The sequence below is a fragment of the Rickettsia gravesii BWI-1 genome (assembly GCF_000485845.1).
GTDB classification, from domain to species: Bacteria; Pseudomonadota; Alphaproteobacteria; order Rickettsiales; family Rickettsiaceae; genus Rickettsia; species Rickettsia rickettsii.
The window spans coordinates 1-57,671 of sequence record NZ_AWXL01000022.1 but is presented as its reverse complement, the minus strand read 5'-3'; the positions used below and the strand labels follow the sequence as shown (position 1 = coordinate 57,671).

The window sequence follows — 57,671 nt, the reverse complement described above, 5'->3', positions numbered from 1 at the left end:
CGTGAAGCTGCCTACCTGAATTATCAACTTTAAATCTTTTACATAATGCATCAAGATTATATTTTGAGCCTGGAAACATGCTTCTAGCCATTACTAAAGTATCAATAGTATTTGCTAGTTCCAAGAGTTTAATTTCGGTTCTTTTTAATAATGATAATTCGTGATTTAGAAATTTAATATCAAAAGGAGCATTATGAATAATCAGTTTGCTATCTGAAATAAACTCTAAAAAATCATCGGCTATTGTATGAAATAGAGGCTTGTCTTTTAAAAATTCGCCGGATATGCCATGAATTCTATAAGCCTCAAACGGCATATCTCGCTCAGGATTAATATAAAAATGAAAATTCCTGCCTGTTAATACCTTATTTACCATCTCAATAGCACCGATCTCAACGATTCGATGACCTTGTCGTGGGTCAAGTCCCGTAGTTTCGGTATCTAAAATTATTTCTCTTAAACTCGACATTCCAAATCCTTTATTAGCTTCGCTATTTGTTTTTCCAAGTTTAACATATCAACGCCGCTATTTATAGCAAAATCTGCTTTTGCTATTTTGCTCTCTTGTGGTAGTTGAATTTCTTTGATTTTATTATAAATTTCTATATCAAACGAAGATCTCATTATTGCTCTTTGCATTCTTATTTCTTCAGAGCAGTATATTGTTACGACAAAATCAAAATATTTATCAAATTTAGCTTCATAAAGCAGCGGTATTTCGGCAAAGCCAAATTTGGAATTAGCATTTTCTTTTTTAAATAAAATGAGTTTATCTATTAGTAAGGGGTAAATAAAATTTTGTAGTTTTTCTCTAGCTAGGTCGTTATTGTAAATTAAATTACTGATTTTTCCAATATTGAAAGACTCAAGTTCAGGTAGTAATTTTAAAATCTGAGTTTGCAAAACTACATCTTGATATAATTCTTTTATGCATCTGTCGGCACAAAAAGTTTTATATCCTTTTTCTGCTAAATAATCCAACATAAAAGTTTTGCCCGATGCATAGCTACCGGTAATACCTATTGCTAACATTTTGTCATAAAAATTTTATGTTCATTAGCGAGTTTTATAGTTAATTCTTCTTCGACTATAATTACGTTATTTTTTTGAATCGCTACCCCTTTGTAATTATATTTAGCAAGATTCTTTATAGTATTAGGACCGATCGTCGGCATATCTAGTCTATTATCTTGACCTAATTTCGCTATTTTTACTAATACTCCTCCATGAGGATTTTTACGTAAATCTGTACATCTCGTTATTAAATTATCCGTTCCTTCGGCAGCCTCTATACCAAGTATGTAGCCACTTTCAACTATAACCGATTGTGCGATGTCGAATGCACTTAGATGATTCAATAATTTTATTCCAAGCTCAATATCATTTTTATCTGAACTTATAGGGTTAGTATCGGTTATAATATTGGAGTTACCTTGTTGATTTTTATATATTTCATTACTTGAAATTACCTTGAAACCGTAACTTTCAAAAAAATCCGCTACTGTTTTTAGCAAACTATTATCTCCTCGAATTTTTTGCCCAACTATTTTGAAAAGCAATAAACTGCCTATTTTATCTACGGCTAAATTTTTAAAATTCGGTCTATTAACTCCACCAATAAAAATAATATTTTTTACCTCGTGCTCCTTAAAATATTTTATAGCTTCCCCGACCATACCGATTTTTAAAATCTTATATTCAAAATCTTTAATTTGATCTATATCAGCTTCGTCTTTAATTGCCGCTATATAGCAATTACCGCCTTGCCTTGTATAATTACCTGCTATTAAGTAAGGTAATGAACCTCTGCCGGCGATAATTCCAAGATTTGGTAGCATAATTAAGTTTTTAATTTAGAATTCTAAACATTTATTATAAGTCCATTTTTAATATAAATCTAGAATTCTTATTTGACCTTTACATTTTAATCAAATTAAGGCATAATATTTGGTGCTAATATAGCTATAGTAATAAACGTAATTTAGAATAGAGGTTGCGGACTCGGGGGCAGTACCCGACGCCTCCACCAAAACTTTCTAAATAACTTGCTCCTAAAGGTAATTTGTACGTCGATCTGGTACTCGAGTCCTCACGTTACTTGCGTGTACGCTGCGGTTCTGCGTTCCGTGTCGCCTTCAAATTTCTCTTTATTAGCTACGTCATTTAGAAAAGTTTAAATATGTAATAACTCTTAAAGAGTAGACAATACGAAGTTCATTGAGTATTTTTGGGGGGCGAAATAGGATCGACGTGCCTAATAAAAAGATTGCTTTTACTCGGGATGATTCCGCCGATGGCTTTTGCCATATGGGTCAAAACAAAGAAACGCAAACGATAATAATCGTTCTGTAGGTCGTTTAGCTTTAGCAGCTTAACCCTACGCGGCTGGAGGGTGTGCCGGGCAACAGAAAAACCCTCACTTATACTTGTTTAATTTGAAAAATTGGCATTGCCTAAAAACGGTTAATCTTGTCATTGCGAGTGAACGTAGAGAATGTGGCAATCTCATAAAGTAGGACTCCTGAGATTGTTTCGTCAAAACTTATAGTTTTTCCTCGCAATGACGTAAACTGTTCAAATTAAACTTCGTCGACCTATTTTTATTTATTTTTCTCGTATGAATATTGAATATAAAAAATTTGTGCATGAATATATGCTAGAATTTGTGAAAAAAATTCTAACAAAAATGCAGCATGAAAATTTATATTGGGATCAGTTAATATACATATCGTACAGAACCGATAACCCTGCGGTAATTTTACCTTCAAAAGTTAAACAGGCATATCCGAAACAGATAACAATAGTACTGCAATATCAGTTTGAAAATTTAATAGTAAATGATACGGGCTTTTCTTTAACGGTAAGTTTTGACGGTGTTAAAGAAATAATTTACGTACCTTTTGATGCACTTATTAGCTTTGTTGATTCCAATAATAATTACAGTTTCACTTTTAATCAGTCGTTAAATATACACGAAAATCCTCAACATGAAGAGGAAATAAGTAATAATAAAAGTTATCAGAATTCATCATCTTCAAGTCCAAATGTTATAATGTTAGATAAGTTTCGTAATTCTTCTAAACCTAGTTAATGCATATTATGGATTCAAAAGTAGTGATATATACTGATGGTGCATGTGCGGGTAATCCAGGTCCTGGAGGGTGGGGAGCTTTGCTTCAATTTAATGATACTAGCAAAGAAGTATTTGGGTATGAGTTAGATACGACTAATAATCGTATGGAAATTACGGCGGCACTTGAAGCCTTGAGGATTTTAAAAAAATCTTGTAATATTGAGATTTATACCGATAGCAAATACTTGCAACAAGGAATTACCGTTTGGATTCATAATTGGATAAAAAATAATTGGTGTAAAAGTAACAATGAACCCGTTAAAAATGCCGATTTATGGCAAAAATTATACGCAGAATTGAGTAAACATACTATTATTTGGAAATGGGTAAAAGGTCATGCAAATAATAGCGGTAATATTGCTGCCGATAAACTTGCAGTGCAAGGAAGAGAAACTGCTATAGAAATTTTAAAATGTCGTGGATAGATAAGTTTTTTATTACTTTTTTTCACAAAAAAGTAGGAGAAGATGAGTTTTTGAATCAATATTATGAAAGCCGTAATATTGATTATTTAGGACGTCCAAGGAGGTTTGTTATTTATAAAAATGTAAATGAACCTACAAAAATTCCGCCAAGTTGGCATGCTTGGTTACATCATTTAGTAAATGAGATACCAAAAAATATTCAGCTTTTTCCATGGCAAAAGAATAATAAAATAGTTAAAAAGCTGCCTAAAACATCAAATCTTAAATATAATAGATGGCAACCGTAATTAATTAATAAAATATAAAAAACAATGCAACAGAACATTATTGAAACAATTATAGGCTTTGTAGTGTTAATTATTGCTTTGCTATTTTTGATTTTTGCCTGCAAAACAGGTAGTTCTATAACTAGCTCAAAAGGCTATCAGGTAACTGCTCATTTCCAAAGTGCAGAAGGGATAGCAGTCGGAAGCGACGTAATGATTGCAGGTATAAAAATCGGTAGTGTAAAGAAAATTACTTTAGATCCAAATAGCTTTTATGCAAGTGTATATCTAAATATTAATGATGATGTTAAAATACCTAAAGATTCTAAAGCCCAAGTAGTCACCAGCGGGTTACTTGGAGGTAAATATATTTCAATTGTACCAGGTAATGACGATGAAAATTTAGCGGCTAATGAAGAGATAAAATATACTCAATCAGCAATTAATATTGAATCATTAATTAATAAAATTGTTTCTTCATTCGGTAGTAAGTAGAAGTAATACGAAATAAAAAATCGTTAAATTTAGCCGAATCTAGTTTAGGTGCGGTTTTTTTATTGTTTAAGATCAAAAAGTAGAGAGTTAGTAGAGAGCATCAGTACGTCGTTTACTGACTTAGCCTCAACTAAGACCTTAATAAGATATTTACCTACGATAATTCGCTATGTTCCAAGTACCGTACTGACATTTTTAGTATGTACTTATATTAAAAGAAAATTCTTAAAAAATGTTACATATCCACTTTTAGGTAAGTAGTTATTTAAAAATATAGTTTCAATATTAAGCTCTTGATGTCGAATTTTGTAAGATTCGCTTATACGACTTCGTTAAGCTCACTCTTAAATTTGTTATTTGAGTGTCTGATTTTGTTTTTGGGAAATCTACATTATCTTAGCCAAGTGTATGAAAGTGTTTAAGTTTTCTTCGTCGTCTTTGGTCATTATATATAAGTCACTTTGACATATATAAGCATTTGATGTGTTTTGTCCGATATTTTATTTTTCTCTAAAAACGCATATAATTTATGAGTATTGTTATGTTCATCTTGTATACTCAACACTTTATTTACTGCAACTGATTTATCGGATTTTGATATAAAATCATCAATAAAATAGTCTAAAGAATCTCTAAATAATTCGCTTAATTGTTTATCATTTTCAAGTTCTTCATATGATAACGATCTTGCGGTTTTCAACTTAAAATATGATTTAATCATTTCAAGAGCAGAATATCTATCGCGGTTATTATTAAGAATTTTATATAACATTTTTTTATCAAAATATGCAGGTATTATTTTTTAAATTCTTATTAATAATTTGCTGTTTGTAATAAGATAATTGACGCATAAACACGATAACAGTAGCTGTAAGGCCTGCAACTAAGATAGAGTATAAATTTAGTGATTGAAAAAGCATATTTTGAATATATTTAATTATAACTACCAATGATAGTATAGTATTTTTGCTTTTCAATCTAAAAATGAACCATTACTGTATATTACTTATTTTTTTCTTTCAATTAGTTTATTTATCACATATCTATCATGCTAATAAAATAAAGTAAATTTAAAGTACTAATTATTAATTTGTTTCTTGCTTTTAACGTTACTATTTGCTGGGGAATACAGTTAAATTTATATAATTACAACTATAAAAAACATCACAATATATTATAGCTTTTTTCTATCAATTCACGAAATATATCAAGTTGTACTTCCTTTTCTTATTTATCGTGTAAAGCGAAACCTCCTATTGACTTTTATATAAAACAGTATAAATTTCTTTACAATTTAATTTTTTGTAAAGAGTTTATACTAGGCTCTGAAAAAGAACAGAGAAGTTTAACAAGCGACCAAAAAGAAGCCACGGGAATTTTATCTACAGCTACTTTTCTTGAGTATTTTGATTTAATGTTGTACGTCCCATTTAGCAGTATTGTTAAATGAATTGTTCTTTCCTAAATATGATTCGAGTGCAGCTTCTCTTCTCTCTGCCTTTACCTTTTGCTCTACCTTTATATTTAGACCACTAGGAGCATATGTTTTTGGTCAAATAGGTAGATAAATTAGGGCGAAAATCTACTGTTATTATGATAACTACCTTAATGGCTTTATCCTGTATAATTATGGCAAATGCTTCTACTTATGAACAAATAGGTTATTTTGCTGCTGTATTAATCACAATTTGCCGTGCAATTCAAGGTATGGCTTCTGTAGGTGAAATAGTGGTAGCAGAACTTTATTTAACTGAAATTACAAAACCACCTATACAATATCCCGTAGTTTCTTTTATCGCCGTAGCATCAGTAATTGGGACAACTGCAGCTTTAGCTATAGTATCTTGAGTTACTACTCAAGGATTTAATTGGCGTCTTGCCGTTTGGATAGGTGCAATTATTGCAGTTGTGAGAGACTACGCTAGAGCTCATCTTAGAGAAACGCCTAATTTTGTAGATGCAAGTGCTAAACTTTTACGAAAATATGAAAAAGCAAATATCGACAAAAAAGAATTAAAAAACGATGAGATTTTTAACCAAAAACCTAATAAGAAGACAACTATATATTTTTTCATAATGAGTTGTGCTTGGCCCATATGTTTCTACTATACTTATATTACTTGTGGTGAAGTTTTAAAGAATGCATTTGGATATAGTGCAGCTCAGGTTATTCATCATAATTTTATTATTTCAATGTTCCACCTAGCTAGTATGTCTTTAATATGTTTTCTAAGTTATAAAATATATACTTTAAAAATTCTTAGAGTAAAATTAGCTTTACTCTTTATATTTATTCTATTTGCACCATACCTTTTAAAAAGTACAACTACACCTTTCCAGCTTCTTTTAATTCAAATAGGTTTGATAATATGTTCATTTGATACTGTTCCTGCTGTTTCAATCTTTTTTTAGGTATTTCCCGGTTTTTAAACGCTTTACAGTAGTATGATATATGCTGTTTCTAGAGCCTTAATGTATATAATCACTTCGTTTGGAATTATATATTTAACAAAATATTTGGGTCAATATGGTTTGTTTGTTGTGATGGTTCCATTACTTATAATTTATATGTTTGTTCTAAATCATTTTCAAAAGTTGGAAAAAGAAGCAGGTTATTCATAGTGAATAATGATATTTGTTTTTGTTGAGAAAATTTATCTTTGTATAAAAACCTATAGCAAATTTCATTAAACTTTTCTTCAATTTCATAACACTCTAAATGTATAGCAACAACTAGAAACTTCTTAAATGTTTCCACAATTATCTGCTTCGCTTTTTCAGGTGATTTAGCTGCTAATGTTTGTACATTATGAATACGATCAAATAATTTTATAAGTGCGGTATCATATCTTTTTTGCTTAATTAATAGGTTTAAGCTTTCCTCGACACTGATTTTTTCGTGCGGTTTAATACTAGTTAAACCTTCTACATATTTTGCTATTTCTTTACCAAAAATTTCGATAATCATCTTTTCAGTAAGTTCTGTATCCTCAATAGTATAGTGAAGTAGAGCAGCATTTATCATATTAGAAGTAAAAAGCTTAGGCGCTTCGTCTGCTACAAGCTCTGCAAGCATAATCGCTACTTCGATCGGGTGCGAATAATACGGATCGCCTGACTGACGCATTTGTGAACCATGATATTTACGAGCGTAGTAGATACCTTTTTTAACTTCCTCTATATCAACAGGATTTTTTACTTTAGTGTTTAAATATTCGAGTTTATCAAGTAGCTTTTTAGCGTAAACACAAATTTCAAACTTTTCTTTCCAAGAGCTTATATCTTCCATAAAAGTTATGTTATTTATATTAATAATAGTTGATTACAATTAAAGCAAAAGTTAAAAAATTATAATAACAAATAATTTTTTAACTTTAAATATATTAATAGTTTTTGGTTACATTGTATTTAAACCATTTCATTTTGTGTTATTATTTATTTTTGCTTCTTGTTCTTGCTGTAATTTATACTCTGCTGCTTTTTCTTCTATTAGTAACTTAAGCTCTTTCCTTGCATTTTGAGCTTTTAAACGCTTTTCCTCCTCTTCATCTATTATTCACTCAGAGGTTAAAGTTTCTTCTTCTTTATTTTTCATATTTTAACTCTTATAAATTAGATTATATTATGAATAACAGAGTTTAATTATCATTTAAGAGAAGTAATCTATAGAAGTAATTAAAATAAGTCAATGACTATAATTATTTAGAGTTGAAAAGATTATCATTACGCGGGAATGACATCAAAGTGTTAAGCTCCAATACAAAGCAATTCTTTTTAGGCAATGCCGTCAAGACCAGAATGTTCTCAATTGACTTTTGGTAAGATGTCTATATATGATGCAATCCTTAGTACTTATGGTTGAGGATGACGATAGACATGTCCAGAGCTTAAGGGTTACTTTGCGCTTAAAATCTATTGTGAACTGTTATTGCGGTTTTTCTAACTCCCTAACCACCATAAAATATGGCATTGCTTAGAAACGATTGATCTAAAGTTTCTTTGTTATTCCCGCGAAAGCGGGAATGACATCGGAAGGCTAAATTACAGCATAAAACAACTGCTTCTAGGTGATACCTGCTTTTAATCTTAATTTTTATATTCCAGGATAAACTATAGTATGCTAAGATATTGCTTTTAAAAATAAGTGATTATCAGTGTCAAAATTTTCTTTTAATATTCATCATCAGCATAAAAAAGCTAGAAGCGGTATTATCGTAACCGCACACGGTGAGATGCGTACTCCCGCTTTTATGCCGGTTGGAACTAGAGGAACGGTTAAGGCAATGCTACCTGAATCGGTAGCAAAAACGGGGGCGGATATATTGCTCGGCAATACTTACCACTTAATGCTTCAGCCGACTGCCGAACGTATAGTACGGCTTGGTGGCTTACATAAATTCATGAATTGGGATAAGCCGATATTAACCGATTCTGGTGGTTTTCAGGTAATGTCGCTATCGAAGTTACGCAAGATAACCGAAGAGGGAGTAAGTTTCAGCTCTCATATTAACGGCGATAAATATATGTTAACTCCTGAGCGTTCTACCGAAATACAATATCTGTTCGGTAGCACAATCACTATGGCTTTTGATGAATGTACGCCTTACCCTGTAACCTTTGAAGAAGCTAAAACTTCTATGCAGTTTACGACTAGATGGGCGAATAGATCACGTAATGCTTTTGTTAAGCGGGAAGGCTATGCACAATTCGGTATTATTCAAGGTAGCGTTTACGAAGAATTACGTGAGCAATCGGCTAAGGATCTAGTAGAACTTGATTTCGAGGGTTATGCTATAGGTGGACTTGCAGTAGGTGAGGGGCAGGAGCTTATGTTTAAAGTACTTGATTATGCTCCTGATTTTCTGCCGCAAAATAAGCCGCGTTATTTAATGGGAGTCGGTAAGCCTGCTGATATTATAGGTGCGGTTAGCAGGGGTATAGATATGTTTGACTGCGTAATCCCAACACGCTCAGGTCGCAACGGTCAGGCTTTTACGAAATACGGTACGGTAAATATCCGCAATAGCAAATATGCCGATGATAACAAGCCGCTAGAACATGATTGCCTATGTCCTGCTTGTAGAAACTATAGTAAAGCTTATCTACATCATTTAGTTAGAATCGGTGAAATACTTGGCTCTATGCTAATGACATGGCATAATTTAACATATTTCCAAAATCTTATGAGCCGTATTAGAGCATATATTAAACTAGGTAAAGATTTTGATTTTGATTCTTAAAGTGACTAGTTGTAAAATATGCCTTATTACATGTAAACGTACTTAAGTAGGTTATGTTATAAAAAAAGTTTGTGCAGATCACACTTCAGTGATTGTAACTAGACAAAAACAAAAACCGGTGGTTATTATGTCGCTTGAAGATCATAATGCTATGGAGGAAACTATACTTGTTAAAAAGTCCTAAAAATGCTGAAAGACTAAAACGAGCAATTAGCGATTTTGAAGAAAATAAAAATTTTAGGATTGGGATTTGATTGTAAATTAAAATAAAAGTATGAACTACTAATGCAAAATATTGATTTAATATCTGAAGAGGAAGCACAAAAATTACTAGAAGAACTCGCTGATAAAATAGCAGCGTATAACCATGCTTATTATATAGAAGATAATCCTTTAGTTTCTGATAGTGAGTATGATCAGCTATTTAATACCAATCTCAAGTTAGAACAAAAATTTCCTCATTTAATTTTAGAAAATAGTCCTAGCAAAAAAGTAGGGGCTAAAATAGCAAATAAATTTGCTAAAGTTACTCATCAAGTGCCTATGCTATCTCTCAGTAATGCTTTTGATGAGCAAGATGTGAGAGATTTTATAGACCGTATAAAAAATTTCTTACGCCTTAATGAGTTTGCTCCTATCTTTTGTGAACCTAAAATAGACGGTTTGTCTTTTTCTGCTGTTTATAAAAACGGGGTGCTTACAACGGGAGCTACAAGAGGTGACGGATATGTCGGTGAAGATATAACAGCAAATATTAAAACAATCAAAAATTTTCCTCATAAAATAGATAATGTTCCGGAGTTTTTAGAAGTACGAGGGGAAATTTATATTGAAAAACAAGATTTTTTAAATCTAAATAAAGAACAAGAAGAGCAGGGCAAGGATCAATTTGCCAATCCTCGTAATGCTGCTGCCGGATCACTTCGTCAGCTTGATGCTTCTATTACGGCTAAAAGACCGCTCAAATATTTTGTATATTCAGGAGGGGTAACTGAACAGAATCTCGCTTCTTCACAAGATCAATTACTTACAAAATTAAAAGAATGCGGCTTTAACATTAATGAAATATCTAAACTTGTGAGTTCTGAGGAAGAAATTTTCGCCTTTTACGAATATCTCAAAACAAATAGAGAAAATTTACCTTATGAAATTGATGGAGTAGTATATAAGCTAAATGATTTTGCACTGCAAAATAGAATGGGCTTTATTGCACGAAGTCCACGCTTTGCTACCGCTCATAAATTTCCTGCAATAATAGGACAAACAAAGTTACTTTCTATTACTGTACAGGTTGGTAGAACTGGTACGTTAACGCCGGTAGCCGAACTTGAACCCATCGAAATAGGCGGGGTAACTGTTAGCAGAGCAACATTACATAATTTTCAAGAAATTGCACGAAAAGATGTGCGGATTAAGGATTATGTATTCCTGCAACGTGCTGGTGACGTTATTCCTAAAATCATGGGAGTTGATTTTGATAAACGTCCTAATGATACAGCAATGTTTGATACTCCTTTATTTTGTATATCATGCAATTCTAAGTTGCATTATATGCCTGAAGATATTATTATACGCTGTGATAATGGCCTTAACTGCCCTGCTCAGAATTATGAGCGTATCCGTCATTTTGTATCGAAAAATGCTATGGATATTGAGGGGCTTGGGCGTAAGCAAGTTGAGTTTTTAATAGATAAGGGATTGATTAGTAATCCTTTAGATATTTTCTTTTTAAAAGAAAAAAATGACTCTAGCTTAGCAAAACTTGAAAATATGGATGGATGGGGTAAAAAATCAGTAGAAAATCTTTTTAAAAATATAGAAAAATCAAAAAACGTTAGTTTGCCAAGATTTATATATGCATTAGGCATAAGGCATATCGGTGAACAAAATGCTAAATTACTTGCTAGAGAATTTGGCAGCTATAATAATTTTATAGCTCAAATGGAATTGCTTAGAACAAATGAGCCTGATATTTATCAAAAACTAAACAATTTAGAAGGAATCGGTGATAAGATTTTAGTAGATATTATTGATTTTTTTGATGTTAAAGAAAATATTGAGCTTATCAAAAAACTTGGTGAAATATTAAATATTGAAGATTATAAAGAGACTAGAGAACAGAGTAGTTTAACGGACAAGATAGTCGTATTTACCGGTAGTTTACCGACGATATCTAGAGCGGAAGCTAAAGCAACGGCTGAGAAGCTTGGGGCTAAAGTTGCAGTTGGTGTATCATCGAACACGGATTTAGTTGTAGCCGGCGTTGATGCAGGCAGTAAACTTAAAAAAGCTAAAGAGCTTAATATTAAAATTATTGATGAAGAAGAATGGCTTACGCTTATAAAAAATGTTTAAAGCAAGGCATTGCTAACTAAATGATAGTAAATAAAAAACTCGATGTCATTCCCGCTTTCGCGGAAATGACATCGGAAAGCTAACTACACTATAAAACAACTTTTTCTAGGCAATGCTAAACTTTTTGACAAAGATAGAACAGTTATTACAAAACATATTAATAAAATTCTAAAAGAAAACTAGACAATATAGTATGTGCAAATTTTGCACATACTACCGCTGATGGTAAAACATACCAAGTAGAATACTATAATTTAGATATGATAATATCAGTAGGATATAGGGTAAATTCTAAGATAGGGATCGCTTTCAGAAAATGGGCTACTAACTTACTTAAAGAATATCTAATTAAAGGCTATAGTGTTAATCTACACTGCTTTTACGAAAGATTGCACAGTAAATTATACTATGATATAATATATAATTACTGCAGCAGAAGCAACAGAATTCTTAAAAAAGAAATATGGTTTATAAAGTATATGCTCTATGTCATTCCCGCTTTCGCGGGAATGACATAGAGCCATGCGCACGAGTTGGTCATAGAAGTGAAATTTATGATTAATTTAAAATGAACTATCGTCATATTTATCATGCAGGCAATTTTGCCGATATAGTCAAACATTTAGTCCTAATTAGTATTTTAGAACAGCTCAAGAAAAAAGAAAAACCTTTTGCGGTTTTAGATGCTTTTGCTGGGCTAGGTCTTTACGATTTAAACTCGGAGGCGGCTTCTAAAACTCTAGAAAGCGATACGGGAATTAATAAATTACTGCAAGCTACCGATCCTATTCCTCAGCTCTTACAAACTTTTTTAAATATAATAAATATAGCAGGCAAAAGTCACTACCCAGGTTCACCTTTTATAATTAAACAATTATTAAGACCAAATGATCGCTTAACTGCCTGCGAACTTCATCCAAGCGATTATTTAAGTTTAAAAAAATTATTACCAAATGATACGCATAATATAGATGCTTATAATGCTATCAAAGCTTTGCTACCATTTAAAGAGAATAGAGGATTAATTTTTCTTGATCCGCCTTTTGAAGTAAAAAATGAGTTTCAAAAATTACTTGAAGCACTTAAAAAAAATTAAGCTACGAGTTCTTAATAATACTGTCTTCATTTGGTATCCTATAAAAGATTTATCTTTAGTCCGTGATTTTTACCACAATTACAAAAATATCGGATTTAAAGAAACTATGATTATTGAATATGAGCTTTTAAATAGTGATAAAAATATGGTAAAGTGTGGGTTAATGTTAATTAACCCTCCAAATATTAGAGGAGAATTAGAGAGATTAACAGAATATTTAAGTGGCACTCTTAATTTGAAATTTACATACATTTATCTTTAATGTCCTTTAAAAAATATATCTTTTTACTGTTTATAGTTTTTATTGTTCAAGGTTGTAGCAGTATTAAAGAATCTAGTGATACTACGTTACTTTCTACTACTTCATCTCAATTAAAGCAAAAATATAAAATCAGCCATGCGGATTTAGTAGTACAGTATGATTTAACAAACAAAAATAGCAAATGTATATATGCAAAAAACTTAGGTCTAATAATTAATAACCCTAAACAAAATAAGATTTTTTTACACAAATTCCATAATAAAAACCCGGCAGAATTTAATAAAGCAGCCGAAATAAAAATAGCTGATATAAAGGCAGTTGTAACAAAACTAAATTCAAAATATAAGTTTCTCTCTAAACCGGAAGCTAGCTATTTTGCAAAAAAACAAACTCATAGGAATAATATCTCGGAATTAACCAAGCTTGATAAAATAATTAGTACAATACCGCTTATGATGCCGGAATATGAGCCGAAAATTACTAGCCATTACGGAACTAGGACAAGTCCTCATAAAAAGAAAAGAAAAAAGAAATGTTTCCATAGCGGTATTGATTTACAAGCTAAAAAAGCAGCACCGATATATGCAGCAGCAAGCGGAATTGTTATAAAAGCCGCTAGAGCACCTAATTACGGGAATTTTGTTGAGATTAAACATGGACACAAATTTGTTACGAAATATGCTCATTTAAAAGAAATGTCAGTCAAGGAAGGAAATAAAATTAAGCGTGGTCAATTTATCGGTATACAAGGAAGCACTGGTAATGCAACGGGTGAACATTTGCATTTTGAAATTCTGTTAGATAATAAAGCAATCAATCCGTTTGACTTTATTTTTAACTACTGTAAATGTTAAACTATGATCAAATTTTTATATCCTGAATTTTGGCAGAAGCGAAATATTATAGCTTATTTGTTTTTGCCTATAAGCTTGATATATCAATTTTTAGGCTATTTACGAGCTAGTTTAGCACGTCCTATTATGTTGCCTGCTAAAGTTATTTGTGTTGGTAATTGTAGCGTAGGAGGTACGGGTAAGACGCAGATAGTAATGTATCTAGCCAAATTACTAAAAGCTAGAAATGTAAGTTTTGTAATAGTAACTAAGGCTTATGGTAGTAACCTTAAAAGTGCAACTACCATACATCAAGGACATACAGCATTAGAGGCAGGAGATGAGGGGGTAATACTTGCAAAGTACGGAGCAGTTATTGCTGCTAAAAATATTAAAGAGATTGTGCCGTTAATTAACGAACTTAAACCTGATATAATAATAGTTGATGATTTCCTACAAAATCCTTATTTTCATAAAGACTTTACTATAGTCTCAGTAGATAGCCAAAGGCTTTTCGGCAACGGTTTTCTAATTCCTGCCGGTCCTTTAAGACAATATCCAAATAAAGCCCTTGATGCAGCTGATTTAATTTTTTTAGTCAGTAGTCACCAAGATAAAATACCGAATATTTTAACTCCTTATGTCAATAAGTTAATAAATGCTCAAATAGTTCCTTCAAATAATATAGATAAAACTAAAAATTATTTTGCTTTTAGCGGTATCGGTAATCCTGAGCGTTTCTTTGCGACTTTAAAAAATTACGGATTAAATATAACCGGTTACAAAATTTTTCCTGATCATTATAATTATTTACAAGCAGATTTAGAAAATTTATATTCATTAGCTAAAGAGCATAATGCTACCTTAGTTACTACAAGAAAAGATCATGTTAAGTTTAATGATTTAAATAATAATATTGTCTGTCTAGATGTAGAATTATCTATAAATAATCCTGATTTATTAAATGAAAAAATTTTTAAAAAAGCTCAGATATTTAATTGAGTATTTTATCGTTGTTATATTCCTGAAAGTAATAGGAATATTCGGTGTAGATAAAGCGGCGGATATTTGTAGTTTTATAGCAAGAAAAGTCGGTATATTATGTGCTGTTAATAAAATTGCTAGACGAAATATTAAAGTAGTATTCGGCGATATGTGTGATGTTGAAAAAATCATAGATCAAACTTGGGATAATTTCGGTAGGTTTATCGGTGAATTTACATATGTTGGCAAGATGGATGAAGCCGAGTTAGAGCGTAGAATCGAAATAATCGGCATAGCAAATATTAAAAAACTTGAAGGACAACCTTTTTTATTATTTAGCGGTCACTTTGCCAATTGGGATATTAGTCTTAGGATTCTTCATAAATTTTATCCGAAAGTTGCCGTAATTTATCGTAAAGCAAATAACCCGTATGTTAACAAGTTGGTTAATGAAAGTCGTGCCGGTGATAAATTAAAACTTATACCGAAAGGTCCTGAAGGTAGCAGAGCTTTAGTCAGGGCTATCAAGGAGAGTAAAGCTATTGTTATGCTTGTTGATCAAAAAATGAACGATGGAATTGAAGTGCCTTTTTTAGGGCATCCTGCTATGACTGCAAGCGCCATCGCTAAAATTGCTTTGCAGTATAAATATCCAATTATACCTTGCCAAATCATTAGAACTAAAGGCAGTTATTTTAAAGTAATAGTTCACCCGCAATTAAAGTTTGAGCAAACCGGCGATAATAAAGCCGATTGCTATAATATTATGCTTAATATTAATCAAATGCTAGGAGAATGGGTTAAGCAAAATCCTTCTCAATGGTTTTGGTTTCACAATAGATGGAAGAAATGAAACGTCATTGCGAGCAGCCGTAGGCTGCGTGGCAATCTCGTCAAATATCCTGAGATTGCTTCGTCAATTGCTATGCAATTTCTTCGCAATGATAAAAAAATGAGCCACGGTATGACATTTTAAGAAAGCATAGTCTGTAATTTCTCAAGTACTTCTTGAGCGTGATTTTTAGCATTTACCGACCGCCAAATATGCTTGACTATGCCTTCCTTATCAAGTAAAAACGTAGCTCTATCAATACCCATATATTTTTTACCGAACATTGATTTTTCTATCCATACCCCTAATTGTTCGCATAAATTTGAATTTGCATCAGAGGCTAAATCAAATTCTAAACTATATTTTTCTTTAAATTTATCATGAGAGTCAAGCTTATCTTTGGATACTCCGATAATTACCGTATTAAGTTTATCGAATTCCGGTTTTAGCTTGTTAAAATCTTGTGCTTCAATAGTACATCCAGGTGTATCGTCTTTCGGATAAAAGTATAATATTACGAATTTTCCTTTTAAATCCGATAGTTTAATTACGTTATCTTGACCTATGTGTAAAGATAAATCAGGCACTTTTTTTCCTAGTTCTAATGTCATAACACCCTCAAATTTATTTGATACAATAACTATATATTCAATATGTACTTTTTAAAATTGCTTTTTATAATTATATTATTTATGATACCGGTATATATAATACTTAAGTTTAATTTTTATTAACTATTTCAATAAAGAGGTTTTATGAGAACTATAAGTGAAGCACTTGAAGAATTACATAAAAATCTTAAGGACTCTGCTAAAATTATTACTGTCGATTTTAATAAAAAATGTCATGAAGTAGCGGATAAATTATCCGTCAAAATTAATGATTTAGAGGAACATGCTAAGGATAGTAAAGACCATTCTTTAGAAACTATAAAAGAGCAATATAAAAATTTAACGAAAGAGTTACAGGATTATCAGAAAATTAAAGATGATAAAGTGGAAGAATATAGACAAACTCTTGTGAAAAAACTTGATGATTTAAGTAAGAAAGTTGAACAATATAATAATAAACATAAATAATTAGAGAATATAATGAAAAAAATTTTAATAACATTAGGTGCTACCGCTACTTTATTATTAACACCTAGTATTTTTGCAGATTTGCCTACCAAGGATGACACAAAAGCAAATGAAGTGCAAACTGAAGAAGTAGCTACAAGCAGTACAAAAACAATTACCGAAAACTTACAGGAATTAAAAGACAATTTAACAAACCTAGCACAAACGGGAGTTGATAAATTTAATCAGACCTTAAGCAATACTTATGATCAGATAGCCCAAAGCGTTGCAGAGATAAAAAAGAATGTAAAAGATCAGAAAGATAAAAAAGGTGAAGAACTGCAAAAATCTATAGATGCTGTAAAAGCAAAAATGGAAGATTATAAAAAAGCAGGCAGCAAGAAGCAAGAAAAAATACGTCAGCACCTAGTGGATAAATTAGAAGAGCTAAATAAAAATATTAACGAATATAGTAACGATAAAGAAAAAGCAAATTCGTAATTTTTTAACGTCATTGCGAGGAGATGCGTAATATCGACGCGGCAATCTCATAAAGTAGGATAAACTCCTGAGATTGCTTCGTCGAAACTTATAGTTTCTCCTCGCAATGACTGCGGACAATATACCCTTAAAAATCGGTATTATTTATGACTATTACCAAAGAAAAAATTGCAGCTATGTTAAGCTCTAAATTGGGTTTTCCAAATAATTTATGCGAGGAAATAGTTCATACGGTTTTTTCTAATATTTTAGAAATAGCAAAAGAGCAAAAATTAACTTTAAAGAATTTTGGTAGCTTTGAGATTAAACAAAAAAATCCACGTCCTGGAATAAATTTTCATACCAAAGCACCGGTAATTATAGAATCAAAAAAGAATTTACGTTTTGTCCCTTCTTCTAAATTAAAAGCTTTAATTAATGAATCTACTCGATGAACTTCGTTATAATTTGTTGGCTTGTTGCATGGCTCGTTTTATGTCATTCCCGCGAAAGCGGGAATCCAGTAAAACCTATAAAAACTTGTTTTTTTAGGTTTATTTTGTCAATAATTTGTATCAATATTAAGGTTATTTTTTGGGACTCCCGCCTACGCGGGAATGACATAAAACGAGCCATGCAACAAAATCTGTATTCGGAGTATATGACAAACAATAAGCTAACAAAAAAATATTATTCTGCTAGTGAAGTGATTAAGCATTTAAATATTGCTTTACATCAATTAAGATATCTAGAGACAAAAAGCCCTGATTTATCTAATTATAAAATAAATAATAGAAAATATTATACTGCTAATGATATTGATCTACTCCAAAAATCTTTAAATAAAGATATTACATCTCTTTCTACCGCTAGAATCGATATATTACTTACCAACTTTCATAATTTGTCTCTTCAAATAAAAAAAATTCTTGCCGATTCCTCGATGACGTGCGTATAGTACTTGTCATATCACATTTTAAAGAAAAGAGCATATTATGGCAATAAGACAAATGGTAAAGCCAGTAATTATAGGTATATCTGGTCCTGAATTAACCGATGCCGAAAAAGAATTATTTGAAGAGCATAATCCTTTAGGTGTAATTTTATTCCGTCGTAATATTAGAAAGAATGATAACGGTGCGCAGGATAAAGAAGCCCTTATTAAGCTTATTGCAGATATAAAAGAAGTATTAGGGGAAAATACTATCATCTCTATAGATCAAGAAGGCGGTAGGGTAAAAAGGCTCATAGCACCGACTTTTTATGACGCTCCGGCTGCTCAAACTTTTACTGATCCCCAAGCATGTAAACAAAATTATAGTGATATTGCGAAAGAGCTGAGAACAGTAGGCATTAATCTAGATTTTGCACCGGTAGCGGATTTGATCCACGAAGGAGCAGACAAGATAGTCGGCGATAGAAGTTTCGGCGGGGATCCAGAAGTAGTCGTGCCTTTATGTTTAGCTGCTATAGACGGATTACAAGAAGAGAAAGTCGGGGCTTGTATAAAACATATTCCGGGCCATGGTAGAGCTACGGTGGATAGCCATAAAAAATTACCGATTGTCGATGCTGATATAGAAGAGTTAGCAAAAACAGACTTTAAAGTATTTAAGAAGCTAGCGAAGCACGATAATATTAAACTTGCTATGACGGCACATATAATTTACAAAGCTCTTGATCCTGAAAATCCTGCTACCCTATCAAAAAAAGTGATAGACTATATTAAAAATAATATCGACTTTAAAGGGCTTATTATTTCCGATGCAATAGATATGAAAGCTTTAAGCGGTAGCATGGCAGATATAACCAAAGAAGTTTTAGATGCAGGCGTAGATATAGTGCTTGAATGTACCGGAGAATTTAACAAAATGTCTGAAGTTCTAGGTAGTGTTTCGGAAAGTTCTATAGATAAATTTTCTGACTTGTTTATTGCTTAATGCTATTATTCATTTAATGTCATACCGCGGCTCGACCACGGTATCTTAGGACACAGTCTGTGATGCAAGATCCCGTGGTCATAAGCCACGGGATGACAACGGAACTGCACAACGGCAGGTATTTAGCCGTAAAATGGCTATTAAGGAACTTATCCAATTAATCTAAGTTAAAATTAATTAAACAATTATATTGAAAAAAATTTATTTTTACTATTAATCTGTTTTTTAATTTTTAGTTAAAGAATTAATTTTATAAATTACTTGAATAGTGTTATGAACAGTCTTGTGGATTTAAGTTCTAAAAGCTATAGGGTAATATTTACTAAGAATAGAGATATAGAGAATTTTAGGTAGCAGGAGGGGATTTGATTTGTGATATTATTAATCTGCTTAAAGAAGATTTAAATAAAGCAGACATAGAAAATGAGATATATATGCGTCTTAAAGAACCTTATTCTGTTTTAAAAAAGATGAAAAGGAAAGAAGTACCGATTGATGCATTGAAAGACTTAATTGCATGTAGGATTATAGTTAAATCTAAAGCTCTATGCTATAATGCTTTGGACGTAGTTAAGAGTTCTCCGCATTTAGATTGGTTATACACCAAAGATTATATCAATAGACCAAAAAGCAACGGCTATCAGTCTCTTCATAATATAATGCAGCTTTTACACTCTAAACGTAATTTTGAAATACAGATAAGAAGTGAAGATATGCATAAAGATGCCGAGCTTGGTAGAGCAGCTCATTTAAATTATAAAGAAGAACAAGATCGTCATTTGAAAAAAGTTTTTGACGTTACTAATGACATGATACTTTCTAAAGCATGTCAAATGGTGAAACAATTTGAAGGATTAGAAGAGCAAATTGTAGAATATGAAAAAGAAATTATGCATATTTGGCATACTAAATACGACGAAATGCTAAAATGGACAAATACTGCTGCAGTGCTAATATTTAACGAAGAGTAGGGGGATAATTAGTTTGTCATCCTGTGACTTGACCACGGGATCCAGTTCTTGGTGTCATACTGCGAGCTTGTAGCGGTATCCATATAAAAAAATCAAAAATATATACTTATTAAGTTATTTTTTTTTGGATCCCGCGGTCAAGCCACGGGATGACACTGATAAGGCATAACGCCAATGTGGTAAAAATATAACATTTATTAAAACTTTATAAAAAAACTATAGTGATGCTTGTAATTATATACAATATATAGTATGCTCAGCCCGTAGTTTAGAAACTATTGAAACAAAATATTAGGTTATTTCCTTATCAAATGTGGGATATCTTGACTCACGCTTGATAAGTTTGTTTTAATACTAGGTACTAAATTTTAACTTAAATATAGGACAAAAATTATGGCTCAAAAACCAAATTTTCTAAAAAAATTAATTTCCGCAGGGTTGGTAACTGCTTCTACAGCTACCATAGTAGCCAGTTTTGCAGGTTCAGCTATGGGTGCTGCTATACAGCAGAATAGAACAACAAACGGAGTTGCTACAACTGTTGATGGTGCGGGATTTGACCAAACTGCCGCCGTTCCTCCTGTAAATGTTGCGGTTGCTCTAAATGCAGTTATTACTGCTAATGCTAATAATGGTATTAATTTAAATACTCCAGCCGGTAGTTTTAACGGTTTGTTTTTAGATACTGCAAACAATTTAGCAGTGACAGTGAGTGCAGATACTACCTTAGGGTTCATCACTAATGTTGCTAATAAAGGTAACTTCTTTGACCTTATGCTTGATGCCGGTAAAACTCTTACTATAACAGGTCAAGGTATTACTAATGCACAAGCTGCTGTTACAAAAAATGCTCAAAATGTTGTTGCACAATTTAATGGTGGTGCTGCTATTGCCAATAATGATCTTAGCGGTGTAGGAAGAATAGACTTCGGTGCTGCGGCTTCTACATTAGAATTTAATTTAGCAAATCCTACAACTCAAAAAGCGCCTCTTATACTTGGAAATAATGCTGTAATAGCTAATGGTGCTAACAGTACATTAAATGTTACTAATGGATTTATTCAAGTTTCAGATAAAAGTTTTGCTACTGTTAAGGCAATTAATATCGGTGACGATCAAGGTTTCATGTTCAATACTGATGCTACTAATGTTAATGCTTTAAATTTACAAGCAGGTGGTGCTACTATTAATTTTAATGGAACAGACGGTACGGGTAGATTAGTATTATTAAGTAAGCATGGTGCTGCTACCGACTTTAACGTTACAGGAAGTTTAGGCGGTAATCTAAAAGGTATTATCGAATTTAACACTGTTGCAGTAGTTGGTCAACTTATAGCTAATGCAGGCCCTGCTAATGCAGTAATAGGTACTAATAATGGCGCAGGTAGAGCTGCAGGATTTATTGTTAGCGTAGATAATGGTAATGCAGCAACAATCGCTGGACAAGTTTATGCTAAAGACATGGTTATACAAAGTGCTAATGCAGGCGGACAAGTAAATTTTGGACACATAGTTGACGTTGGTACAGACGGTACTACTGCCTTTAAAACAGAAGCTTCTCAAGTTGCAATAACCCAAAACTCAAACTTTGGTACTACTGATTTCGGTAATCTTGCAGCACAGATTACAGTTCCTGATACTATGACCCTTACCGGTAATTTTACAGGTGATGCTAGAAATCCCGGTAACACTGCAGGTGTGATAACTTTTGCTGCTAACGGTACTTTAGCAAGTGCTAGTACAGATGCAAATGTTGCGGTGACAAATAATATTACAGCAATTGAAGCATCAGGTGTCGGAGTTGTCCAATTATCAGGAACACATACTGCCGAGTTACGTTTAGGAAATGCCGGTTCTGTCTTTAAACTTGCTGACGGTACAGTTATAAACGGTAAAGTTAACCAAACTGCTGTTGTCGTCGGTGCTCTTGCAGCCGGTACTATTACCTTAGACGGTAGTGCTACAATTACCGGCGATATAGGTAACGGTGGCGGTGCTGCTGCGTTACAAGGCATTACTTTAGCTAACGATGCTACAAAAACATTAACACTTGGTGGAGCAAATATTATCGGTGCTAATGTTGGTGGAACGATTAATTTCCAGGCTAACGGTGGTACTATTAAATTAATAAGCACTCAAAATAATATTTTAGTTGATTTTGATTTAGCTATAGCTACTGATCAAACAGGCGTTGTTGATGCGAGTAGCCTAACAAATGCTCAAACTTTAACTATTAGCGGTACTATTGGAGCTAATAATAAAACTCTTGGACAATTTAATGTTGGCTCAAGTAAAACAGCTTTAAATGGCGGTAATGTTGCTATTAACGAGTTAGTTATTGGAAATAACGGTTCAGTACAATTCGCTCATAATGCTTATTTAATAACAAGAACTACAAATGCTGCCGGTCAAGGTAAAATAATATTTAATCCTGTTGTAAATGATAATACAACTCTTGCAGCCGGTACAAATTTAGGTAGTGCTGCAAATCCACTTGCAGAAATTAATTTTGGATCTAAAGGGGTTCATGCTGATACTATATTAAATGTTGGTGAAGGTGTAAACTTATATGCTACTAATATTACTACTACCGATGCTAACGTAGGTTCTTTCGTCTTTGATGCCGGTGGAATAAATATAGTAAGCGGTACAGTCGGTGGACAACAAGGTAATAAGTTTAATACTGTAGAATTAGGTCACGGTACTACTGTTAAGTTCTTAGGTAATGCAACATTTAACGGTGGAACTACAATTAAAGCTAATTCTACCTTACAACTCGGTGGTAACTATACTGCAGACTTTGTTGCATCTGCCGATGGTACCGGTATAGTAGAATTCGTTAACACCGGTCCTGTTACCGTAACATTAAACAAACAAGCTGTACCTGTTAATAATTTAAGACAAATAACGGTTTCTGGTCCCGGTAACGTAGTGATAAATGAGATAGGTAATGCAGGTTATCATGGTGCTATGACTGATACGATTGCTTTTGAAAATGCAAGTTTAGGTACAGCTTTATTCTTACCTAACGGCATTTCATTCAATGATGCAGACAACGCAATTCCTTTAACAATTAGAAGTACCGTAGGTAATAAAACAGCTACAGGTTTTGATGTTCCTAGCGTGATTGTTTTAGGTGTTGATAGTGTCATCGCTAACGGTCAAGTAATCGGTGATCAAAATAATATCGTAGGTCTAGGTCTTGGAAGCGATAACGGCATAATCGTTAATGCTACTACATTATATGCAGGTATTGGTACTATAAACAATAATCAAGGTACTGTCACACTTAGCGGTGGTATTCCTAATACCCCTGGTACAGTTTATGGTTTAGGCACAGGTATTGGCGCTTCACAGTTAAAGCAAGTAACGTTTACTACAGACTATAACAACTTAGGTAATATTATTGCAACTAACGCAACAATTAATGACGGTGTAACTGTTACTACAGGCGGTATAGCCGGAACAGATTTTGACGGTAAAATTACTCTTGGAAGTGTTAACGGTAATGCTAATGTAAGATTTGCTGATGGTATATTTTCTAATTCTACAAGTATGATTGTTACTACTAAAGCTAATAACGGTACTGTAACTTATTTAGGTAATGCATTCGTCGGTAATATAGGTGATTCAGGTACTCCTGTAGCTTCTGTTAGATTTACAGGTAGTGATAATGGTGCAGGATTACAAGGAAATATTTATTCACAAGTCATAGACTTTGGTACTTATGACTTAGGTATTTTAAATTCTAATGTAGTTTTAGGCGGCGGTACTACTGCTATTAACGGTGAAATCGATCTTCTTACAAATACTTTAACATTTGCAAGTGGTACTTCAACATGGGGAAACAATACTTCTATTGAAACTACTTTAACAGTAGCAAACGGTAATATAGGTCACATCGTTATCGCGGAAGGTGCTCAAGTTAATGCAACAACCACAGGCACTACAACCATTAACGTACAAGATAATGCCAATGCAAATTTCAGTGATACACAAACTTATACTTTAATCCAAGGTGGTGCTAGATTTAACGGTACTTTAGGAGGTCCTAACTTTGCTGTAACCGGAAGTAATCGTTTCGTAAATTATGGTTTAATACGTGCTGCTAACCGAGATTATGTAATAACACGTACTAACAATGCAGAAAACGTAGTTACTAATGATATCGTAAATAGTCCGTTTGGAGGTGCACCGGGTGTAGGTCAGAACGTTACAACATTTGTAAATGCAACTAATACTGCAGCATATAATAATCTTCTTTTAGCTAAAAATAGTGCTGATTCTGCTAACTTTGTCGGAGCTATCGTTACCGATACAAGTGCGGCCGTAACTAATGCACAATTAGATGTAGCTAAAGATATCCAAGCTCAACTTGGTAACAGATTAGGTGCTCTTAGATATTTAGGTACTCCTGAAACTGCTGAAATGGCTGGAGCTGAAGCTGGAGCAATACCGGCTGCGGTTGCTGCAGGTGACGAGGCTGTTGATAATGTAGCTTACGGTATATGGGCAAAACCTTTCTATACTGATGCACATCAAAGTAAGAAAGGTGGTTTAGCTGGTTATAAAGCTAAAACCACCGGTGTCGTAATTGGTTTAGATACGCTAGCTAACGATAACTTAATGATCGGTGCTGCTATCGGTATCACTAAAACTGATATAAAACACCAAGATTATAAGAAAGGTGATAAAACCGACGTTAACGGTTTCTCATTCTCTCTATATGGTGCCCAGCAGCTTGTTGAGAACTTCTTTGCTCAAGGTAGTGCAATATTTAGCTTAAACCAAGTGAAGAACAAAAGTCAGCGTTACTTCTTCGATGCTAACGGTAATATGAGCAAGCAAATTGCTGTCGGTAATTACAATAACATGACATTCGGTGGTAACTTAACAGTCGGTTATGATTACAATGCAATGCAAGGTGTGTTAGTAACTCCAATGGCAGGACTTAGCTACTTAAAGTCTTCTGACGAAAACTACAAAGAAACCGGTACAACAGTTGCAAACAAGCAAGTTAACAGCAAGTTTAGCGATAGAACCGATTTAATAGTAGGTGCTAAAGTAGCCGGCGGTACTATGAACATAACTGATCTTGCGGTATATCCGGAAGTGCACGCTTTTGTGGTTCACAAAGTAAACGGTAGATTATCTAAAACTCAGTCTGTATTAGACGGACAAGTTACTCCGTGTATCAGCCAGTCTGATAGAACCGCTAAAACATCTTATAATTTAGGTTTAAGTGTAAGCATAAGATCTGATGCTAAGATGGAGTACGGAATCGGTTACGATGCTCAGATTGCAAGTAAATATACTGCACATCAAGGTACTCTAAAAGTCCGTGTAAACTTCTAATTGCTCCCGATTAGCAAGTTTATAAGTTCCTCAAGAAAAAAGCTCTCTTTGAAAAAAGGGAGCTTTGTTTGTTCTTTCTTCCCGCCTACATGCCTTGTTGCATGGCTCAAAAAACCTACTATATGTCATCCCCGCGTAGGCAGGGATCCAGAAAAAAGCGAGATAAATCGAGCTTTTAATTTTACAAACTTATTGTGTATAATCTTTAAATTACTGAAGTCCCGCTTTCGCGGGAATGACATAAACGAGCCATACAACAACCCCCCGCCTATGTGAGAATGACATCACCTACTTTTCCACCCCGTGCAATACCTTCACTAACCTCAAGTTTTATTGACTTTGAGTCGAAAAGATATAAATTTTTACAGCTAAGAATTTAAAACTAATAAATATTATGAAAAAATATATATTAGTGATTATTATGCTTCTAATAAGCGGAAGTATATTTGCTCAAAGTCAAATATCCAATGTAGTTGTACCGGTTAGCTATTTTATAAATCATGTATCCCAATTGGAAAAACTAAAAGAAAATCTTAATAAATATAAGCAATCTAGTGTAGTTGTAGTAGGGGTAAGCGGTATGGGTTAAAACGCAGCTTGCTAGAATGTACGCTTATGAAAATAAAGATAACTATAACATAATTTGGTTAATTGATTGTAATCTAAATATAGAGCAGCAATTACTCAAATTATCTAAAGCTATTAATACCGAGGTAAAATCACCGGTGATTTCAGAAGATATGGCAGTGATGAAGAAAGATTTAATGGTTTATCTAGCAAGTAAAGATAAATGGTTATTGGTGTTTGATAATTTAAAAATAGGCGAGAATAAAAAAATAGAGGATTTTATTAATTGGGAGTATAACGGTAATATTATATTTTGTTCCCAAGACGATGAATTATTATCTAACATAATCAAAGCAAACGCTTTCACTAAGCCGGAAGCTGCATTACTTGCAAAAAATATATTGGAAAATAAAAATCCGGAATTAATAAATTTTTTGACTCAAGAATTTGGAGGTTATCCGATTCTCGTAGTTCAAGGAGCACAAATATTAAATCAAATACAAGGTTTAAACTTAGAGAAATACAAGAAAAAGATAAAAGCCTCTAAGGATAAAATTGAGCTAAATATAAAACTTGTTAGCAATGAATTAAAGCCTAGTGCCAAGAGATTACTAGATTGGATAGCATTGCTTAATAATCAAAGTTTTTCAAAAGAATTATTAAATTCTATTACTGAAGATAAGCATAGTCTAGACGATTATATTTATTAGCTTTCTAAATTTGCTTTGATCTCTAATATTGAACCTAATGAAGTTAATCTGATATTTGAAATGTATGATGTTATAGATGAAAAAATATTACAAATAAATGGAGATAAAGGAAATAAAGAATATATTGAACATAGTGTTACTAATCTTTTAAATTCTATACCTAAAAGTTTAGTAAAGGGGCGTATTTTTAGACATGCTAAAACTATACCGGATTAATTACAAGAAATGCAGCAAAATACGATATATAAAATTTTAGAGTTATAAATTTATTAATACAATATGCTAATTCTTCCGATTTATATAACTCAAAAAAATTAGTAAATTGGTTTGATAAAAACGATCAAAAAGGTAAATTTAAATTATGGACAATGAATAATGAAGAAAAATTTGCTTATACTGCATATTTAGGACGCATAGGGTGGTATTATAGAACTTGGTCAGATCCTAAAAAAGCAATTGAATATAATACGAAAGCTAAGCAGGTATTTGATGAAGTGAAAGGATATGATTCCATAAAATGTAATGTAGTTTTCGGTGCGGCTATATCCAATATTCAGCTAGGAAATCTGGAAGAAGCAGAAAAAAATATCCAAATGATTGAAGATATGTTCAATCAAAATCTAGTAGATCAAACTGACATAGCAACTATATATTATGCAAAAGCTAAATTATTTAATATCCAAGGTAAAAATTATGAAGCATTAAGAAGAATTGACGATACTATAAATGCTTGTATTGAAAACGGGATGAAACCTAAAGATTTATTTCTTACCGGTTCATATCTCATTAAATTAGATGTATTAAATAATCTTAAGAAACATCAGGAAGCTCTTTCTTTATTAGAACAAGTATATGATATGAATAAGTCGAGTAAAAAAGAGGAAAATCAAGTATTTGGACGAATTTTTACCCAAAAATCAAGAGCAAAACTAGGTTTAGGTGATGTTACCGAAGCTCTAGAATAAAAAAGCTAAAGCAATTTTTCTTAATGATCCAACTAGACCTAACAAAGAGATTATTATATCACCGGATATAGATTTGGCAAAAACGTTTGTTGCTGAAGGGAATGCACTAGTGTTACTTAATCAAAATGAAGAGGCGGTAGATACTTATGCTACTGCTGAAAATATATATTGAAATAACTATAAAGAAAATATGAAAAATGTGTATGAAATAAGTAATATGTATTTTGCAGCCGCTAAAGCTAGTTGTACTTTACCTAAGAAATTTTGGTATGAAAAATTCCGTAATAATCAGATAGAACAATTCGGAGCTGATCATCCGAATAGTATAAAAATTTTAAACCTTAAATGTGATGGTTCAAATTAGCTAGAATTTTTTCTGATTAGTGCAATAAAAAAACCGGACGTGGTAAGAATAATTCCAAGCCAAATAAAGCTCATCGTTGGCTTGTAATATATTTTAGCATGGATTATATCGCCGTCTATATTACTTAAAACTGCGTAAAGATCATATGATAAGTAAGAGTATATATCACTTTCTTGCGATAAACTCTTTTCAACTATATAAAGCCTATTTTCCGGCTTTAATATAGTTATATTACGACTATTATCCTCAAGCCAAAATTCAGCGATTTGTCTATAATAATTTTTACCTTGAGCAAACTTAATATTTTGCAATGTTACTTTAAATTCGTTAAATGTTTTACTTGTTCCTACTCTGCCGGTAAAATCCATTTCATTTTGTAATAATGTATTCATAGTAATACTAAAACTAATTAGTGCAAAACCAAAATGCCCAAGGATCATGCTAGCGTTACTTGCTTTAAGTCTATTTCTACAATAATTAGTTTTAACCAAAAGATAATGAATATTATGAAGCATAAGAAATATAGATGCGATTATAGTTAAAATAGATATAACACTAAATGTTACTTTTAATGATATTAAATAAGTAATTATTAGAGATAATATTAGAATTATAATATGTTTTTTAATAGAGCTTCTGGTAGTAAATAATCCTATGGTACCAAGAATAGGGATAACGAATATAATAAAATTATTAACAAAAAATGTTTCACTAATAATAATAGGTTTATCGTCGAATAAAGAGTAAATTGGCGGATAAAGTGTGGCAGCTATTAGCACAATAAGGCTAAGAAGGAGGAATATATTACCGAGGAGTATGGAGTTTCCACAATTCGTCATTGCGAAGCCACGAAAGTGGCTGTGGTAATCTCGGTTAGTTTCCTGAGATTGCTTCGTCAATGCTAATGTATTTCCTCGCAATGACGTGGTAGTATACAACCCAATACTACCAATCCCCATAATCAAAAATATCCCAAGCAAGTATATTCCTCTCTCAGGTGAGAATGCAAAAGAGTGAATTGAGGTAATAAAACCGGAACGTACTAAAAAAGTACTAAATATTACCAATAAAAAAGTAATGATGGATAAAATTATCGTCCAGTTTTGCATACGTCCGGTTTTTGTTGTTACAATTATAGAATGATGGAGCATAATTCCGGATAACCAAGGAAATAGTGAAATATTTTCTACCGGATCAAAAAACCAAAATCCGCCCCAGCCGAGTTCTCTATATGCCCACCAAGAACCAAGGCTAATTCCTATGGTAGTAAATAAGATACCGATATTGGAAAATGTTTTGAGAAGTTTTATGTCATTAATGGATTCCCACTTTCGCGGGCATGACATAAGTGGGTATGAGAATGACATAGAGGCACAAACAATAGTAAACGGTACTACATAGCTAACATAGCCTAAATAAAGCAGAGGAGGATGGATGCTCAAAGCAATATCTTGTAGCATTGGGTTTAAGCCTAACCCTTCTTTAGGAACGAAAGAAAACACGTTAAAAGAATTGGAGGTAAAGTAAATAAAGCTGCTAAAAAATAATTGTATGGCTGATAGAATAATAATAGATAAAAATTTAAGACGGTTATCTTCAAGTAAAAATATATAACAGCAACTAACGATTTGTAATAAACAAAACCATAATAACATTGAGCCTTCGTGGCTCGACCAACTACCGGCTATTTTATATATTAAAGGTTTTAAAGTACTGGAATTTAAGAAAACATTTTGTAGTGAAAAGTCAGAGATAATAAAAGCATAGACTAGGGTAAAAAAGGCAAGTATAGCACATGAGGCAGCTATGTAGAAGGGGAAAGTAATGAGGTAGTTGTTATTCCCGCGAAAGCGGGAATCCAGTCTATAAAATAGAGATTTTTTATGGATTCTCGCTTTCGCAGGAATGATATAAAAGACAAAAGACAAACCGATAACCGACAAGCACATCGTTGTTAGCAGTAAAAAATTACCGATTTCACTCACTGCTTATTGTTTCCTCGGTAGTAGGTAATACGGTAATTTTTACGCTATCAATCTTATTGGCAATTTTCTTTAAAATAATTACCTTTAAATTAAATATTTCAATTACTTCCCCTTGATTTGGAATTCTAGCAATTTTATGGATTATTAATCCTGCTATAGTGTTTGCATCTTCATCCGATAAATTCCAATCAAGTTCTCGATTAATATCTCTAATAGTCGTAGTTCCTTTTATAATGAACTCGGTATTAGACTTCTTGATAATTTCATTATTAAGTCTATCATGTTCATCAGTAATGGGTCCTACGATTTCTTCTATAACATCTTCAAGAGTAATAATACCTAGTAGAGTACCATACTCATCTACAACACAAGCAAAATGATTATTACGTTCTCTAAATGCATGTAGCTGATCTACTACAAGTGCATTCTCAGGGATAAACCAAGGTGGGGTTAGAAGTTTATTAATATCAACTTTTTTTGCATCATTATTATTTTCGTATAATGCTTTAAGCAAATCTTTTAGATTGAGAATCCCTATTATATTATCTCTATTATCTTGCCACAAAGGTATACGTGTATGAGCACCCGATAATAAAGTTTTAATTATCACTTCATGAGGTAGGTCGATATTAAGGGCTATAATACTACTTCTGTGAATCATAATTTCCGATACCGTCATATTACGTATATCTAATATCCCGCCGAGCATATTACGATCAGATTTATAAACTCCGCCTTCTTGATGGTAATGCTCAATCACGCCTCTTACTTCTTCCGTTCCTGATATTTGAGGATTTAAATTAATACGAAATATGAAGCAAAATATTTTTGTAATGTAATCAAGAGCAATATTAATAGGTTTGAAAAGCTTTAAAAATATTACGATAGTTGAAGCCATTTTTAATGCTAGTTGTTCAGGTTTAGCAACGGCTATTGCTTTCGGTACTACTTCGGCAAAAACAATAATTATAAAAGCCATAACGCCGGAAGCAACAATGGGTCCATTATCTCCAAGAAAGCTAATAAAGAGAGTAGTAGCAATAGTGGTACAAACAGTATTGATGAAACTATTACCTATTAATAAAGTTCCTATGACCTTTTCTTTTTTCTTAAGAACCTCTAAAACTGTTTTAGCACGCTTATTACCGGCGATTTTAAGTTTATGAATCTTCCCTGGGGAAGAAGCAGTAATAGCAGTTTCGGTAGCGGCAAATAAAGCAGATAAGGCGATCATTATTATAATAACGATCACAAGTATGGTAGTCATTCTTTGTTAAAATATAAATTAACTATAAATAATTATATTAGTAATTATAGATTTTGCCTAATGTTTTTTTTGTTATCAACGACTCCTTTCAGTATCTTTTGTTTTTCGGCTGTTAATAAGATTTTGAAATTTGTTATTTGTAGATGATGTCTTGCGTGATTCGTGTCCAATCGCTATTGCTTGTTGCTGTATTAATAATGTATTAGCTTGAGCTTTTCTTAAATTTATACCTTGTTCTTTAGATTCTTCAGTAGTTAGAATTTTTTGCCCTTTAGAGAGTTTTATCGCACTATCGCATACGAAAACTCCGCAATCATATACATTTTCTTGTTGCCTGGTATTTAGGTCTGTTATTTTTGCATCGGGATAAATTTCGGTAATATATTCTGTTACTTTTGGTCGAGATTCCAATGGCTCACCATAGGGATCATTATACATAAAGTTTATATTACCTTTATCATCTTTACTAGCTATTAAGAGTAACCAATGTTTATGTCCTGTATTTAGTGGTATAATTGCAGGCTTATTATCTAGTATTAAATCTTCTACTGTAACACGAAGAGTATCTTTTAGTATTTCTGGCTCTTCTAAAGAGGCATGATGAAATATAGAGAACATATTCTTATCTATATTTGCTTCCAATATATTTTTTATATCATCTTCAGTGTATAAATAAGTAGGTTGTTTTATATTTCCTGTATTATAAACACCAACTTGATCTTCAGTATTTATAACCGGTGATGATTTTTTTTCAGGTATCTGCTGTTTTGGCTCTATTACTGGTTTGGCTAATTGTTGTTCTGCTTTTAGAGATTCCTTATACATTTCCTGTGGAATTCCTAATTTTTCCCATGGTTTTTGATGATTAGCGGGAACTTGCTGTTGCGGTGGATTTATAGAAGATGCAACAGTGGTTAGTGGTTCTTCTGTTATTGTCGGCTTTGCTTCCGTAGTTGGAGTTGTTGATTCGTGAGTTTTAGGTTCTTCTTTTTTGCCGAATATTGCTTCTTTAAAATTAGTTATTATATCTTTAAAATAGTTAAAAATTCTTTTAAAAAAACCTTGCGGTTGTGGTTGGTTTGCTTTTGGAGGTTCATAGGATGTTGTTTGTTCTACTTGTATATCCTTAGGTCTATCATTCATAACTTTCTTTGTATTAAAATTAAAGTCAATAGGATTTACCTCAGTTTTACCTAAATCTTTTTGAAATTGCCTAGATATTTGTGATACATATTTTTTTAAGTTTTCAGCAGCATTATTTGAATCTTTTAAGATTTCATTAATTTCGAGTTTCAATCCGTAAATTTGATCTTCAGAGGTAATACCGAATTTAGCAGTGATAAGATTTGTTGCTTCGTCTGCAGAAAGAGGCCAAGTTTCTATAATCACTCTACCGCCTTGATTTTTAGCGTTTTTTATTATTTTATCTAGCTTTTCTTTATCAGGTATTGTACCGGAAAGTAATTGATCAATTTTACGATCATATACAAGATTGTTAAAAACAGATGTTACTAAACTTATATCCGTAATTGTAGTGGTTTTATCTTTTGGTACTATACCATCGGCTATAGATAAATTTTGATCTGCTTCATTTGTAAAAAAAACATGATCAACTTTTTTCATAATTTGCTTCCAATAAGCTTCTAGTTCAGAATTTTGGGGTAATGAATTATATTGATCAAAAGTAATAGTAGTTTTTATATTTAAATTTTGTAAATTAATTAAATCTTGTACCTTAAAAATAGGTTGTATATTATTGTTATTAAGTTGAATATTAAAAATCGGTGTTTTGCCCTTTTTGCGGGATTCTTGTAAGATCTCCGAAAAAATACGTTCTTTATCGGGTATATGTGATGCTTTATTAACTTCTAGCCGGATAATAGGCAGTTTATTTTGAGCTTCCTGCTTGTTTATTGTCTCTAATATCCGATCTTCATCTCCAAGTAAAAGAGTAAATATAATAGGCTCAGCCATTACTAACCTTTATTAAAAGAATATTAGGTTCTGTGAAAATTTCTAATTGATTTGCTATTTTAAGATATTTTTTAGCAAAAATTAATAAGGTTTTTGAAGGAATAGTTATTCATATTGCAAAAAAATCTTATAATTTGCAGCAAAAAAGAGCCAAAATTAAATCTTTTTAGAAATCTTCACAGAACCTACATATAATTATTAGAATTTTTGAGCTTTAAATCAAGCTATATTTAATAATCCGTGCTTTAGCTTATATAATTTATCCATTTTATGTGCTAATTCATGGTTATGTGTTACCATAATAACTGCGGTATTTTGTTCTCTTGCTACTTTTAAAAATAAATTAAACACTTCATTTGTAGTTTTGGGATCTAAATTACCTGTCGGTTCATCTGCTAAAATAATTTTCGGCTTATTAATTAAGCTCCGAGCTATAGCGACCCGTTGTTGTTCTCCTCCCGATAATTCTCCGGGCATATTATAGAGTTTTTTCCCAAGCCCTAAATCATCTAATATCTTTGTTGCATCTTCTATTGCTTCTTTTTGATCAAGACCACTAATAAGCCTTGGCATAATAACATTTTCAAGAGCGGTAAAATCTTTAAGTAAGTGATGTTGTTGATAGATAAAACCTAAATAATGAAGACGAATGAGATGATATTTTTGATACTTGCTATTTGGTATGATGACTTGACCGTTTGTAGGTTTATCAAGCAAGCCGGCAATATGTAGTAAAGTTGATTTGCCGCTACCTGAAGAACCTATTATAGCGATTAATTCACCTTCATTAACCGTTAGATTAAGATCATCTAGTACTCTAACAATAGTTTTGCCTTGGCTGTAATGTTTTAAGATATTTTTTAAAATGAGGACTGTATTATTCATATCTTAGGGCATCCACGGGATTTAATTTTGAGGCTCTATAAGAAGGATAAATTGTCGCAAGAAAACACAATATTATAGATAAAGAGGTAATTAAAATAATATCCTCAGCTCTTACTTTTGAAGGTAAACTATAAAGAAAATAAATAGCTGCCTCGAAAATTTTAGTACCGGTTATACGCTCCAAATAATTCTTGATAGTTTGAATATTATAAGAAAAGGTAACACCAAGGATTACACCTAGTGTTGTGCCAAGTAATCCTATAAACATTCCGTTATAGATAAAAATAAGCATTATTTGCTTAGTGCTTGCTCCCATAGTTCTAAGAATTGCAATATCTGAAGTTTTATCTTTAACAAGCATAAATAAGCTTGAAATAATATTAAATGCGGCAACCGTAATAATTAAAGATAGAATAGTAAACATAGCCGTACGCTCAACAGCAAGAGCACTTAAAAATTGTGAATTTAAGGTTTGCCAATTAAATACATATAGGGTTGGACCTAATAGTGATTGTATTTTATATGAATATGCGAGAGCTTTATCGGGATCTAGACTATTAATTTCGATTAAATTAATATCGTCGCCGAGAGATAAGAAATTTTGTGCTGCGGTAAGCGGCATTAATATCGTTGTCAAATCATAATCATACATACCGCTATTGAAAATTGCTATAACTTTAAATTCTTTTGATCTTGGCATACTGCCAAAGGCGGTAGAAACTGAATTCGGTGAAATTAATCTAATCTTATCCCCAACGGTTACGCCTAAATTGCTTGCTAATTGTTCTCCGAGTGCTATTACGTTTTTGCCGTGAAAATTATCAAAACTACCAAAATTTACATTTTTAAAAATTTCATTTCTTACACTTAGATCCTTTAATTTCATACCTTTAACAAGCACACCGCTATTATTACTTTTACCAAGAGCCAAAGCTTGACCGTGAGCAATGAATGTTACATGCTTTACATAATTTTGTTTTAGGAGTTTGGCTTTAATCTCTTCATAGTTATTAATACTACCACCTTGCCGATTTATCACTATATCCCCATTTAAGCCGATAATATTTTTAGTAAGCTCTATATGAAAACCGTTCATAACGGACATGACTACTATCAATGCTGCAACGCCAATCATTACGCCCACTAAAGAAAAGGCGGAAATAATAGAAACAAACTTTTCGTTTTTCTTAGCTCTAAAATATCTGAAAGCTATCTTGAAGATAAAATTGTTATTGATCATTTGTTTATTTTTTCTTACATCCGTTTCTAGGTTATTTCTGCGTGAATCAGCTTTTTTGTCATTGCGAGCAGCAGTAGGCTGCGTGGCAATCTTATGAAATAATAACAAATTCCTGAGATTACTTCGTCAAAATTTACAGTTTTGCCTCGCAATGACGACACAATTGATGACATAAAGACATCTACACGTTACTAGAAATCTCAAAGACTTTATCGTACTTAAATAATTTAGGTAATGTTACTAACCCAAATAGCGTAACACTAGACATAGTAATGCCAAGAGGAGTAAAAGTACCGTTATATAAAAATCCTACTAATTGCAGCCCAAATGCCGTTAAAATCAATCTAGCCGCAGTGAAAATAGCTGTCATACGAGCTTTACCGTCCGGAATAGCTTCTAAAAGCAATGGCCATAATATGTTAATCGGATATATCACGCCAAGAGATAATAATAAAGTAACTATTGTTATGGTTAAAGGATTATTAATATTATATACAACTAATATGCTATTTCCTAGTAGGAATAGTATTATAAATATAACTCCAAAATAGAAGCAATTTTTAATACCGAATTTTTTAAAGCAATAACCGCTTGAAAAGCTCATAATTGAGAATAGAGCCGCCATTGCTCCTTGATAAAGTCCGAAATATTCTAAAGTTACACCTAAATCTTGCATATATAAAATAGGAGCAATCCCAATAAATATCCAATATCCTTGTGCAAGAAATATCATTGTAAGTATATAATATATAGCTTTTGGCGATTTGAAGATAGGTATATATTCTTTTAAAGAAATACGTATTTTTTTATTAACTTCTCTTTTTGGAATAAATAATATACCAAAAATTAGGCTGATCAAACCTACTGTAAGCAACAAAACAAAATTGCCACGCCAGCCCCAAAATAAATTGACGTAGCTACCTATAACCGGTGCTATTGCCATAGAAAGGGCAATAGTGCCGTTTAAAATGCCCATGAATCTTTGCTGTTCTTGTACCGAATAAATATCGGCAAGAACAACATATACTAGCACTGCAACCGATGATATCCCGCATCCTTGCAAAAATCTTCCAAATAATATAGCTGCATAATTATTTGCAAATACACAAAATAAACTACCAAGATTAAAAATCAGTAAACCGAGTATAATAATTGGTCTGCGTCCGTACCTATCTCCTAAATTACCGACTATAAGTGAAGTAATACAATAAGCAGTTAGATTAACACCAAGTAGTAATTCTGTCATAAAAGTTGAAAGGTTGAATGTATCTTGTATTTCAGGAAAACTTGGAACGAATAAATCTATTTCCGCTCCAGCGAGTATTTCCATGATGATTACGGTAATAATTAATTTCATATGTAATTGTTAGTTTGAGGTTATTTTAGCAAAGTATTATTGAATCCGAAAGCCTGCGCGATGTCATCCCTGCGAGGCATTGTTGCATAGATACCAAGTCGTCATTGCGAGCGAACGTTAGTGAGCATGGCAATCTCAGGAATTCTTCCCAAGATTGCTTCGTCAATTTACTATTGTAAATTTTCTCGCAATGATGGAAAAACCGATCCACGCAACAACATTTTTGCGGGAATGACATAAATAAGGACGTAGGGATGGCAGCAAAGCCACACAACAAATTAGCTTTCTATATTCTTATAGTTTACAATAATTAGTGTATTGTTTTACTAAAGAAAGAATAAATGAATATTTATGCTCGTCTAGCAATTTTTATTTATCAGGAGTATATACATGACACGATAACAGGAAGACTGAAAGGAAGTGCAAGCAGAAACTTTTAGTGATATATATTAAGAATAATGATTCCTAACATGTGGGACTATTAACAAAATAAATTTTAAAGCTAATTAAATTTACTTTTACTGCAAATTATAAGGTTTTTTTGAAATAGGATTAACTATTCCTTCAAAAATCTTATTAATTTTCGCTAAAAATTCTTTTTAATTATCAATTAAAATTATGTTGTTAACAGTTCCCTATCAATTTTAAAAATTAATTAAAATATTACTGATTAATTCCTAAAGCTTGTTTTTGAGTATCGGTAGTATTCTCCATTACCCACTTTTGGACATCAGGACTTAACATATTATACTGATCTGCTGTTAAACTAGCAACCCAAGCTTGTTGATCGTCAGTACTCATAGCTTGTATTTGGGTTGTTGTAACTGAAGCTGGGGCAGGCATTTGCATTGATGAAGCAAATACTGAGCTTGCGAAAGCTAGAATTAATAAAATCTTTAATAAATTTTTCATTTTGTAAACCTTTTTTGTTTTGTAATTACGATTATAACAAAGCCACGGCAGCTTTCAAGCTAAATTATATTAAACATTTAAATTTTTTTATACTAAGGAATTTTTATTGTAACAAATATATCAATTATATACTTTATTGTCATTCCCGCGAAAGCGGGAATCCAGTAAAAAGCGTTCAGTATCATACCGTGGCTTGACCACGGGATCTTGTATCACAGATTATGTCCTAAGATACCACGATCAAGTCGTGGTATGACATTAAGGTTGACTGGATTCCTGCTTTCGCAGGAATGACATACTACCCTTTTATATTGTTAACTGCTCTCTGCAAATATTTCGATAAATTTCTGAGTTTTTAGATAAATCATTATGTGATCCTTCAGCGACTACTCCTCCTTTATCTATTACTAAAATATAATCAGCTGATTCTATACTACTAATTCGATGGGCAATTGATATAATAATGTTCCCTTTCATTATTTTTTTTATAGACTCTAGTAATTTCTGTTCGCTCATCGTATCTAAAGCACTCATTGCCTCATCAAGAAGCAAAATTTGCGGCATGCGTAGTAATGCTCTAGCAATAGCTATTCTTTGTTTCTGTCCTCCTGATAATCTAACCCCTCTTTCACCGATTTTAGCATTTATACCGTCATGAAGTTTAGCAGCAAATTCTTCTATTCCTGTAATTTTTATTATCTCATTTATTGCGTCGTTGCTTGCTTCATTATTACCGAATATAATATTTGATTTTATAGTGCCGGAAAAAATGCTAGCCTCTTGAGGAACATAGGCAATTAATTTACGAATTTCAGCAGGATTTAAAAGAGTTATATCTTGATTGTTAATAAGGATAGTGCCGTTTTCTTGCTGGTAAAAACGCAGCAGTAACTGTATCACAGTACTTTTTCCTGCACCTGATCTACCTACAATACCAAGAAACTTATTGGCATTTATCTTCAAAGACATATTATTAATAATCCTTAAATTAGGTCTTGAATGATAGGTAAAATCGACATTTTTGAATTCTATCGAGATTGGATCGGAATTATTTAATTCTAAATAATTATTATGTGCTATAGGTGTCTTATCTATAATTGTAATTATTCTCTCAAGGGCTGTAACAGGTAAATGCATTTCGCTTAGTAGCTCAAAAATACCGCCACAGCTAACTCCGGCGATAATCGCATAATAAATAAACGAGATAATTTGTCCCGCAGATAAATGACCTTTCACTATATCTGAAGTTCCAATCCAAACGACTAAAGTAATCGCAAGAAATATAACAGCTATTGAAATCGCAAAGAATAAAGCACGAATTTTTAAACGGGTTTTGCAGTATATTAAATAGTTTTGTAATTTAGTGTCAAAATCGGCAATTTTGTTTATTTGATGGTTAAAAGCATAAATAGCTCTAATATTATTAAAAGTTTCATCAATATCCGATGCTAAAAGTGACTTAGATTCTAGAGCTTTTTTAGATAAAACCTTAACATGTTTGCCGAATTTAATTAAAGGAATTAATAAGATAGGAATGGTAATAATTACTATAGAAGCGAGTTTAAAGCTTTCAAAAAACATTAATGTAATGCCGCCAATTAGCATCACCGAATTGCGAATAAAAAAAGATAAGAAGTTAACGATGAGAGTAGATATTTGATCTATATCATTTGTTAGGCGTGAAATTATATCGCCGATTTTTAGTTCTTCAAACTCTTCAATTTCATAATTAATTAAATTACTATAAGCTTCTTTTCTTATTTGATTCACTGCCTTTTCAGCAACATTATTGATAAAATATGAACGAAAAAAACTAGCAATACTTAAGATGATAATTAATAAACAAATATATAATATAGATTTATCAACCGATAAAATATGGTCTTTGCTCAAGCCTTTATCAACTAAATTTCTAAAAACACTACCGATTAGTAATAATGAAGCTGATACGCTAAGTAAAGAGATCATAACGATGATCAAATCTTTTTTATAGAATCTTAGATATTTAGCTAGTCTATATAAAAGTTTGATATCCATAAGAAAAAAATGTCATTGCGAGCGACTGTAGGCGTTGTTGCATGGATGTCAAATCGTCATTGCGAGGAGCGAAGCGACGTGGCAATCCAGAAAAATAATAAAAAAGTACTAATTTTAGCATTTTTTTACTGGATTGCTTTGTCAATTACTTTGTAATTTTCTTCGCAATGATGATTTGGTAACCACACAACAATTCCAAAATATGGGGCGAGCGACGGGATTCGAACCCGCGACCCTCAGAACCACAACCTGATGCTCTAACCAACTGAGCTACACCCGCCATAAATTAACAACGTAAATTTAGATTATCAGAAGGAGTTAGTCAAGAATATTTATTGTATTAACATATATTATTTGACTTAATATGTTATAACTATATATAGTTATAACATGAATCAGTATATAAAACTTATAAATAAAGCTAAACAAAATCCTAAAGGATTAAGTTTCTCTGATTCATACTTTAATGACTAAGTGCGGTTGGGTTAAAGATAGGCAAAAAGGTAGCCATCAGATTTGGTACTCGCCCAAAGGAAATAGGTTATCTATTCGCACTTTTGGAAATATGGCAAAAGAATATCAAGTTCGACAATTTTTAAACTTTGCAAAAGGAAATGAAGATGAAAACAAATGATACATTTGACGGGTTTACTATAGAACTTTTTAAAGATACAGATGGAGATTGGTGAAGAGCTACCGAATGTATCAGCTTTTGGCAATTCGCCTGAAAAAGCACTGCAAGCATTACAACAAGCTTGGACTTTAATGAAAGAAAGTTATATAAGTCATAATCAATCTATTCCCTTAGCTCCGTCTAGGCAAGAGTATAGCGGACAGTTTAATGTTAGAGTAGATAAACATGTGCATCGAGCTTTAGTACTTGAAGCACTTAGAGCAAAAATTAGTTTAAATGCTTTAGTATCTCAAAAATTAACTTTATCGGTAAAACAATGAAAAAAAAAGCAGTTATTTTATTAAGCGGTGGACCTGATTCTACTACGGTTCTTGAGATAGTTAGCAAAATGGATTATGAAATTTATGCTCTAAGTTTTAATTATCATAGACGCAATAGTCCAGAAGTCCAAAAAATCCAAGGATTAATTAAAGATTATAATGTAAAACAACATAGGGTTATTAATATTGATTTGCAGTCATTTATCGGTTCTGCATTGACTGATGATAATATAGATGTACCAAAATTTAAAAACACAGATCAATTACCAAGTGACATACCGGTTACTTATGTACCGGCACGTAATACAATATTTTTAAGCTACGCACTAGGAGTTGCTGAGGTTATAGGAGCTAGAGATATTTTTATTGGGGTACACACTAACGATTATACTAACTATCCTGATTGTCGTCCTGAATATATAAAATCTTTTGAGGCAATGGCAAATTTAGCAACTAGGGTAGGAGTAAATGGAGAAAAAATTACTATCCATGCTCCTTTAATAAATATGACCAAAGAGCAAATAATTAAAAAAGGGCTTGAGCTTGGAGTAGATTATAGTAAAACAATATCATGTTATGATCCAACAGAAAACGGTTTATCTTGTGGTCAATGTCTATCATGCATTGCACGACTTGATGCTTTTAAAAAGAATAATGTACAAGACCCGATTAAGTATGTATAATTATAGATATATACTCATAAGTAAAATTAATAATAAAATAATATGAAGTAAATTTGTATACAAGGTGGAAACCGTTTTTCACCTTGTATACTTATTATTTAAAAATCTTCTGTATAATATAAATATGCAATATTTATATTATACAGAAAAATAGTTAGTATATATGATAAATAGAGGACATTTATATGCCCCTTTTCCTGTGCTTGATTTAAACGATATAGTTTTACGAGAGTTAGCCACGGAGGATGCACAAGATTATTTTAATTATATGAGTAAGCCGGAAATGGCTATTTATATAACTGATAGTAATAGGCCTAAAGATGTAGAAGAAGCCGGAGAGGAAATACGTTATTGGTCTAGTTTATATAAAAATCATAGAAGTTTTTATTGGGGAATTGTCATTAAAGACGATAATAAATTAATAGGTACTGCCGGTTTTAATATAATAAATCTAGAGCATCATAGAGCAGAAATAAGTTATGATCTAGATCCTAATTTTTGGGGTCAAGGTATGATGTTAAAATCTATAAAGAATATTTTAAAATTTGCTGATTATATTGGTATTATAAGAGTACAAGCAACAGTAATTACTGATAATTTTCGTTCGATTAATCTTCTTGAGAGATGCGGTTTTGCTAGGGAAGGAATTCTTAAAAAATACGAAATAGTTGCAAATGAGCATAAAGATTATTATATGTACGCAAGAGTACTATAGTAAGAATTGTTAAAATAAACATAAAAAAGAAAGTTAATGGTAGTAGAAGCTGATAAAAAAGCATTGATTTGTTCGTTTTGTAGTAAAAAACAACATGAAGTAAAAAAACTGATAGCAGGTCCTGCAGTATTTATTTGTGATGAATGTATAGATTTATGTACAGATATTATGAAAGAAGAAAGTAAAGTTGCTTTAAAGCAAATTACTTCTTCAATTCCAACGCCGCAAAAAATATGTGGAATTCTAAATGATTATGTAGTTGGGCAAGATCAAGCGAAAAAGATTTTAGCAGTAGCGGTTTATAACCATTATAAGAGGCTTGAATATGTACAATCCGGCAATAATGACGTTGAGCTTAATAAGTCGAATATCTTGCTGATCGGTCCTACCGGTTCAGGAAAAACTTTACTTGCTCAAACGCTTGCTAAAATTTTAGACGTACCTTTTACTATGGCGGATGCTACTTCTTTAACGGAAGCCGGGTATGTCGGTGAAGATGTTGAGAATATATTACTACGTTTATTGATAGCAGCTGAGTTTAATATAGCAAAAGCACAAAAAGGTATAATTTATATTGACGAGGTTGATAAAATTGCCCGTAAATCGGAGAATCCTTCTATTACACGGGATGTATCGGGTGAAGGAGTACAGCAGGCATTACTTAAAATTATGGAAGGAACAGTTGCTTCCGTGCCTCCTCAAGGCGGTAGGAAACACCCACAACAAGATTTCGTACAGTTAGATACTTCAAATATCTTATTTATTTGCGGTGGTGCTTTTATGGGGATTGATAGCATTATAACCTCAAGAACTAATCATAGTTCTATAGGCTTTGCAGCTAACGTAAATATAGATAAAGAGAAAAATAATAGTGAGATTCTTAAATCCCTAGAGATTGAGGATTTAACTAAATTCGGTTTAATTCCTGAATTTATCGGTAGATTACCCATCGTTACTACTTTAGATGAGTTAGACAAAGAAGCTTTAATTACAATTTTAACTAAGCCTAAGAACGCCATAGTAAAGCAATATCAGAAACAATTTGAGCTTGATGATGCTGAGCTTGTAATTGACTATTCAGCCTTAGAAGCTATTGCCGAAAAAGCTCTAGCTAAAAAGACGGGAGCAAGAGGACTTCGTTCAATACTTGAGCATCTTTTGCTTGATAGTATGTATAAAGTTGCCGAGCTAAAAAAACAGCGTGTTACTATTACAAAAGAGGTAGTTAACGGCTTAGTCGAACCGATAATGACCTCTCTCATTTCTACAAAATCAAACAAAAAACAACCGATTGTTGAAAATATACCAGCGTAAATATTATTTCTTCTCTATGTCATTCCCGCCTACGCGGGAATGACATAAACGAGCCTGCAACAAGACCTACGACTGCTCGCAATGATGGGTTGGTATCCACACAACAACGCCGGCTTGACCACGGGACAATACTAATTTAGTATAAAATTTATCCTAAACTAGTATTATAGCGGTTTAAATACCATTAAGAAAAAAATAATACTCAAACTGATAAATGCCGGCCAGCCTAGGTAGAACCATAATTTAAATAATTTATAATATTTTTCCGGTAGGGGAATTCGCTGTTTTAATGCTTCAAGTGCCATATTGCGTAGTTGAATTTGAACCCATACCACCGGAATCCAACAATTACCGGCGATTATGTATCCGATATAAGTTAAGGTAAGCCATAAATCAGAATAATTATAGCCAAGCATATTTACTAATATTATGCCGCTAACCGGTTGAATTATCACAGTTGGAGTAGTAAAAGAAGATCAGCTATAGCTGTAGTGCGAGTTGCATATGCCGTTGCATTCAAATCACCGGTTTTATTTGCCCACCACATAAAAAAGCAGTACCAATTCCAGTACCAAATAAAATGGTAGAGCTAATAATATGAGTAGTTTTTATAAAAAGATAATCCATTATTTATCTCGTTCTATCGCCATGAATACTAAAGTAAGTAATATTATTGGAATATTTTTAAAATCGGACCAAGCGGATCTAGTCACAATATTGGCTTAAGATATGTTAATAGTAGAGTATAAGCTAGTATTAATAAAATTTGTAAACTACATATCCTATTTAGTTTATTTTTGATAATTCGTAGAATTCCAAGAATAATATCTGTAAAGTAGCTTCCATATAATATGTAAGGTGCTATTTGTTTATCAAATCCTAGTGATATTATAATTTGCATACTAGCATCATAAACAAAAATACTTGAAATAATTCCTGTCATTATCCAAAATAGTCCTAAGACAATTTTTATTATAGGTTTTAAAAAAAGCCTAGCGTGCCATATGGATTGTACGGTTAAAGGTTCGGTTGCAAAACCTTGTTGCAAGTTTCTAGGGATTATAGAAGTAAAATCGATAAAATCTTTTTTATCAGCAATATTAGGTTGAAGTAACATATTATACGCAGTAGAATTAATGGGTCCTATTTTTAATTTAGCTGCTATTTTAATGAATATTAAAGGAATTTTTATTAGTCTTCCAGGATTGACTCCAAGCCATCTTCTCAATCCAAGCAAGATATCCTTCATGGTTACTATGTCTGGTCCAACTATTTTTAATAATGTGTGGATTTTTCCTTCCCTTTCTATACAGTGAATAATTACTTTCGTTAAATCATCACAATATGAATAGGTTGAAATTGTTGTAAACCATCACCTATTAAAAGAATAAAATACGGTAATGTTGCAAGAGCCCTAAATAGCGAGGTACCACCATAACAACCGCTTGTATAAACAAGAGACGGTTGTAAAATTACCCAGTCTATATTTTCTAATTTTTGTAAATATTCTTCAGCTGCTTTTTTAGTTAAAGCATAAGCAGTGTTTTTTTCATCATCTATTCCAAGAGCTGAAATATGAATAATTCTTTGTACGTTAGTAAGGGTGCAAGCCTTAAATAGAGCCTTTGGACCATTGACATGAACATTGTCAATATTATTAGCATGACTAGACGTTAACACACCTGATACATTAATAACTATATCTATGTTATTTAATCTATTTATCCAGCTTTGTGGTGTTAGGTCTATATTAAAATCACAGTATGTCACTTCTGCAGTAGGGAATTTTTCCCTGGTCGATTCAACATCTCTAACACAGCATATTACTTTATAATTATTCTTTAATAATTCAGCTATAATATATGATCCAATAAAGCCGTTAGCTCCTGTTACTAGTATTCTCATTATAATATAAACGATTCAGGTACTGACATTTTTTATATCATTAATCAGATCCTGTTGCAAATAGAAGATAAAAAAGGATATGTTATGTCCACAACTATTGTTTTTTTGGTTAAAAACTTTTATAACCCAATACTCTTCTCTTTTATCATAAACTGGGGTTGCTCGTGTGTGACTTTAATGTTATCTCATAATAAAATAATTAAAGATTATAAATGATTATATATAAAAGATTTAAATAAATATTAAGAGATGTTTATATTTTTAATATTTATTTAATTGAAATTATTGAGTAATAAACTAGAAGTAATAATACAATATTATAATGATATATCAAATTTAGGCGTAAGATTATGGAAAACTACTACAGCACTTGCTAGTTTTAATTTAGGTGAGGTATGAAAATATGGTTCTGTGATAAAAATTTTAAAGATCTACCGACACTAGATCAAAGTTTGATTTATACTCAATATTTAGAAACAATGTTAAGTAAAGTAGCTGCTACCGGAAAGTATCAAGATAATAATATTGATCATTCTCAATGGAGCAATTGTTTTGAAGAGCTAAATAATCGAGATCATTTTTTATGTATAAAGCTACAGAAGTTAATAGGAGTAGAAAACAAGAATATCATTGATGCTATGCTAGATGATATAGGGGATATAAATTCATTAGAGTTTAGTACCCTAGTTACTAAAGTCCAAGTGTTTTTAAAAAATAATTTAGATCAATCTGAACACTTGATTAAAGCAGCCAAAGAAATCGATGCTATGGCATATCCTCTGACGAGAGAGTATTTTTTATATCGCTATATAGCTAAAGCAATATTACTTACAAACACTTTAAATGTGCCTTCATCTTATGAAAACGAATTTAATATAATAAAAAAGCTCATTTAAATTTTGCAAATTATCTTAATTCATTAGAGCAAAGTCTTACTAGAATAGAAAAAGCTAGTGATAAGTATAATGAAGATCACAAAATTGCTTCTTGGTTAATCGAAAAATCAGCTTTAGTTAGTAATCATTCAGGTAAAATAGCAATTACTTATGTTTCTCTTATAGTGGGTGTAATTGCTTTACGTTCATATGTAATTGACGAAAAGAATCCTTGGTATGAATTATGTGCTTTACCGACCACTAGCCTTGCGATGCTACAAATTTTATTATCTTTCCCGGTACGGTCTTATCAAATAGACAAACTAAAGAGATTAATAATAATATGTTTCAAGCATTAGAAAATAACAATGACAAATAAATTAAATCCCAGTCGGTAGGTAAATGCTTAAGCATTATTAAAAATTTATTACGGAAATCATCATTTAGTATAGCATCATCTTCTATTATTAGGGCATAAGGTATATTGTCTTTAACCATTTTAAGTCAAATTTCTCTATGGCTACAATAACAACCGAGTTCACCTGCCGTTAAAGTATGATTTAATATTTTGCTATCGGAATAATAATTTATATTTTCCGAAGGACAAAGTACAGTATAACCGTTATCAAGGAATAAAAGAGCAGGTTATTTTTTACATCTAAGCCAGTAAATCTTTTTCCCTCTGCATCTGTTATAGATAAATTATAACCGTCTACTGCACTAAACCTTTCATAGAATAAATTATTATTGTCGAATTGTTTACTAATATTGTTATATCTATCAGTGCTGCGATCTAGGTTTACTATAAAAATTTTAATATCTTTTTCTTCAAGTGGAGCAGAACCTATTTGATAAGTTTTTAAAAATATAAAAAGCAATGATAAACAAATAATTATAATTGATATTATAAAAATAGTTTTTAATTTGTTGCATTATAGGTTATTTAATAAAGGTAATTATTTTCTGAAGTCGGTACAATCTCATTGTCATATATCTTATAATATTTTTCATCATCTTTATCAACAGAAATAATATAATTATATAAATCTTCTTCTGAATAATCTTTAGCAAATATTACTGCATTAGGGTTACATCTTTTATATAACTTTTATCTGCATAATAATAGGTACTGCTCCTGCTAAATAAGCTTGAAAAGGTTTTTCAGTAACATACCCCTCATATGTTTTATTTTCAAAAGCAATAACAAATTTACATTTAGATAATCATTCACGAGTTTTTTCTTTTGGTATAATTGTAGATTCAGTATTTAAATATTTACTGCCGCTTACTACTTTTTTATATAGCGATAATTTATGAAAAAATCGATTTCTTGCTGTGCAGCAGTCGTTTTCAGGATCTTCTATACCGTTAGAGACTAAGAAACAAGCAAAATACGTTTTGTTTGGATTGTATTTTGAGCGTTTATATTCAGTACTGACGTCATTAGTACAATACATATAATATAAAGGTATTCTTATATAATTTGGATGATCTATATAATCAAAACCTATAGATATATCATAATTTTCTAGCTTTGGTTTAACGGATTCACCGGTAAAAAATATCTTTATATTATCTTTATTACTAATAGTTCTTTGACCAAAAACACTATCAATAATAAGGTCATAATTGTTATGATCTATAACAATTGTTCGTCCGTTTTCTTCAATGATTTTTTTTATCATCGGTAGCTCGTCTATTGTAAAGCCCGGCTACATATTAATAAAGCTCACTCTTATAGCATGTTTGTTTTCTTTTTTAGGAGCTTTAATCTTATATGCTTACACATAGTAACAATATGGCTATACAAATTATGGAAAGTTTTTTTAAACATTTAATTACCTATTACGAGAAAAATTTATTTATAATTTTTCTGCTATTTGTGGTGGATTTTCTGCTTCCACTTCAATAATCTCAGATTTAGAGGAAACGATTTGATAACGCTCTAAGGTAGCCGGCATGGCTTTATTCCCTGAATCAATACCGAGTTTTTGAATATTCTTTACTCTTGACATAAAATTACGATTAAACGAGGCAGCAAATTTATCGTAATTAGTAACCATATTATGCAGGTTATTACCGATCTTTTGAGAATAATCTGCCATAGTACCGATGGAGCTTAATAGCTTTCTCACTTCTTCAATGATTACCTTATAATTTTCTGAGCGGCGATGATCGGTAATTTGAAATTTTGCAAATGATAGCATATTCATAAGTCCGCTAGGTCCTACCGGAAAGATATTATAGCCCCAAGCTTTTTGTAAAAATTCAGGGTCGGCTGCAATAACTTTCTCAACCGCTTGTTCAGTCGGCAAAAACATTAAAGTAATAACATTGTTAAAGCTCTGATCCTTTTTGTTTAGATTAGTTAAAATATTTGCGGCATAGTCTTTATTCGCCAAAGATTTTAAATGGTAATTCATAGTTTTATTAAGACTCATGTTATTATCTTGCTCGTCTACAAGAAACTTTGAAGCTTTAGAATCAATAACCATTAAATTACCGGAAGGAAGAAAAATGAGCGCATCAGGTCTTAGCTTTCCGCTATCTGATGTAGTTAGACCGTATTGCATAATGAAATCTAAATTAGGACGTAAGCCCGAAGATTTTAAGATATTCTCAAGGGTAATCTCAGCAAGTAGCCCCGCCCCGATCGGAGAAAGCAGAGACTGTTTTATCAAATCAACCGTACCTTTTGATTGCTCTATATCTTTATTTAATGCTCCCACCATCGTAATTAACCGCTCAAACTCACTATTAAATTTTCCTGAAGCAGTAGCGATATTTTTCTCGGCTAGCTCTCTTGCCGCCGTGTTTTCCATTTTATGTATCGCTATTAATTGCTTAGACAAATCTTGACCTAAATCAAATAACGCAGCTTTAGCCGATGAAAATGACTCTTCTCTTATTTTTTCTGAATCCTTAATAGTCTGTTCTTGATATTCTATTTTACACTTCAATTGCTCAATTTTTTGTAAATATCCTATCTTTTCTTGATTTAATAATTGGTTGTTATTGCTAATTTCTAGATTCTGCTCTGATAAAAATTGTAGCTGTGTCCTTAAGGTTTGAGTTTTTACATAAAACCAAATTATTAGCGCTAATGAAATAAGTAGCGTAGTTATAATAGTTGGTAATAAATAAGGCATAGAATGAAGCAAAGTTTAATGTTAAATAATACTAAAGTACCGCATAATTTGCACTAATTATTTTGGCATTGCCTAGAAAAGGTTGATATAGTCATTGCGAGTTACTGCAGGTGTTGTTGCATGGCTCATTTTATGTCATGCCTGCGCAGGTCTTGTTGTGTGGACCGAAAAACCCGTGCGGTGTTATGCTGTGGCTTGACCACGATATCCAAAAAAACAACTTAAAATACTAAAACTTTAATGTTTTAAACTGGATCCCGCGATCAAGTCACGGGATGACAATTAGGAAACTAGTCCATGCAACAAAGCATTCCCGCTTTCGTGGGAATGACATCGGAAGGCTAAACTATAAAACAACTTTTTCTAGGCAATGCTCAATTTCAATACTACAAGTAAGACTATCTCGTTACTGATATCGAAATAGTCTTGACCATTTCGATATTAGCCTATAATATTTTTATAAAATTTATAGAAATATTATAATGGATAGGTTATATAAAAAGCAAGTTGAAGAATATCTAACAAATTACGGTAAGCTTGTATTTATAAGCGGAGCAAGGCAAGTAGGAAAAACTACAATATCAAAACAAGTAGTTAAGCCTAATCCTAATTCAATTTACCTGAATTGGGATTATCTAGAAGATAGAAATAAAATCTTAAACAAATACACCGAACTTTTTAAAAATCTACTTTCTACTATATCCGATAAGAAACCGTGCTTAATATTAGATGAAATTCATAAATATAAAGATTGGAAAAATCTTGTAAAAGGATTTTATGATAAATTCGGAGAAAATATTGAATTTATTATAACAGGTAGTGCCAAATTAAATATATATAAAAAAGGCGGCGATAGCCTAATGGGACGTTATATAAATTTAACCGTGCATCCGTTATCGGTATCTGAAATAGCCAAAAATTTTGATAATGATATTGATTATATAAAAAGCCCAAAAAATATCACTATAGATGAATTTGAAGTTTTAATAAATTTTGGAGGATTTGCGGAAAGTTATTTAAAAGCAACTGCTAAATTTCATAGAATATGGAGTAATCAAAGATTCGAGCAATTATTTAGAGAAGATATAAGAAATACTGAAGATATCAACAATATTTATGCGTTAGAATTACTTGCTAGCATTATAAATGAGCAAGCAGGCTCATTAATAAGCTATACAAACCTTGCTAACAAAGTTAGAGTTTCAGACCAAACAATAAGAAGATGGCTCTCTTTGCTAGAAAAGCATTATTATTGTTTTGCTATCAAACCTTGGTCTAAAAATGTTGTAAAAAGTTTGATAAAAGAGCCCAAAATTTACCTTTGGGATTGGTCGCAAATAAAAGATATAGGAGCGAGATTTGAAAATCTTGTAGCTTCTCACCTTTTAAAAGCCGTATATTTTTGGAACGAAACAGGGCTTGGTGATTTTGGTTTATACTATCTTCGTGATAAACAAAAACGTGAAGTCGATTTAGTAATAACAAAAGATAATCAACCGTGGATTTTAGTGGAAGCAAAAGTAAGTGACTCAACCGTTTCTTCAAGCTTAAAATATTTTCATGAATTACTTAAACCTGAGTTTAGTTTTCAAGTAATTCAAAATAAACAAGCTATTTCGGGCTCTTGCTTTGATAAACCGGGTTTATGGATAGTACCAGCTATTACTTTCTTATCTCAACTTGTTTGATATGAATTTTTGCAAAAAAGGTAATCTAGGCAAATGTAAATCATATGACTATTTCGTTGCTTATATCGCAATAGTCATTACCAATTCGACATTTAATTATAAGCTGTATCCTCGCACATACCACTAAATGTAGCTGAATTGACTATATTCACTTTATCTTCTAGCGGTCCGAGTGGCTGAGCCGGTTTTAACAATTCCGGCGTTAATATAAATTTAGTTTTTTTCTCGATATTCGATAAAAAAGGTAAATGTAAGCTATGAGGGCTGTATATTATTGCATATTTATCCCATTCTGGATATTGTCTATTCAAATGCTCTTTATATTCAGATGGACCATATACTTCTATACTACCGAATTTATATTTTTTTAAAGGATATAATTCATTATCATAAAATGAATTATTCGGATACTTATTTCGCATCGCTAAATTAGTATATATAAATTTGTTTTGTTCTTTATGAAAAATGAAAATATCTAAACAAACTTTTTTGCATATATTATAAGCTCTCTCATAGGAAACAGTATAACCGAGTTGCTCAAATTGCGGTAATATTTGTTGCAGAGATATTTCGTCTTCATGCATAATACCGATATCTAAATCATCGTCAAAAGGAATTATGCCTTGATGTCTAACGGCTCCAAGCAGAGTGCCGCTGTCTATCCAATAGTTAATATTATTCTTACCAAGTAGCTCATGAGTGTCTTTCATTAACTGATAAAGGGCAATAGCTTTTTTCTCGCTAATCCTGTATTTTTTTACTTGTTCATCACTTAAGGTTACATATCGCCAGTCATGTTCTAACATATAAGCATAAAGAAATATCCCGGCAAATATAATTAATATTAAACCTATAATATTTTTAAAGAATAATATTGACTTTAATTTTATCATCTTTCATCTCAAATTGTATTTCTTCTGCCGATGTGACGTTTTTTAAATCTTCTGCTAATTCTGCAGATAATACTATGCCGCTAACTTCAAGCAATTTTATTGGAGCTTTTATAGATAGATTCTTCTCAGCTTTGAATTTTCTGACGATATCTAGTATTTTAAGCAGCCCTTCTGCTCCTTTTGAGTCGATTTCATAATTTAAGTCACTGTAATTAACCCAGCTACTTTTAACATGAATAGAATTTTCACTATATAATATTTGGTATAATTCTTCGGTAATATGTGGCATGAAAGGTGCAAATAGTTTCAGTAACGTTTGCATAACATGATATAAAGTTAATATGCTACTATATTGTCCTTGTGGATTTTTGTTTTCCTCATCATAGCTTCTTGTTTTGCTTATTTCTAAATAATTATCACAAAATACCACCCAAAAGAATTTTTCCGTCAGATGCATAGCATTTGCATATTCGTAGTTTTGTAACTCATTTGTAGCTAGCTTAACTAATTCCACTAGCTTATTAATCATCCATTTATCAAACTCGTTAGTGATTTTTTCTTTAATATCGAGCAAACTCGCTTTTTTATTTTCACCTTTCAGTTTATCAAAATGTATAGAAACAAATTTAGCGGCATTCCATAGCTTGTTAACAAGCCTTTTGCCGTTTTTCATAACGTCTTCAGAATAGGCGGTATCAGCACATAGCTTTGAATTTGCCGACCAATAACGTATCACGTCGGAACCATATTGTTCTAGCAGTTTTTCAGGAACTAGAACATTGCCCTTAGATTTTGACATTTTACTTCGATCTTCAGCTAAACACCAACCGCTTACCATGATGTTTTTCCATGGCAAAGTATTTTGGTGTAAATGAGCTTTTAAAATAGTATAGAACGCCCAAGTTCTGATAATTTCATGTGCTTGAGGTCTTAAATCCATCGGAAATAATTTATCGTGCCTATCTTTATTAACAGCGAAATCGTCAGAAATCCTATGAGTAGAAAGTTGAGGTGAAACGGAACTTGTTGCCCAAGTATCCATTACGTCATAATCAGGTTCTACTTCCTCTTTACTATAACCCATAGGTAAATCTTTTAACGGATCGATAGGCAGCTGCGTAACATCGGCATATAAGATTTTTCCTTCCTCACCTACTCTTTTAGAGTACCAAACAGGGAAAGGCACACCAAAATAACGCTGCCTACTTATACACCAATCCCAACTAATGGCATTAATCCAATTCTCTAAACGAATCTTCATATTTTTAGGATGCCAATTTAACTCATTTGCTCTTTTAAGCAATTCTTCTTTATGTGATATAGTTTTAACGAACCATTGCGGTACAGTTAGTATTTCAAGAGGAGCACCTGACCTCTCGGCACATTTAACGGTATGAATGATGTCTTCTTGTTTAATAAGCAACTCTTGTTCTTTTAAAATATCTATTATTTTTGTTCGAGCTTCTTTAATGTTCAATCCATCTATAGAAGTTTCATGCTGGAAGTCTATTGTACCTTTTTTAGTGATAATAGTTTTTAAAGGTAGATTATGCGTCTTCCACCAAGTAATATCCGTTTGATCACCAAACGTACAGCACATTACCAGCCCCGTACCTTTATCTTGTTGTACTAAAGGGTCAGCAAGCAGTGGAACTTTCTCATTAAAAAGTGGGGTTATAGCTGATTTACCTGCTAGATGCTTATAACGTCCATCGTCAGGGTGATAAAATACGGCTACGCAAGCCGGTAATAACTCAGGTCTGGTAGTGGCTATAGTAAGCGGGTCGCCTTGCTCGGTTTTAAACGTAATATAATTCATGAAAGAGGTTTTTTCCTTATCCTCAATATCGGCTTGGGCAAGAGCTGTACCATCTACCGGATCCCATAAAATTGGTTGATTAGCACGATAAATTTCCTCTTTTTGTACTAAATCAAGAAAAGACATTTGTGATATTTTTCGTGATAACGGACTAATAGTTTGGTACTCTAAACTCCAATCAACCGATAAAGCTATTTGGTTAAATAGGCTTCTAAACTTTTCTTCTTCACTTTCTACTACTTCTGCGCAAATTTTTATAAATTCAGATCGATCCATATTATAAGCTTTGATCTGTTTCTGCTTTTCAACAAGTCTCTCGGTCGGTAGCCCGTTATCGTCAAAACCCATAGGATAAAAGATATTTTTACCCATCATACGCTGAAAACGTACAATAAAGTCGGTTTGCGTATAGCTATAAACATGACCGATATGTAACTGCCCTGAAACTGTCGGAGGCGGAGTATCGATTACATAGGTTTCTTCTTTTGCAACGTTTGGATTATAAGCATAAATTTGTTTCTCTTGCCAAATTTGCTGCCACTTTTTTTCCTTTTCGGTAAAATTATAATTTTTTGGAAATTCTTTCATAGATTTTGTAGTTGATTCAAGAATATTATTATAAAGGTTATATGTGATTATGACAATAGATGCTTTTCTTTGGGAGGATATGGATATTTAGGATTTGTGCAAGTGGTGTTTGCATGATTAATTACTTATTTACAATTGAGCGAACAAAAGTTTCTTGAAGACCTGTAATTTTGGCAATAACAGGAATTTTAAAGCCCTGACTGAACATTTCCTTCGCTATAATTACTGCCTTATTATGTTCGCCCTCAGCTTTGCCTATCTCAATACCCTGCACCTTTCCTTCATCTCTATATGTATCAGCGATAGTTTTCATAATAGTATCCTTATCTTGCGGTAATAGATGTGTATCCAATACTTCTACTAATTCCGGTTGTTTTTGTTTTGATAATTTTGCGTCAGTATACCATAAGAACGATCTTAGGTAAATATAACCTTTTTCTTTATCCAATATTATAATATGCTTAAACTCTGTTAAAAACTTCTCCCATAGTTTTATCATATCCTGCATATGGATATGCTGCATCATATATTCTAGCATACCTAAATGTTTTTTCTTGACGATTTCATCATCTGTCATAGCTTGCAAATCTACTAATTGATAATCTTCCGCTATTAATTTCTTTGCCATCACACTATCAGTAAATAAAATCCACAGATTTCTTGGAGCATTATAAATTTCTTTACTGTTGTAAATAACTCAATTATAAACTAGCGGCAATTTATCCTTTCCTTGCTTATGTCTTTCACATAATAATAGTGTATATTTCCATAACCGCAAAGCCGTCCAATAATCAATTGTTGATTGGGCCTCTACTAATACATAAACAAATGCTTCTTCTTTATTATTGGTGCTAATTTTATATGTTATATTACTATATTTCTTATTTAAAGATTCCTCAATGTAGCTTTTTTGTTCTACCGTTATTTTTGATAAATCTACTAAACTCTTAAAATCATCAGGTAAATAATATTCCAAAAATTCTTGTGTTGCTACCGGGTCGTTCATTATTATTTTTACTAATGAATCATGTTTTAATTTTTTAGCCATAAAAATCTAGTAGCTTTATTTCGTGGCGTATTTTATCTTAAATTATCTATATATCCATATTTATCTAAATTTAAAGTTTAATATGCTAATTTTAGACAAACTTTTACTTACTTTAAAATTAATGCGTGCAGATAAGCTGGTAGCTTATTTGCTGGTTTTTTTTCCTGCTTTATTTGGGTTACTGCTTGCAAACCCTTCAAGAACGGAGTTAATACATTTATTACCGTTATTTATTTTAGGTAGTATAACAGCTAGAAGTAGCGGGTGTATTATCAACGATATATTTGATAGAAAATTTGATAAGCATGTCGCAAGGACTAAAGAGCGACCTTTAGCTAGCAAGGCTTTATCTGTTTCTTATGCTATTTTGATACTCTTTATTCTTAGCGTTATCTCACTCTGTATTTTGCTACTTTTAAACAAAACAGCCATATATACAGGTTTTTTTGCGGTAATAATGATTAGCCTATACCCGTTAATGAAACGTATTACTTATTTCCCGCAAATCTTTTTGGGATTTACCTTTAAGCTAGGGGCCTTAATAGCTTATGCGGCAGTTCAGGATACACTTGATATAGCAGCGATTATTATGTATTTAGCATGCTGTTTTTGGGCCATCGGTTATGATACGATTTATGGATATATGGATATAAAAGATGATAAGAAAATAGGAGTGAAATCGTTAAGTATATATTTAGAGAACAAGCATTCTAAGCTTTGGCTTTATATATGTTATATAGGTTTTGTATTGTTATTTATTTTAGCAACAAAAATGGCTAACCATAATATCGACTATTTACCTATTTTAGCTGCTTTAATTTTACTGATATTGCAAGTAGCAACTCTTGATATTGAAAATCCTGCCAATTGTATGACAAGATTCAGAGCTAATAATTATGTCGGATTAGTTTTGAGTATGGTGTTTTATTAAATTCTTTTCCTAATAACAGTCTTGTTAGAGATTAGGTAATGTTCTTGATGTCATTCCTGCTTTCGCAGGAATGACATTGACCCGTGCAACAACTCCTCTAACAGCCCATAAAGTTACCATCGATATTGCGGTTATATAAACCGCAATTGATAAAGAGTTGCCGGTTATATACCATAACATTAGGCAGATTGACGGAGTAAGACGTCCGATTAATGAAGCACCTATACTACTGCCGATACCGACTAACATATATTTATCGGCAGTTTTAAATAAATCATTTAGCCAGCAGTTCAAAGGTACCAAGAACCCGACACCGAGTATTATAATCCAAATACGTACAAAATTAACATACCATATAGATGAATTATTCAAGCAGAGCCATAAAGGAATTATGCTTAAACTCATTAAAATAAGAGTACCGTTTAGTATTTTAAGGTAATGTAGCTTTTTTGTTAGATGCCCTATTATTGGAATCATAATCATATCAAAAATCAGAAACTCAGTATTAAATTTCATCATTATTTCGAGTGATATATCAGTGATAAGCGGAATCAAACTATTCATAAAGACGAAAGGCACTATATAAGTCATATATGAGAAACCTATGGCAAAACTAATGCGTAAGATACTTAGTTTACAGTTCCAAATTGTAGTTAAGTCTTGTAATAGTGATGATACTACGTCATTGCGAGGAGAGGACCCAGGTGTCATACCGTGGCTTGACCACAGTATCCAAAAATTACGTAAAGTAATTTTATCTTTTTTATTGGATCCCGTGGTCAAGCCGCGGGATGACAATGAGGGCTTTACTATAATATCCTCGCTCTTTCTTAAAAAATAACCTATCAGTGCTGTAAGCCCGCCAAATATGAAACATAAACGCCAATATGTATTATACTCTACATTTAAAACTATAGTACTGATAAATGAAGCAAGAATAATACCGACCATAGTAGATGTTTGATAAAGGTAAGAAGCTTTAAACGCTTTTTTTTCTTCTTTATTCTCTAAAATAAATAATTTAGCAATGGCACATTCACCCTCGGAATATACTCCTTGCAACGTTCTAAGCAACACTAATAATAGCGGTGCAAGCCAGCCTATTTGAGCATGTGAAGGTA

General features: G+C 32.1%; 54 protein-coding genes, 1 tRNA gene, 1 other RNA gene and 6 pseudogenes (1 of these 62 running past the window's edge). 35 read left to right on the top strand and 27 right to left on the bottom strand.

The features are described 5' to 3' along the window. The 3 genes in view from dnaQ to RGRA_RS0107015 are tightly spaced (each overlapping or abutting the next) and all read right to left on the bottom strand, a layout consistent with a single transcriptional unit that may run on beyond the window. Positions 1–469, bottom strand: the 5' portion of a protein-coding gene (gene dnaQ, locus RGRA_RS0107025; protein WP_017442581.1) for a DNA polymerase III subunit epsilon. Its footprint begins 221 nt before the window's first position; 469 of the gene's 690 nt are visible here — the first part of the coding sequence; its start codon is at positions 467–469; its stop codon lies off the left edge, out of view. Next, a complete protein-coding gene (gene coaE, locus RGRA_RS0107020; RefSeq protein ID WP_017442580.1) occupies positions 457–1,032 on the bottom strand; it encodes a dephospho-CoA kinase in 576 nt (191 codons plus the stop codon). The genes dnaQ and coaE overlap by 13 nt, the downstream gene beginning before the upstream one ends. Next, positions 1,026–1,838, bottom strand: coding sequence for an LpxI family protein (locus RGRA_RS0107015; protein ID WP_017442579.1), 813 nt, complete (start codon positions 1,836–1,838; stop codon positions 1,026–1,028). The genes coaE and RGRA_RS0107015 overlap by 7 nt, the downstream gene beginning before the upstream one ends. Positions 1,839–1,912: 74 nt before the next feature. On the opposite strand from RGRA_RS0107015, the gene ssrA reads away from it, so the two are divergent. From ssrA to RGRA_RS11125, 6 genes and pseudogenes are all read left to right on the top strand, one after another. Then, positions 1,913–2,421, top strand: a transfer-messenger RNA (tmRNA) gene (gene ssrA, locus RGRA_RS11130). Between the two features lie 196 nt (positions 2,422–2,617). Further along, a complete protein-coding gene (locus RGRA_RS0107010) occupies positions 2,618–3,091 on the top strand; it encodes an SspB family protein (protein WP_017442578.1) in 474 nt (157 codons plus the stop codon). Then, the gene (rnhA, locus tag RGRA_RS0107005) at positions 3,091–3,558 is read left to right on the top strand and encodes a ribonuclease HI (RefSeq protein ID WP_017442577.1); all 468 of its coding nucleotides are present in this window, start codon (positions 3,091–3,093) and stop codon (positions 3,556–3,558) included. The genes RGRA_RS0107010 and rnhA overlap by 1 nt, the downstream gene beginning before the upstream one ends. Beyond that, the gene (locus RGRA_RS0107000; RefSeq protein WP_017442576.1) at positions 3,546–3,845 is read left to right on the top strand and encodes an NADH-ubiquinone oxidoreductase subunit NDUFA12 family protein; all 300 of its coding nucleotides are present in this window, start codon (positions 3,546–3,548) and stop codon (positions 3,843–3,845) included. The genes rnhA and RGRA_RS0107000 overlap by 13 nt, the downstream gene beginning before the upstream one ends. Before the next feature lie 24 nt (positions 3,846–3,869). Then, positions 3,870–4,319: an outer membrane lipid asymmetry maintenance protein MlaD gene (mlaD, locus tag RGRA_RS0106995; protein ID WP_017442575.1), complete on the top strand. Its 450-nt coding sequence runs from the start codon at positions 3,870–3,872 to the stop codon at positions 4,317–4,319. Positions 4,320–4,370: 51 nt separating this feature from the next. Beyond that, positions 4,371–4,580, top strand: a pseudogene (locus tag RGRA_RS11125) (hypothetical protein); the annotation flags it as partial. Positions 4,581–4,705: 125 nt separating this feature from the next. Here RGRA_RS11125 and RGRA_RS14460 read toward each other — a convergent pair. Continuing rightward, positions 4,706–5,269, bottom strand: a pseudogene (locus tag RGRA_RS14460) (hypothetical protein). Positions 5,270–5,634: 365 nt separating this feature from the next. On the opposite strand from RGRA_RS14460, the pseudogene RGRA_RS14735 reads away from it, so the two are divergent. After that, a pseudogene (locus tag RGRA_RS14735) lies at positions 5,635–6,941 on the top strand (MFS transporter). Here RGRA_RS14735 and RGRA_RS0106980 read toward each other — a convergent pair. Continuing rightward, a complete protein-coding gene (locus RGRA_RS0106980) occupies positions 6,877–7,608 on the bottom strand; it encodes an HD domain-containing protein (protein WP_017442571.1) in 732 nt (243 codons plus the stop codon). The pseudogene RGRA_RS14735 and the gene RGRA_RS0106980 sit on opposite strands and share 65 nt — an antisense overlap. Positions 7,609–8,473: 865 nt before the next feature. On the opposite strand from RGRA_RS0106980, the gene tgt reads away from it, so the two are divergent. From tgt to RGRA_RS0106950, 8 genes and pseudogenes are all read left to right on the top strand, one after another. Beyond that, positions 8,474–9,559, top strand: coding sequence for a tRNA guanosine(34) transglycosylase Tgt (gene tgt / locus RGRA_RS0106975; protein ID WP_017442570.1), 1,086 nt, complete (start codon positions 8,474–8,476; stop codon positions 9,557–9,559). Between the two features lie 88 nt (positions 9,560–9,647). After that, the gene (locus RGRA_RS13865) at positions 9,648–9,743 is read left to right on the top strand and encodes a type II toxin-antitoxin system Phd/YefM family antitoxin (protein ID WP_017442569.1); all 96 of its coding nucleotides are present in this window, start codon (positions 9,648–9,650) and stop codon (positions 9,741–9,743) included. Positions 9,744–9,844: 101 nt separating this feature from the next. Continuing rightward, positions 9,845–11,914 carry an NAD-dependent DNA ligase LigA gene (gene ligA, locus RGRA_RS0106970; protein ID WP_017442568.1) on the top strand — a complete coding sequence of 690 codons (2,070 nt, stop codon included), beginning with the start codon at positions 9,845–9,847 and terminating at the stop codon, positions 11,912–11,914. Between the two features lie 188 nt (positions 11,915–12,102). Further along, positions 12,103–12,432, top strand: a complete 330-nt coding sequence (gene rhuM / locus RGRA_RS11085; protein WP_084520614.1) for a RhuM family protein — start codon at positions 12,103–12,105, stop codon at positions 12,430–12,432. Positions 12,433–12,482: 50 nt separating this feature from the next. After that, a pseudogene (locus tag RGRA_RS09420) lies at positions 12,483–13,272 on the top strand (23S rRNA (adenine(2030)-N(6))-methyltransferase RlmJ). Then, positions 13,272–14,126, top strand: coding sequence for a M23 family metallopeptidase (locus tag RGRA_RS0106960; protein ID WP_017442567.1), 855 nt, complete (start codon positions 13,272–13,274; stop codon positions 14,124–14,126). The pseudogene RGRA_RS09420 and the gene RGRA_RS0106960 overlap by 1 nt, the downstream one beginning before the upstream one ends. Before the next feature lie 3 nt (positions 14,127–14,129). Next, complete coding sequence (gene lpxK, locus RGRA_RS0106955) at positions 14,130–15,107, top strand: tetraacyldisaccharide 4'-kinase (RefSeq protein WP_017442566.1); 978 nt, start codon at positions 14,130–14,132, stop codon at positions 15,105–15,107. Next, positions 15,070–15,942 carry a lipid A biosynthesis lauroyl acyltransferase gene (locus RGRA_RS0106950; RefSeq protein WP_017442565.1) on the top strand — a complete coding sequence of 291 codons (873 nt, stop codon included), beginning with the start codon at positions 15,070–15,072 and terminating at the stop codon, positions 15,940–15,942. The genes lpxK and RGRA_RS0106950 overlap by 38 nt, the downstream gene beginning before the upstream one ends. Positions 15,943–16,061: 119 nt before the next feature. Here the strand turns inward: RGRA_RS0106950 and bcp are convergent, their stop codons facing one another. Next, positions 16,062–16,532: a thioredoxin-dependent thiol peroxidase gene (gene bcp, locus RGRA_RS0106945; RefSeq protein ID WP_017442564.1), complete on the bottom strand. Its 471-nt coding sequence runs from the start codon at positions 16,530–16,532 to the stop codon at positions 16,062–16,064. Positions 16,533–16,676: 144 nt separating this feature from the next. Between bcp and RGRA_RS0106940 the strand changes: the two genes are divergently transcribed. The 12 genes from RGRA_RS0106940 (at position 16,677) to RGRA_RS12405 (ending at position 28,331) form a co-directional block, all read left to right on the top strand. After that, positions 16,677–17,000, top strand: a complete 324-nt coding sequence (locus tag RGRA_RS0106940) for a hypothetical protein (RefSeq protein ID WP_017442563.1) — start codon at positions 16,677–16,679, stop codon at positions 16,998–17,000. Positions 17,001–17,012: 12 nt separating this feature from the next. Beyond that, on the top strand, positions 17,013–17,480 hold the full coding sequence (locus RGRA_RS0106935) for a hypothetical protein (protein WP_017442562.1): 468 nt from the start codon (positions 17,013–17,015) through the stop codon (positions 17,478–17,480). A 146-nt stretch (positions 17,481–17,626) separates the two neighbouring features. Next, the gene (locus RGRA_RS0106930; RefSeq protein WP_017442561.1) at positions 17,627–17,914 is read left to right on the top strand and encodes an HU family DNA-binding protein; all 288 of its coding nucleotides are present in this window, start codon (positions 17,627–17,629) and stop codon (positions 17,912–17,914) included. 206 nt (positions 17,915–18,120) lie between these two features. After that, a complete protein-coding gene (locus RGRA_RS0106925) occupies positions 18,121–18,417 on the top strand; it encodes a MerR family transcriptional regulator (protein ID WP_014364966.1) in 297 nt (98 codons plus the stop codon). 37 nt (positions 18,418–18,454) lie between these two features. Then, a complete protein-coding gene (gene nagZ / locus RGRA_RS0106920; protein WP_017442560.1) occupies positions 18,455–19,399 on the top strand; it encodes a beta-N-acetylhexosaminidase in 945 nt (314 codons plus the stop codon). 365 nt (positions 19,400–19,764) lie between these two features. Continuing rightward, positions 19,765–20,370 carry a guanosine polyphosphate pyrophosphohydrolase gene (locus tag RGRA_RS0106915; RefSeq protein ID WP_017442559.1) on the top strand — a complete coding sequence of 202 codons (606 nt, stop codon included), beginning with the start codon at positions 19,765–19,767 and terminating at the stop codon, positions 20,368–20,370. Positions 20,371–20,763: 393 nt separating this feature from the next. Further along, the gene (gene ompB, locus RGRA_RS0106910; protein ID WP_017442558.1) at positions 20,764–25,725 is read left to right on the top strand and encodes an outer membrane protein OmpB; all 4,962 of its coding nucleotides are present in this window, start codon (positions 20,764–20,766) and stop codon (positions 25,723–25,725) included. 394 nt (positions 25,726–26,119) lie between these two features. Continuing rightward, positions 26,120–26,314, top strand: coding sequence for a hypothetical protein (locus RGRA_RS0106900; RefSeq protein ID WP_017442557.1), 195 nt, complete (start codon positions 26,120–26,122; stop codon positions 26,312–26,314). Between the two features lie 16 nt (positions 26,315–26,330). Continuing rightward, complete coding sequence (locus RGRA_RS0106895; RefSeq protein WP_017442556.1) at positions 26,331–27,002, top strand: hypothetical protein; 672 nt, start codon at positions 26,331–26,333, stop codon at positions 27,000–27,002. A gap of 15 nt (positions 27,003–27,017) precedes the next feature. Beyond that, entirely contained in the window at positions 27,018–27,218 is a 201-nt protein-coding gene (locus RGRA_RS09415; RefSeq protein ID WP_017442555.1) for a hypothetical protein, read from the top strand. 152 nt (positions 27,219–27,370) lie between these two features. Then, complete coding sequence (locus RGRA_RS13860) at positions 27,371–27,967, top strand: tetratricopeptide repeat protein (protein ID WP_017442554.1); 597 nt, start codon at positions 27,371–27,373, stop codon at positions 27,965–27,967. A gap of 190 nt (positions 27,968–28,157) precedes the next feature. Then, positions 28,158–28,331 carry a hypothetical protein gene (locus RGRA_RS12405; RefSeq protein WP_016728323.1) on the top strand — a complete coding sequence of 58 codons (174 nt, stop codon included), beginning with the start codon at positions 28,158–28,160 and terminating at the stop codon, positions 28,329–28,331. Here the strand turns inward: RGRA_RS12405 and RGRA_RS0106865 are convergent. From RGRA_RS0106865 to RGRA_RS0106825, 9 genes are all read right to left on the bottom strand, one after another. After that, the gene (locus RGRA_RS0106865) at positions 28,328–30,316 is read right to left on the bottom strand and encodes a heme lyase CcmF/NrfE family subunit (RefSeq protein WP_084520613.1); all 1,989 of its coding nucleotides are present in this window, start codon (positions 30,314–30,316) and stop codon (positions 28,328–28,330) included. The two genes, RGRA_RS12405 and RGRA_RS0106865, sit on opposite strands and share 4 nt — an antisense overlap. Continuing rightward, positions 30,309–31,583: an HlyC/CorC family transporter gene (locus RGRA_RS0106860; protein WP_017442551.1), complete on the bottom strand. Its 1,275-nt coding sequence runs from the start codon at positions 31,581–31,583 to the stop codon at positions 30,309–30,311. The genes RGRA_RS0106865 and RGRA_RS0106860 overlap by 8 nt, the downstream gene beginning before the upstream one ends. 75 nt (positions 31,584–31,658) lie before the next feature. Next, complete coding sequence (locus RGRA_RS0106855) at positions 31,659–33,557, bottom strand: Ulp1 family isopeptidase (protein ID WP_017442550.1); 1,899 nt, start codon at positions 33,555–33,557, stop codon at positions 31,659–31,661. 219 nt (positions 33,558–33,776) lie between these two features. Further along, positions 33,777–34,442, bottom strand: a complete 666-nt coding sequence (locus tag RGRA_RS0106850) for an ABC transporter ATP-binding protein (RefSeq protein WP_017442549.1) — start codon at positions 34,440–34,442, stop codon at positions 33,777–33,779. Beyond that, positions 34,435–35,682, bottom strand: coding sequence for a lipoprotein-releasing ABC transporter permease subunit (locus RGRA_RS0106845; RefSeq protein ID WP_024547387.1), 1,248 nt, complete (start codon positions 35,680–35,682; stop codon positions 34,435–34,437). Before RGRA_RS0106845 ends, RGRA_RS0106850 begins: the two co-directional genes overlap by 8 nt. A 181-nt stretch (positions 35,683–35,863) precedes the next feature. Next, positions 35,864–37,039 (bottom strand): multidrug effflux MFS transporter, encoded by a 1,176-nt coding sequence (locus tag RGRA_RS0106840; RefSeq protein ID WP_017442547.1) that lies wholly within the window; start codon positions 37,037–37,039, stop codon positions 35,864–35,866. 663 nt (positions 37,040–37,702) lie between these two features. After that, positions 37,703–37,951 (bottom strand): DUF2673 domain-containing protein, encoded by a 249-nt coding sequence (locus tag RGRA_RS0106835; protein ID WP_017442546.1) that lies wholly within the window; start codon positions 37,949–37,951, stop codon positions 37,703–37,705. A 306-nt stretch (positions 37,952–38,257) separates the two neighbouring features. After that, positions 38,258–39,988: an ABC transporter ATP-binding protein gene (locus RGRA_RS0106830; protein WP_017442545.1), complete on the bottom strand. Its 1,731-nt coding sequence runs from the start codon at positions 39,986–39,988 to the stop codon at positions 38,258–38,260. A 203-nt stretch (positions 39,989–40,191) separates the two neighbouring features. Beyond that, positions 40,192–40,268, bottom strand: a tRNA-His gene (locus RGRA_RS0106825). Positions 40,269–40,454: 186 nt separating this feature from the next. Between RGRA_RS0106825 and RGRA_RS11070 the strand changes: the two genes are divergently transcribed. The 5 genes and pseudogenes from RGRA_RS11070 to clpX all read left to right on the top strand — a co-directional run bounded on the left by RGRA_RS11070 (position 40,455) and on the right by clpX (position 43,654). Next, complete coding sequence (locus RGRA_RS11070) at positions 40,455–40,622, top strand: type II toxin-antitoxin system HicA family toxin (protein ID WP_017442544.1); 168 nt, start codon at positions 40,455–40,457, stop codon at positions 40,620–40,622. Continuing rightward, positions 40,609–40,942, top strand: a pseudogene (locus tag RGRA_RS09405) (toxin-antitoxin system HicB family antitoxin). The gene RGRA_RS11070 and the pseudogene RGRA_RS09405 overlap by 14 nt, the downstream one beginning before the upstream one ends. Beyond that, positions 40,939–41,625 (top strand): 7-cyano-7-deazaguanine synthase QueC, encoded by a 687-nt coding sequence (gene queC / locus RGRA_RS0106810; RefSeq protein ID WP_017442543.1) that lies wholly within the window; start codon positions 40,939–40,941, stop codon positions 41,623–41,625. Before RGRA_RS09405 ends, queC begins: the two are co-directional and overlap by 4 nt. 163 nt (positions 41,626–41,788) lie before the next feature. Beyond that, positions 41,789–42,340, top strand: a complete 552-nt coding sequence (locus tag RGRA_RS0106805; protein WP_017442542.1) for a GNAT family N-acetyltransferase — start codon at positions 41,789–41,791, stop codon at positions 42,338–42,340. Positions 42,341–42,376: 36 nt separating this feature from the next. Continuing rightward, positions 42,377–43,654: an ATP-dependent Clp protease ATP-binding subunit ClpX gene (gene clpX / locus RGRA_RS0106800; RefSeq protein WP_017442541.1), complete on the top strand. Its 1,278-nt coding sequence runs from the start codon at positions 42,377–42,379 to the stop codon at positions 43,652–43,654. A gap of 164 nt (positions 43,655–43,818) precedes the next feature. Here the strand turns inward: clpX and RGRA_RS09400 are convergent, their stop codons facing one another. The 3 genes from RGRA_RS09400 to RGRA_RS09795 form a co-directional block, all read right to left on the bottom strand. Further along, positions 43,819–44,109, bottom strand: a complete 291-nt coding sequence (locus RGRA_RS09400) for a DUF2269 domain-containing protein (protein ID WP_236609850.1) — start codon at positions 44,107–44,109, stop codon at positions 43,819–43,821. Between the two features lie 254 nt (positions 44,110–44,363). Then, positions 44,364–44,903 carry a DoxX-like family protein gene (locus RGRA_RS13855; RefSeq protein ID WP_236609849.1) on the bottom strand — a complete coding sequence of 180 codons (540 nt, stop codon included), beginning with the start codon at positions 44,901–44,903 and terminating at the stop codon, positions 44,364–44,366. An 80-nt stretch (positions 44,904–44,983) separates the two neighbouring features. Then, entirely contained in the window at positions 44,984–45,559 is a 576-nt protein-coding gene (locus RGRA_RS09795; protein WP_017442540.1) for an NAD(P)H-binding protein, read from the bottom strand. Between the two features lie 395 nt (positions 45,560–45,954). On the opposite strand from RGRA_RS09795, the gene RGRA_RS13850 reads away from it, so the two are divergent. Then, positions 45,955–46,455 carry a hypothetical protein gene (locus RGRA_RS13850; RefSeq protein ID WP_017442538.1) on the top strand — a complete coding sequence of 167 codons (501 nt, stop codon included), beginning with the start codon at positions 45,955–45,957 and terminating at the stop codon, positions 46,453–46,455. 327 nt (positions 46,456–46,782) lie between these two features. Here RGRA_RS13850 and RGRA_RS11055 read toward each other — a convergent pair whose 3' ends face one another. The 5 genes from RGRA_RS11055 to RGRA_RS0106750 all read right to left on the bottom strand — a co-directional run bounded on the left by RGRA_RS11055 (position 46,783) and on the right by RGRA_RS0106750 (position 49,583). Next, positions 46,783–46,932, bottom strand: a complete 150-nt coding sequence (locus RGRA_RS11055) for a glycosyltransferase family 25 protein (RefSeq protein ID WP_017442537.1) — start codon at positions 46,930–46,932, stop codon at positions 46,783–46,785. A gap of 89 nt (positions 46,933–47,021) precedes the next feature. Beyond that, the gene (locus tag RGRA_RS0106765) at positions 47,022–47,312 is read right to left on the bottom strand and encodes a glycosyltransferase family 25 protein (RefSeq protein WP_017442536.1); all 291 of its coding nucleotides are present in this window, start codon (positions 47,310–47,312) and stop codon (positions 47,022–47,024) included. A 219-nt stretch (positions 47,313–47,531) separates the two neighbouring features. After that, on the bottom strand, positions 47,532–47,636 hold the full coding sequence (locus RGRA_RS12165) for a glycosyltransferase family 10 domain-containing protein (protein ID WP_162146312.1): 105 nt from the start codon (positions 47,634–47,636) through the stop codon (positions 47,532–47,534). A gap of 21 nt (positions 47,637–47,657) precedes the next feature. Beyond that, entirely contained in the window at positions 47,658–48,119 is a 462-nt protein-coding gene (locus RGRA_RS12160; protein WP_236609848.1) for an alpha-1,3-fucosyltransferase, read from the bottom strand. 177 nt (positions 48,120–48,296) lie between these two features. Beyond that, positions 48,297–49,583, bottom strand: coding sequence for a DNA recombination protein RmuC (locus tag RGRA_RS0106750; protein ID WP_017442535.1), 1,287 nt, complete (start codon positions 49,581–49,583; stop codon positions 48,297–48,299). A 482-nt stretch (positions 49,584–50,065) separates the two neighbouring features. On the opposite strand from RGRA_RS0106750, the gene RGRA_RS0106745 reads away from it, so the two are divergent. Continuing rightward, positions 50,066–51,271 (top strand): ATP-binding protein, encoded by a 1,206-nt coding sequence (locus RGRA_RS0106745; protein WP_017442534.1) that lies wholly within the window; start codon positions 50,066–50,068, stop codon positions 51,269–51,271. Between the two features lie 92 nt (positions 51,272–51,363). Here RGRA_RS0106745 and RGRA_RS0106740 read toward each other — a convergent pair whose 3' ends face one another. From RGRA_RS0106740 to RGRA_RS09375, 3 genes and pseudogenes are all read right to left on the bottom strand, one after another. After that, positions 51,364–52,164 (bottom strand): LicD family protein, encoded by an 801-nt coding sequence (locus tag RGRA_RS0106740; protein WP_017442533.1) that lies wholly within the window; start codon positions 52,162–52,164, stop codon positions 51,364–51,366. Continuing rightward, the gene (locus RGRA_RS0106735) at positions 52,133–54,571 is read right to left on the bottom strand and encodes a valine--tRNA ligase (RefSeq protein ID WP_017442532.1); all 2,439 of its coding nucleotides are present in this window, start codon (positions 54,569–54,571) and stop codon (positions 52,133–52,135) included. The genes RGRA_RS0106740 and RGRA_RS0106735 overlap by 32 nt, the downstream gene beginning before the upstream one ends. A gap of 121 nt (positions 54,572–54,692) precedes the next feature. Then, positions 54,693–55,619 (bottom strand): annotated as a pseudogene (locus tag RGRA_RS09375) (Rpn family recombination-promoting nuclease/putative transposase). Between the two features lie 82 nt (positions 55,620–55,701). Here RGRA_RS09375 and ubiA point away from each other — a divergent pair. Then, positions 55,702–56,550, top strand: a complete 849-nt coding sequence (gene ubiA / locus RGRA_RS0106720) for a 4-hydroxybenzoate octaprenyltransferase (protein WP_024547386.1) — start codon at positions 55,702–55,704, stop codon at positions 56,548–56,550. 24 nt (positions 56,551–56,574) lie between these two features. On the opposite strand, the gene RGRA_RS14780 is transcribed toward ubiA, so the two are convergent. Beyond that, positions 56,575–57,671: MFS transporter (locus RGRA_RS14780; RefSeq protein ID WP_024547385.1), on the bottom strand; the 1,097-nt coding region annotated here is incomplete at its 5' end.

What these genes read in the sequence shown, in the direction of transcription:
- coaE (WP_017442580.1), bottom strand. Translation starts at nt 1,032, where the DNA reads ATGTTAGCAATAGGTATTACCGGTAGCTATGCATCGGGCAAAACTTTT.
- RGRA_RS0107015 (WP_017442579.1), bottom strand. Translation starts at nt 1,838, where the DNA reads ATGCTACCAAATCTTGGAATTATCGCCGGCAGAGGTTCATTACCTTAC.
- RGRA_RS0107010 (WP_017442578.1), top strand. Translation starts at nt 2,618, where the DNA reads ATGAATATTGAATATAAAAAATTTGTGCATGAATATATGCTAGAATTT.
- rnhA (WP_017442577.1), top strand. Translation starts at nt 3,091, where the DNA reads ATGCATATTATGGATTCAAAAGTAGTGATATATACTGATGGTGCATGT.
- RGRA_RS0107000 (WP_017442576.1), top strand. Translation starts at nt 3,546, where the DNA reads ATGTCGTGGATAGATAAGTTTTTTATTACTTTTTTTCACAAAAAAGTA.
- mlaD (WP_017442575.1), top strand. Translation starts at nt 3,870, where the DNA reads ATGCAACAGAACATTATTGAAACAATTATAGGCTTTGTAGTGTTAATT.
- RGRA_RS0106980 (WP_017442571.1), bottom strand. Translation starts at nt 7,608, where the DNA reads ATGGAAGATATAAGCTCTTGGAAAGAAAAGTTTGAAATTTGTGTTTAC.
- ligA (WP_017442568.1), top strand. Translation starts at nt 9,845, where the DNA reads ATGCAAAATATTGATTTAATATCTGAAGAGGAAGCACAAAAATTACTA.
- RGRA_RS0106960 (WP_017442567.1), top strand. Translation starts at nt 13,272, where the DNA reads ATGTCCTTTAAAAAATATATCTTTTTACTGTTTATAGTTTTTATTGTT.
- lpxK (WP_017442566.1), top strand. Translation starts at nt 14,130, where the DNA reads ATGATCAAATTTTTATATCCTGAATTTTGGCAGAAGCGAAATATTATA.
- RGRA_RS0106950 (WP_017442565.1), top strand. Translation starts at nt 15,070, where the DNA reads ATGAAAAAATTTTTAAAAAAGCTCAGATATTTAATTGAGTATTTTATC.
- bcp (WP_017442564.1), bottom strand. Translation starts at nt 16,532, where the DNA reads ATGACATTAGAACTAGGAAAAAAAGTGCCTGATTTATCTTTACACATA.
- RGRA_RS0106940 (WP_017442563.1), top strand. Translation starts at nt 16,677, where the DNA reads ATGAGAACTATAAGTGAAGCACTTGAAGAATTACATAAAAATCTTAAG.
- RGRA_RS0106935 (WP_017442562.1), top strand. Translation starts at nt 17,013, where the DNA reads ATGAAAAAAATTTTAATAACATTAGGTGCTACCGCTACTTTATTATTA.
- RGRA_RS0106930 (WP_017442561.1), top strand. Translation starts at nt 17,627, where the DNA reads ATGACTATTACCAAAGAAAAAATTGCAGCTATGTTAAGCTCTAAATTG.
- RGRA_RS0106925 (WP_014364966.1), top strand. Translation starts at nt 18,121, where the DNA reads ATGACAAACAATAAGCTAACAAAAAAATATTATTCTGCTAGTGAAGTG.
- nagZ (WP_017442560.1), top strand. Translation starts at nt 18,455, where the DNA reads ATGGCAATAAGACAAATGGTAAAGCCAGTAATTATAGGTATATCTGGT.
- ompB (WP_017442558.1), top strand. Translation starts at nt 20,764, where the DNA reads ATGGCTCAAAAACCAAATTTTCTAAAAAAATTAATTTCCGCAGGGTTG.
- RGRA_RS0106900 (WP_017442557.1), top strand. Translation starts at nt 26,120, where the DNA reads ATGAAAAAATATATATTAGTGATTATTATGCTTCTAATAAGCGGAAGT.
- RGRA_RS0106895 (WP_017442556.1), top strand. Translation starts at nt 26,331, where the DNA reads ATGTACGCTTATGAAAATAAAGATAACTATAACATAATTTGGTTAATT.
- RGRA_RS13860 (WP_017442554.1), top strand. Translation starts at nt 27,371, where the DNA reads ATGAATAATGAAGAAAAATTTGCTTATACTGCATATTTAGGACGCATA.
- RGRA_RS12405 (WP_016728323.1), top strand. Translation starts at nt 28,158, where the DNA reads ATGAAAAATGTGTATGAAATAAGTAATATGTATTTTGCAGCCGCTAAA.
- RGRA_RS0106860 (WP_017442551.1), bottom strand. Translation starts at nt 31,583, where the DNA reads ATGACTACCATACTTGTGATCGTTATTATAATAATGATCGCCTTATCT.
- RGRA_RS0106855 (WP_017442550.1), bottom strand. Translation starts at nt 33,557, where the DNA reads ATGGCTGAGCCTATTATATTTACTCTTTTACTTGGAGATGAAGATCGG.
- RGRA_RS0106850 (WP_017442549.1), bottom strand. Translation starts at nt 34,442, where the DNA reads ATGAATAATACAGTCCTCATTTTAAAAAATATCTTAAAACATTACAGC.
- RGRA_RS0106845 (WP_024547387.1), bottom strand. Translation starts at nt 35,682, where the DNA reads ATGATCAATAACAATTTTATCTTCAAGATAGCTTTCAGATATTTTAGA.
- RGRA_RS0106840 (WP_017442547.1), bottom strand. Translation starts at nt 37,039, where the DNA reads ATGAAATTAATTATTACCGTAATCATCATGGAAATACTCGCTGGAGCG.
- RGRA_RS0106835 (WP_017442546.1), bottom strand. Translation starts at nt 37,951, where the DNA reads ATGAAAAATTTATTAAAGATTTTATTAATTCTAGCTTTCGCAAGCTCA.
- RGRA_RS0106830 (WP_017442545.1), bottom strand. Translation starts at nt 39,988, where the DNA reads ATGGATATCAAACTTTTATATAGACTAGCTAAATATCTAAGATTCTAT.
- RGRA_RS11070 (WP_017442544.1), top strand. Translation starts at nt 40,455, where the DNA reads ATGACTAAGTGCGGTTGGGTTAAAGATAGGCAAAAAGGTAGCCATCAG.
- queC (WP_017442543.1), top strand. Translation starts at nt 40,939, where the DNA reads ATGAAAAAAAAAGCAGTTATTTTATTAAGCGGTGGACCTGATTCTACT.
- RGRA_RS0106805 (WP_017442542.1), top strand. Translation starts at nt 41,789, where the DNA reads ATGATAAATAGAGGACATTTATATGCCCCTTTTCCTGTGCTTGATTTA.
- clpX (WP_017442541.1), top strand. Translation starts at nt 42,377, where the DNA reads ATGGTAGTAGAAGCTGATAAAAAAGCATTGATTTGTTCGTTTTGTAGT.
- RGRA_RS13855 (WP_236609849.1), bottom strand. Translation starts at nt 44,903, where the DNA reads ATGAAGGATATCTTGCTTGGATTGAGAAGATGGCTTGGAGTCAATCCT.
- RGRA_RS09795 (WP_017442540.1), bottom strand. Translation starts at nt 45,559, where the DNA reads ATGAGAATACTAGTAACAGGAGCTAACGGCTTTATTGGATCATATATT.
- RGRA_RS13850 (WP_017442538.1), top strand. Translation starts at nt 45,955, where the DNA reads ATGAAAATATGGTTCTGTGATAAAAATTTTAAAGATCTACCGACACTA.
- RGRA_RS11055 (WP_017442537.1), bottom strand. Translation starts at nt 46,932, where the DNA reads ATGGTTAAAGACAATATACCTTATGCCCTAATAATAGAAGATGATGCT.
- RGRA_RS12160 (WP_236609848.1), bottom strand. Translation starts at nt 48,119, where the DNA reads ATGATAAAAAAAATCATTGAAGAAAACGGACGAACAATTGTTATAGAT.
- RGRA_RS0106750 (WP_017442535.1), bottom strand. Translation starts at nt 49,583, where the DNA reads ATGCCTTATTTATTACCAACTATTATAACTACGCTACTTATTTCATTA.
- RGRA_RS0106745 (WP_017442534.1), top strand. Translation starts at nt 50,066, where the DNA reads ATGGATAGGTTATATAAAAAGCAAGTTGAAGAATATCTAACAAATTAC.
- RGRA_RS0106740 (WP_017442533.1), bottom strand. Translation starts at nt 52,164, where the DNA reads ATGATAAAATTAAAGTCAATATTATTCTTTAAAAATATTATAGGTTTA.
- RGRA_RS0106735 (WP_017442532.1), bottom strand. Translation starts at nt 54,571, where the DNA reads ATGAAAGAATTTCCAAAAAATTATAATTTTACCGAAAAGGAAAAAAAG.
- ubiA (WP_024547386.1), top strand. Translation starts at nt 55,702, where the DNA reads ATGCTAATTTTAGACAAACTTTTACTTACTTTAAAATTAATGCGTGCA.